Genomic DNA, 54,928 nt, shown 5'->3' with positions numbered 1-54,928 from the left:
AGGTCGAAGCGATGATTTCGCGCCTGAAAGCCCTGGAGCAGGACTCATGACCCAGCCGAACACCGTTACCGTGCACATCATGGACAAGGAATATTGCATTTCCTGCCCGCCCGAAGAACGCAGCAATCTCGAAGGCGCCGCCCACTACCTGGACCGCAAGATGCGTGAAATCCGTAGCAGCGGCAAAGTCATAGGCGCCGACCGCGTCGCCGTAATGGCTGCGCTCAACATCACACACGAGCTGCTACACAAACACGATCGCCTCGATGCGGAAGCCAATAGTGCGCGTGAGCATGTGCGTGTCTTGCTGGAACGGGTCGACAGTGCACTGGCCGCCGATCCAAACCCTTCCGGAAACCGATGAACGGCAGGCAGATTGAGTTATAATCCCGGCAACTCCCTGGCATGTTCGCCAGTCGGCGATGACCCTCTCCCGATAAGCAACACCATGGAGGCTACACGTAGTGCCGGTGTGCATGTCCGCCTGACGGAAAGCCTTAAGGTACTCTGTAGTCGCCACCTTGAACTCTCGGGTTCAAGGGCCTACGCGGGCAGCGGCATGCTGGGGAGCCTTATTTCATGATCGTAGCCACCGGCCTTTCACGTCCGGCGCTGCGACGCCAACTGCGGCAAGCGCGCCGCCAGCTCTCGCTCCTTCAGCAACGCCGGGCGGCGAAGAATCTCTATCGGCAACTGGCCCAGCACCCACTGTTTCGTCGCGCCCACCACATCGCGCTTTATTTGCCCAACGACGGCGAAATCGATCCTCGTGCGCTTTTGCTGGAAGCGCAGCGCCGCGGCAAGGCGACTTATCTACCCATATTGAACGCCTGGCCGCGCACCCGCATGGCCTTCCAGCGCATCAAGCCGAACGAGCATCTGAAGCCGAACCGTTTCGGCATCGCCGAGCCGGCTTTTCGGCCCGCACGGCAGCGACCGATCTGGACGCTCGATCTGGTTCTGATGCCATTGGTGGGATTCGACGAGCACGGCGGTCGCCTGGGGATGGGAGGCGGTTTTTACGATCGCAGCCTGGCGTATCGTAGCAGGCGCAAAAATGGTCACAAACCGACGCTATTGGGGCTCGCCCATGATTGCCAGAAAGTCGACCGACTTCCCCTTGCTAGCTGGGATGTGCCGCTGCAAGCGACAGTGACGGACCAGGGCTGGTATGCGAAGTGAAACGGAAGGCATTGAAACTGGGGCAACGGCCGCATCCATGCGGCCCATCGAATTAGCGCTGGAGTTGTTGCGAGTGGCTGATCGGCACCATCGAAGAACTGTCATCCGGTCGTTCCCATAATCCCTGGGTATAGCCCGTAGTTACGACGCCGAGACCGAAAATCAGCACCAGGACCCAAAGAATATCTGGTTTGCGTTTCATAGTATTTCGCCTCCCCCTGCCAGGCGAACAATTGCCGTCGAGTCAGTATCGTTTTCGTTTTCCAGACTCGACAATGCCCATCTCAAGCGCGGCATTCTCCGTCAAGCATAGGTGCAGCGCAAACCGCGTTGCGACCGGTTGTCGGGGAATGACGTCAAGAACCCTTCCGAACGAAATTGACGTGAGCAAAGACCATGCCGTACTGGCTGATGAAGTCCGAACCCGATGAATTTTCAATCCAAGATCTGCAGCAGCTAGGCACGGGGCGCTGGGATGGCGTTCGCAACTATCAGGCCCGCAACTTCCTGCGTCAGATGGCCGAAGGAGACTGTTTCTTTTTCTATCACTCGAGCTGTGCAACGCCAGGTATCGCTGGCATCGGCAGCATTACGCGCGCGGCCTACCCAGACCCGACCGCGCTCGACGCGCAGAGCCCTTACTTCGACGCCAAGGCCAACGAGGCGAAGAACCCCTGGAACGCAGTCGATGTCGGCTTCGTCGAATGCTTCGCCGCCACGCTTACGCTGCCTCGGCTGAAGGCGGTACCGGCGCTTGCGCAAATGCCGCTGGTGCAGAAGGGCAGCCGGCTCTCGGTGATGCCCGTCAGCGAGAGCGAGTGGCAAACCATCCTGGCGATGCGCTGAGCCAGACGGCCCGTTGCGGCGGCTATTGAACGATCAGGTTGTTGAACAGCAGGTCGTCCACCAGCGGCTTGCCTTCTTCTTGCGTGAGGACCGCCTGCACCTGCTTGAGCGCTTCCTGCCGAAGGGCCTCCTTGGCCTCGACCGTCGAGAGGCTGGCATCGGTCTGCTGCGAAAACAGCGTCACCAATTGGTTGCGGATCAACGGCTCGTGATGCTTGACCTTGGCTTCCGCCTCGGCGCCGCTGACGCGCAAGGCAATATCGGCCTTGTAATACTTCAACCGGCCATCGGAGCCGTAGTTGCCCACTAGTGCGGGCACCAGTGCGTAGTAAATGGTTTTCACCGCCGCTGCATCGGCGTCGGCTTCAGATGTTTCTGCAAGCGCCGGCAGCGCCATGCAAAGAGCGAGAAATATAGAAAGAATGCGCGTCACGGGGACAACTCCAAGGGATACGCCGTCAGCATAACCAGTGCCCGGCACAGACCCAAGCCTGGCCTTATGTATCGCCATCAGGGCGGACCATGCTCATTGCACCGCCCGTGCAGACTTCTAGACTGATCCCACATCTAAACGGCCACGCTCATCCCAAACGATAAAAGGAAACCCGATGAAAGCTGTCCTGTGCAAAGAGTTCGGCCCGGCCGAAAACCTCGTCATCGAGGAGGCCGCCAGCCCGCAGATCAAGAAAGGCGACGTGCTGCTCGACGTGCATGCCGCCGGCGTCAACTTCCCGGACACGCTGATGATCGAAGGCAAATATCAGTTCAAGCCACCGTTTCCGTTTTCACCGGGTGGCGAGGCTGCGGGTGTCGTCGCCGCCGTCGGCGAGAAGGTCACCCATCTGAAGGTCGGTGACCGCGTCATGGGCCTGACAGGCTGGGGCAGCTTTGCCGAGCAGGTTGCCGTGCCGGGCAACAACGTATTGCCGATTCCTCCAGAGATGAATTTCGAGACGGCGGCAGCTTTCAGCATGACCTACGGCACCTCGATGCACGCACTGACTCAGCGTGCCAACCTGCAACCCGGCGAGACGCTTCTGGTGCTGGGCGCATCGGGCGGCGTCGGATTGGCGGCTGTGGAGATCGGCAAGGCGATGGGGGCGAAGGTCATCGCCGCCGCTTCCACTGCCGAGAAACTCGAGATCGCAAAAAATGCAGGCGCCGACGAGCTGATCAATTACACCGAGACCAGCCTCAAGGATCGCCTGAAAGAACTCACCGGTGGCCAGGGCGTGGACGTGATCTACGACCCAGTAGGCGGCAAGCTGTTCGAAGAGGCTTTCCGCAGCATTGCCTGGAACGGCCGCATGCTGGTGGTCGGTTTTGCCGCAGGAGATATCCCCTCGCTGCCAGCGAATTTACCACTGCTCAAGGGTGCTTCGCTGATAGGGGTGTTCTGGGGCAGCTTCGCTCAGCGCCAGCCGCACGACAACGCGGCCAATTTCCGTCGCCTGTTCGCCTGGCATGCCGAAGGCAAGCTAAAGCCTCTGGTCTCGCAGACTTTCGCGCTCGAGCAAACCGCTGACGCGATCAATACCCTGGCCCAGCGCAAGGCCGTGGGTAAGTTGGTCGTGAAGGTGCGTTAACGCGAACTGGAAACAAGCGTAGGGTGGATGTCGTATACATCCACCCTACGCTGCTGCAGGGCGAAGCGAAGGGCTATCAGTGGGCAGTAACGGGAGCGTCACCGCCCTGTTGCATGCGAGCCATTTCCTGAGCGTAGAGCGCATCGAAGTTCACCGGTGCCAACATCAGAGCCGGGAACGAGCCACGCGTTACCAGGCTGTCCAGCGCTTCACGGGCATAAGGGAACAGAATGTTCGGGCAGAACGCGCCGAGGGTATGGCTCATCGCTTGGGCTTCGAGGCCCTTGATCAGGAAGATTCCGGCCTGCTGAACCTCGGCGATGAAGGCCACTTCCTCACCGGTCTTGACGGTCACTGACAGCGTCAGCACAACCTCATGGAAGTCGTTTTCGAGCGACTTCTGCTTGGTGTTCAGATCCAGCGCAACGCTCGGATTCCACTCCTGACGGAAGATCTCCGGGCTTTTGGGCGCCTCGAAGGAGAGGTCACGGACATAGATCCGTTGCAGGGAAAACTGCGCGCCCTGCTCTTCCTGACCAGCAGCCGCGCCGTTGTTTGCTTGTTCAGTCATGTGAAACCTTCTTGTTGTGCATGTCGTGTGGTAATCGCTCTATCAGTGCCGACGCTCGTCGGCCGTCCGACAGGCCTGAAATCGGATCATGCCTGCAGCATCGCATCCAGCCGCCCTGCCCGCTCAAGCGCGTGCAGTTCATCGCAGCCGCCGACATGCGCATCGCCTATCCATATCTGCGGTACAGAGGTACGTCCGGCCTTGCTTGCCATTTCCGAGCGCAATGCGGGTTTGCCGTCGACGGCGATTTCCTCGTAACTGACGCCCTTGCGATCGAGCAGACCCTTGGCTCGAATGCAGAACGGGCACCAGGCGGTGGTATAGATGACGACTTTAGGCATAGTTACTTGACCACTGGCAGATTCTCGCCGCGCCAGCTGGAAATCCCTCCGGACAGCTTGGCGGCATTGAAGCCTGCCTTCTGCAGCTCACGGCAGGCCGTTCCGGCGTGCTGACCCATGGCATCGACGACGATGATCATCTTGGCCTTGTGCTTTTCCAGCTCGCCTACTCGGCTGACCAGCTTCTCGTAGGGAATGTTCAATGAATCGACGATGTGACCGGCATCGAACTCCTTCTTAGCGCGCACGTCCAACACCACGCCTTCGTCGCGGTTGACCAGAGCGGTCAGCTCGCGATTGCTCAGACTTTTGCCGCCTTTACGCGCTTCGGTGACGGCTAAGAGAACCAGCAGCACTAGAAAGATGCTGACTAGAACATAGTGGTTAGAGACAAATTCAATCAGGTTAGCGACCATCAAAAGGGTACCCGGAGGATAAAATGCGGGCCAGTATACACAGCCCCTCTCCCAGGCTGAACCCTGCTGCAAGCCGCTGAAAAATGTCGCAATCGGTGGCTAGACCGGGCGAAACGACCGTTGAATGACAGCGCCCGGCTGGTCCGAAGAGCGGGCTTTAGCGAGTAGAGAGTCAAAAACGCGCAGTGTCGCCATGAGCTTTCGGAGCTCGCTCAACGCTGCGTAGCCCAGCGCAGTGATCCTTTAATGGCCTGCCAATCGTGACCATAAACCGGCCAATCAGTAGACTGGCCACCATTTTTGCGCCCTCGTACAAGGAGCCAAGTAGATGCCCGCCGCGCCCAAACCTCTCGTATTGATGATTCTCGACGGCTTCGGACATAGCGACAGCCCGGAATTCAACGCTATCCACGCTGCTAACAAGCCCGTCTATGACCGCTTGCGCGCGACGCAGCCGCACGGATTGATCTCTGGCAGCGGCATGGACGTCGGTCTGCCGGACGGCCAGATGGGCAACTCCGAGGTGGGCCACATGAATCTGGGCGCGGGCCGCGTGGTGTACCAGGATTTCACTCGAGTGACCAAGTCCATCCGCGATGGCGAGTTCTTCGAAAACCCGAATATCTGCGCAGCGGTCGACAAGGCCGTGGCCGCCAACAAGGCGGTGCATATCCTAGGCCTGCTCTCCGACGGCGGCGTGCATAGCCATCAGGATCATCTGGTTGCCATGGCCGAGCTGGCGGCCAAGCGCGGCGCCGAGAATATCTACCTGCACGCGTTCCTCGACGGTCGCGACACCCCGCCGAAAAGCGCGCAGCATTCGATCGAACTCCTGCAAGCCACCTTCACCCGCCTGGGCAAAGGCCGCATCGCTAGCCTGATTGGCCGCTATTTCGCGATGGATCGGGACAACCGCTGGGATCGCGTCGAGCAGGCCTATAACCTGATCGTCAAGGGCACCGCCGCTTATCGCTCCGATTACGCGGTGGACGGCCTGATCGCCGCCTACGAGCGCGGCGAAAGCGACGAGTTCGTCAAAGCCACCGGCATCGGCGAGCCGGTACGCGTGGAAGACGGCGATGCCGTGGTGTTCATGAACTTCCGTGCCGACCGGGCCCGCGAACTGACCCGCTGCTTCGTCGAGCCCGATTTCAACGAGTTCCAGCGTGTCCGAGCCCCGCAGCTGGCCGGTTTCGTCATGCTCACCCAGTACGCCGCAAGCATTCCCGCACCGTCCGCCTTCGCGCCGGAAGCGCTGACCAATGTGCTGGGTGAATACCTGGCGAACAACGGCAAGACCCAGCTGCGCATCGCCGAGACCGAGAAATACGCGCACGTCACCTTCTTCTTCTCCGGCGGCCGCGAAGAGCCCTTTTCCGGTGAAGAACGCATTCTCATCCCGTCGCCACAGGTCGCCACCTACGACCTGCAACCGGAAATGAGCGCACCTGAGGTGACCGATCGCATCGTTGATGCCATCGAGAACCAGCGCCACGACGTGATCATCGTCAACTACGCCAACGGCGACATGGTCGGCCATACCGGCGTGTTCGATGCCGCGGTGAAGGCTGTCGAATGTTTGGACAAGTGCATCGGACGCATCGTCGAAGCACTGGACAAGGTGGGCGGCGAGGCGCTGATCACGGCCGATCACGGCAACGTCGAGCAGATGGAAGACGCCATGACCGGCCAGGCTCACACCGCCCACACCTGCGAACCGGTACCGTTCATTTATTACGGCAAGCGCAACCTGACGATCCGCGAAGGCGGCGTGCTCGCCGATGTGGCCCCGACCATGCTGACGCTGCTCGGCCTGCCAGTGCCAGCGGAGATGACCGGGCGCTCGATCGTCGAACTGAAAGACTGAAGGGCTGGAAGCTGGAAGCCATGCTCTTGCTTCCAGCTTAGGCTTCCAGCTTAGGCTTCAAGCTTCCGGCTGCTTTTTTAGGCATACTACGGCGGTCGTTGATCGCTCGGTTACACCCTCTCATGCCTCGTATTCTTCTCGCACTCGCGTTTTTTTGCCTGCTCGGCCCGGCCATGGCGGACGAGCGCGCCGACGCTCGCAAACAGATCGAAGCGGCCCGCCAGGACGTAGCCGAACTGCAAAAGCTGCTCAAGCAGATCGAGCAGGAGAAATCCACTGTCCAGAAGCAGCTGCAAACCACCGAAAGCGAGATGGGCCAGCTGGAAAAGCAGGTCGACTCGCTGCAACAGGAAATCGACCGCAGCGAAGCGGAGCTGGAACGGCTCAACGAAGAGAAGACCACGCTCGAAGGCGCTCGCATCGAGCAGCAGCGCCTGATTGGCATTCAGGCGCGCGCGGCGTATCAGAGCGGTCGTCAGGAATACCTGAAGCTGCTGCTCAACCAACAGAACCCGGAAAAATTCAGCCGCACCCTGACGTATTACGACTACCTCAGCAAAGCTCGTTTCGAGCAGGTCGCCAATTTCAACGAAACACTCAGCCAGCTGGCCAACGTCGAAGCCGGCATCGAGGCGCAGCAGGCGACCCTCGCCGAGCAGCAGGACGGGCTAAAGGAACGACGCGCCCAACTCGCCGAAGTGAGCAAAGAGCGTCAGCTGGCGCTGGCCAAACTCGACCGCGACTATTCCAGCCGTGATAAAAAGCTCAAGGCCCGTAAACAGGAGCAGGCGCAGCTCGAACGCGTACTCAAGACCATCGAGGAAACCCTGGCGCGCCAGGCGCGTGAAGCCGAACAGGCGCGTCAGCGCGCCCTTGCGCTGGCTCGCGAGGAACAATCACGACGCCAGCAGGCCGGGAGCGCCGCTCCGGCAGCAACCGGCCCCACCGTTTCAAGTGCCGGCGGCAATTTTGGCGGACCCTTCGCCAGCGCCAAGGGCAAGCTGCCCTGGCCGGTGGATGGAAGATTGGTCGCTCGCTACGGCACTCCACGCGGCGGCGACGCTCGAACCAAGTGGGACGGCGTGCTGATCGGTGCAGGCCTGGGTAGCCAAGTGCGCGCCGTGCATGGCGGCCGAGTGGTATTTGCCGATTGGCTGCGCGGCGCGGGCCTACTGGTGATTCTGGATCACGGCAACGGCTATCTGACCCTGTACGGTCACAATCAGAGCCTGCTGCGCGACGCCGGAGAAATCGTCAAGGCCGGCGATCCGATCGCCACCGTAGGAACCAGTGGCGGGCAGGAATCTGCCGCACTGTATTTCGCCATTCGTCAACAGGGTCGCCCAAGCGATCCGGCACAATGGTGCCGCGCGCAAGGATAAGCCGGCTAGCGCGCCCTCACACTGGAGTCAGACATGCTGCACCTGCGCCGTTTCGCCCAACCATCCGCCCTGTCCCTGGCCCTCCTGCTGGCGACTTACGGAAGCGCCTGGGCCCAGCAACCGCCCGCGGAGCTGGCGGAACCCATTTCACTGGGAAGCTCGACCAGCAAGGCGCCGCTGCCACTGGACGAGTTGCGAACCTTCGCCGAGGTGCTGGACCGGATCAAGGCCGCCTATGTCGAGCCTGTCGACGACAAGACCCTGTTGGAAAACGCCATCAAAGGCATGCTCAGCAACCTCGATCCGCATTCGGCCTATCTGGAACCCGAAGCTTTTGCCGAGCTGCAGGAAAGCACCAGCGGCGAGTTCGGTGGTCTCGGGATCGAGGTCGGGATGGAGGACGGTTTCATCAAGGTGGTATCGCCAATCGATGACACCCCGGCATCCAAGGCCGGTATCGAGGCGGGCGATCTGATCGTCAAGATCGATAACAAGCCAACCAAGGGCATGTCGATGATGGACGCCGTTGGCATGATGCGCGGCAAGCCGGGCAGCGATATTTCGCTGTCGCTGGTACGCGAGGGCGGCCAACCCTTCACGGTCAAACTCACCCGCGCGGTGATCAAGGTCACCAGTGTGAAGAGCCAGATGCTCGAGCCCGGCTACGGTTATCTGCGCGTCACCCAGTTCCAGATCAATACCGGCGAGGAAGTTGGCAAGGCTCTGGCGCGCCTGCGCAAGGAAAACGGCAAGAAGCTCAACGGCTTGGTGCTCGATCTGCGCAACAACCCGGGCGGCGTGCTGCAGGCCGCGGTGGAAGTATCCGATCACTTCCTCACCGATGGCCTGATCGTCTACACCAAAGGCCGCATCGCCAATTCCGAGCTGCGTTTCAGTGCCGATCCGGCCGATGCCAGTGAAGGCGTTTCGCTGGTGGTGCTGATCAACGGCGGCAGCGCCTCGGCCTCGGAGATCGTCGCCGGCGCCCTGCAGGACCAGAAGCGTGGCGTCGTAATGGGTACCGACAGCTTTGGCAAAGGATCGGTGCAGACCGTCCTACCGCTGAACAACGACCGCGCGCTGAAGCTCACCACGGCGCTTTATTACACCCCCAACGGCCGCTCCATCCAGGCCCAGGGCATCGAGCCAGATATCCAGGTGGCCCGCGCCAAGTTTACCCGTGAGCAAGCGGTCGAAGGCGTACGCGAGGCGGATCTGGCCGGACATCTGGGCAACGGTAACGGCGGCCCGGAACGCCCCACCAGCACCCAGGTCGTCAGCGACTCACCACGCCCGCAGGACGAAGACTTCCAGCTCGGCCAGGCACTGAATCTGCTCAAGGGGTTGAACCTCACCCGCGGCCAGTAGGATGTCCCGACTTGCCGTCCTGCTGCTAGGACTCTTAACACCGCTGCTGGTAATCGGCGCTCCGGGCGCGGAGGCAACAGGCGACTCGGAGCGCCTGACTACCCTTTCGCGAATGCCGAAGTTAGCGCTGGTAATGGATGACCTCGGTCAGAACGATGCTCGTGACGGTCGTGTTCTGGCACTGCCCGGCCCGGTGGCCATGGCGATCCTGCCGGACAGCCGCCACGCCACGCCGCTGGCCGAACGGGCCAACGCGGCAGGCAAGACGGTCATGCTGCATCTGCCCATGGCTCCGGCCGACGGCCCCTACGCCTGGCAGCCGCAACTGGGGCCGACGGAGCTGTCAAACCGACTGGACAGCGCACTGGCAAAGGTTCCCCATGCCAGCGGTGTAAACAACCACATGGGCAGCGTGATGACCGCTCGAGCGCAGCCGATGGCGGCCTTGATGCACGAGCTGCAGCAGCGCCACCTGTTCTTTCTCGACAGCCGCACCCATGCCGGAACGGTCGCAGCCGCCGCCGCTCAACGGATCGGATTGGCCAGCCTGTCACGTGATATTTTTCTCGACGACGACCCCAGCCCTCACGCCGTTGCGGCGCAGTTCCGCGCAGCCCTGGAGCTTGCGCGCAAGCAGGGTTCAGTGGTGATCATCGGCCACCCCCACCCCAGCACCCTGGCGCTGCTGGAGCGGGAACTGCCGCGTCTGCAGGCTCAGGGGATTGATTGGGTGGACATCGGACAGATGATCGCTACCCGTGGCAACCGCGCAATGGTTGCCCACGGCGCACGTGGTATCTATCGCTCAGCTCTGGATCAGAGATAACGACGCATGATGGCGTCGATGGAGCCATCGCCCCGCATCTCATCCAACGCCTTTTGCAGCCGCGCCACGACATCGTCCGGCGTCTGCTTGTTCAGCGCGAGAAACAGCTGCGCATCGTTGAACCGCAACGCCGTTACCAGCCCGCTTACCCCTTCCTGCTTGGCCAGATAAGGACCGACCGGGTCGGCCGTCGCCCACAGATCGATCTGCCCCTTGAGCAGCTTGCCGATATTCGCCTGGTCACGCAGCGAGTTGATCGGCTCGAAACCATTGCTCTCAAGGTGCTGGCTGACCGCGTCATCCTGATAAGCGCCGATCCGATACTGCCGGGCCTGCTCGAGCGAACTCAGGCGTAGCGGACTGCCGGGCGGCGCGAGAAGCACCCAGCCGGTGCCGGCGAGCGGGCCGACCCATTTGAATAGTGGTTCGCGCTCCGACGTATAGGTGGTGGAGAACAACCCCTGGTCCGGCTTTTCCAGTACTTGGTTATAGATGCGCTCCCAGGGGAAGCGCAACGTCAGGCTGTAATCGATATCGGCACGCTTGAACATTTCGCGCACGATGTCGGCGTTGATGCCGCTGACGTTGCGATCCGCTGCGTAGTTCTTGCCGTCGGCCGCCATATTGAACGGCGGGAAATTCTCCGTCAGCACCACCACTCTGTAGTCGTCTGGCAATGCGGCCCTGGCCGAGGCGGCCGCGAGCAACAGCAGGCCGGCCGCTAGAATTCGTTTCATCGATCCTCCCCCTACGTCTGCTAATACCAAGCGGCGCACCGACATCTACGAACAGATGTCATGCGTGCCACCGTTATGTGTAGCAACGGGGGAACCAGACGCACGGAGACCGTCACCGAACTGGGACGAACCGCACAGGTTGAGACATCATTTGGCCAGCATTCGCATTCGCGGCGCCAACCTGCACGAAGCTTGCTTACTAAGAAGGGAAGGAGATTGTTCGGTCGCAGGGAACCGGCGGGGCGCTCACATCTGGAGCGCCAACGGACTGCGATGTATGTACGCAGCTAGCGAGGCGGCCGATCAGAAATACCGGCCGGTGATCGTATTGATCGTGCCGTCGGCACGCATTTGATCCAGAGCGGCCTGTAACTTCTCGACCGTCTCATCGGACACCTGCCGGTTCAGCGCCAGGAAAAGCTCAGCGCTGTCGAAGCGCAGCACCCGCTTGAGACCGGACACGCCCTGCTGCTTCGCCAGGAAACGCCCCGCTGGATCGCCCGTCGCCCACAGATCGATCGCGCCGCTTTGCAGCTTCTCGACGTTGATCTGATCGCGTAGCGCCAAGGTCGGCTGCAACCCCTGTGCAACGAGATGCTCGGCAATGGCATCGCCCTTGTAAGCGCCGATCCGGTACTGCCGGGCCTGCTCGAGGCTATCGACCTCGATGGTGCTGTCGCCGCGCGCCAGCAACACCCAGTCATCCGGCCCGATAGGACCTACCCATTTGAACAGCCCCTCGCGCTCCGGCAACCGAGCCGTCACGAACACTCCATAGCCAGGCGTTTCCAGAGCCATCTTGTAGATCCGCTCCCAAGGGAAGCGCAAGGTCAGGGTGTAATCGATACCGGCGCGCTGGAACATCTCGCGAATGATGTCCACAGCGATGCCCCTGATGTTCTCGTCACGAGCGAAATTCTTGCCATCGACGGCCATGTTGTAAGGCGGGAAATTTTCGGTGAGCAGATCGATCTGCTCCGGTGCGGCCTGGGCGGTGGCGCCCAAGATCAAACTCGTCGCTAAAGCAAGAAGCGTGGATTTGAACATGGCATTAATTCCTTTTTCCCGCACGGATGGCCCGTTACGTTCCTTTAAGTGTTGTTTGCTCGATCGAATCGGCAGCAGACTCAACGCATCACAATGCCGCAACTGGCCATATAGGCTTTTGCTTCCGGCACGGTGTATTCGCCAAAGTGAAAAATGCTGGCCGCCAATACCGCGTCGGCCTTGCCCTCGATGATGCCATCGGCCAGATGCTGGAGATTGCCTACACCACCGGAGGCGATTACCGGGATACTCAGCGCCTCGCTGATGGCGCGGGTGACACCGAGGTCGTAGCCGCTCTTGACCCCGTCCTGATCCATGCTGGTTAGCAGGATTTCACCGGCGCCCAGCGTCTCCATCTTCTGCGCCCAGAGCACCGCGTCCAGCCCCGTGGGCTTGCGTCCACCATGTGTGAAGATTTCCCAGCGCGGCGTTTCGCCCGGCTTGGACACTTTCTTCGCATCGATGGCGACGACGATGCACTGCGAGCCGAAGCGATCGGCGGCCTCGCCAACGAACTCGGGCGTGAAGACAGCAGCGGTATTGATCGACACCTTGTCCGCGCCGGCGTTAAGCAGGTTTCGGATGTCTTGCACGGTGCGCACGCCACCGCCGACTGTCAGCGGAATGAACACCTGGCTGGCCATGCGCTCGACGGTGTGCAGCGTGGTGTCGCGGTTATCGACGCTGGCGGTGATGTCGAGGAACGTGATCTCGTCAGCGCCCTGCTCGTCATAGCGGCGGGCGATCTCCACCGGATCGCCGGCATCGCGGATGTTCTCGAACTGGACGCCCTTGACCACTCGACCATTGTCCACGTCGAGGCAGGGGATGATGCGTTTGGCGAGGGCCATGCTTTTCTCCGAAAAGAGCTTGAAACCTTGAGCCAGAAGCTGGAAGCCGGTCGAGCTGCTTGGCTTCCAGCTTCGAGCTTTCAGCTCAAGGCTTGTTACTCATCTTTAAATTTGAGATCGCAGAGCGCCTGCGCCTCGGCCACGTCGAGGGTGCCCTCGTAGATCGCGCGGCCAGTGATGGCGCCGATGATGCCGGGGGTATTGGTGTCGAGCAGCTTCTGGATGTCGCCGATGTTGTGGATGCCGCCGGAGGCGATCACTGGAATCTTGCTGGCATTAGCCAATGCCACCGTCGCTTCGACGTTGCAGCCCTGCATCATGCCGTCCTTGGCAATGTCGGTGTAGACGATCGCCGAGACGCCATCGGCCTCGAAGCGGCGCGCCAGATCGACGGCCTGCACGCTGGATACTTCGGCCCAGCCATCGGTGGCGACGAAGCCGTCCTTGGCATCCAGGCCGACGATGACCTTGCCCGGAAAGGCGCGGCAGGCCTCTCCGACGAATTCCGGCTGCTTGACCGCCTTGGTACCGATGATCACGTAGCTGACGCCGGCGCGCACGTAATGCTCGATGGTTTCCAGCGAACGGATACCGCCGCCGATCTGGATCGGCAGGTTCGGGTAGCGCTTGGCGATGGCCGTGACCACCTCGCCATTGACCGGCTGGCCTTCGAAGGCGCCGTTGAGATCGACCAGATGCAGACGGCGGCAACCGGCCTCGACCCACTTGGCAGCCATCGCCACCGGGTCGTCGGAGAACACTGTGGCGTCGTCCATCAGGCCCTGACGCAGACGCACGCAGGCGCCGTCTTTCAGATCGATTGCGGGGATAATCAGCATGGCTCGAACCTGTTCAAATCGGGAATCGGTTAAAGGTCAGCTCTTTTCGAGCGCCCACAAGTCGCTTTCGATGCTTTCGAACCTGTCTTTCAGGTGTGTCTGCACATCGAAAATCGCCTTGTTGTAGTAGAGCGGAGCAATTTCACGCGCAAACAGATCAAGCACTTCCTGCGCCTCGAAGGAGCCAAGCTCCAGCTCGAAACGATCTTCGAGAAAACGCTTGATGGTCTGCTGCGCAGCCTGCTCCTGAGCGGGGTCCAGCGTCAGCACTGGTGCCGTCGTCTTGGCCCGGCTCATTACCAGCGGCCATCCCAGGCGGCGAAATTCTGCAGCAACTGCAGGCCATGGGTGTGGCTCTTCTCGGGATGGAACTGCACGGCGAAGCGCGAGCCATCGGCCAGCGCCGCGGCAAAGTCCTTGCCGTAGTGACCGCGACCGACGACGTGGCGCGGGTTACCGGCCTCGATGTAGTAGCTGTGCACGAAGTAGAAGCGGCCTTGGTCCGGAATGTTGTGCCAGAGCGGGTGATCGACGGCCTGCTTGACCTCGTTCCAGCCCATGTGCGGCACTTTGAGGCGCTCGCCGTCTTCCTGCAGATCCTTGCCGAAGAAGCGCACCTGACCCGGGAACAGCCCGATACAATCGACCCCACCGTTCTCCTCGCTGCGCTCCATCAGCGCCTGCATACCGACGCAGATGCCAAGAAAGGGACGGTCGACGCTGACTTCGCGCACCAGCTCGTCGAAACCCAGACGGCGGATCTCGGCCATGCAATCACGGATCGCGCCGACGCCGGGAAATACCACGCGGTCGGCTTCCCGGATGACCTGCGCATCGCTGGTCACCAGCACCTTGCCCGCGCCGACGTGCTCCAGCGCTTTAGCGACCGAATGCAGGTTGCCCATGCCGTAATCAATGACAGCTACGGTCTGCATTACAGGCAACCCTTGGTCGACGGCATCTGGCCAGCCATGCGCTCATCCAGCGTCAGCGCCATACGCAGCGCGCGGCCGAAGGCCTTGAACACGGTTTCGATCTGGTGATGGGTGTTGTGCCCGCGCAGGTTGTCGATGTGCAGAGTGACCAGGGCGTGATTGACGAAGCCTTGGAAGAATTCCTGGAACAGGTCGACGTCGAAACCGCCTACGGTGGCGCGGGTATAGGGCACGTTCATGGTCAGGCCCGGGCGACCGGAAAAATCGATCACCACGCGCGACAACGCTTCGTCCAGCGGCACGTAGGAATGCCCGTAACGGGTCATGCCCTTCTTGTCGCCAACTGCCTTGGCAAACGCCTGGCCGAGGGTGATGCCGACATCTTCTACGGTGTGGTGGTCGTCGATATGCAGATCGCCCTGGCACTCGATGTCCAGGTCGATCAGGCCGTGGCGGGCGATCTGATCGAGCATGTGCTCCAGGAACGGCACGCCAATGGCGAAGCGGCTCTTGCCGGTGCCGTCCAGATTGATGGTGGCCTTGACCTGTGTTTCCAGGGTGTTGCGCTCTACGCATGCCGTACGTTCGGACATCGACAGCTCCGCTGATCGTGGGGCTAAAAAAGGTCCGCATTATAGGCTCAAACCAACCTACGGGGATACGCGAGCGGCGGCTCGGCGGCCGCCAACGGGTCTGCGCCTCTGTCTTGCGTTCAGGGGAGCGACCACGCGCGCCCGGCAAACCGCCCGCAACCGCTCAACGAAGCAGCCCATCGCCAGAACCGCGAGCCGTCGTGCGCTGAAAAGCCGGCACGGTTATGCTTGCCGGCATCCATTCAGCGCGTCAGGTCAGCATGCCCGTATTCGTCGAAACCCTCACCGAGCCCAGCCCGCAGGATCGCATCGATCTTGCGAAGATCTTTGCCGACGCCCCGGACTGGCTGTTGGCGCCCTACGCGGATGCCACGGCCCTGATCGAGGCAGGGCTGGCCGATCGCAGCCTGATCGCCGGTCGTTTCAACGATCGCCTGCTCGGAGCCGCCCTGCTGCAGCGCGACACGTCGCATTGGCGCTTGTCGCATCTCTGCGTGCGCAAGATCACCCGCCGCCGCGGCGTCGGCAAACGAATACTCGAGGAAAGCCTGCGTCTGGCCCTGGAAGCCGGAACGGACCTGCGCCTGGCCGCACCGAGAGAGCATCTGGAAGCTCAGGCGTTGGCCGCCAGGACGCATCTGCCGCTGGATCCCATCTAGCTCCGCCCCATCACAGGAACCCAGGCGCAGACAGCCACTCCAACGCCATCTGCGGCGAAAGCCGACGTTCGTGGCGCTATACTCGCTGCTTTTGAAATACCAAAACAAAGGACCTGTCATGAAAGCGCTCGGCAAGATCCTGGGCCTGGTAATCCTCGGGTTGCTGCTGCTCCTCGTCGCACTGGGCTTCGCCCTGACTCATCTGTTCGACCCCAACGATTACAAGGATGAAATCCGCGCGCTTGCCCGTGACAAGGCCGGCCTGGAACTGAACATTGCCGGCGATATCGGCTGGAGCCTGTTCCCGTGGCTCGGCCTGGAACTGCACGAAACCACCCTGGCCAGCGTGCGCACGCCAGAGCAGCCGTTCGCCGATCTGCGCATGCTCGGCCTCTCGGTCCGGGTGCTGCCGCTGTTCAGCCGCGAAGTGGAGATGAGTGACATCACCCTCAATGGCCTCAACCTGACCCTGGCTCGCGACGAAAACGGCAGCAGCAACTGGGAAGGCGTAGGCCAGCCAGCCGGCGGCGAAGCGCAACCCGGCGAACCAGCCCCAGCGGAACAGGCCGAGACAGCGAATGAAGAGCCGCAAGCCGGAAAACCAAGGCGTCCGCTGCAGCTGGATATCGATAGCCTGACCATCAGCGATGCCCGGGTGAGCTACCACGACGCTCAAAGCGGCCAGCAATTCAGCGCCGAAGGTATCGAGCTCAGCACGGGCGCCATCCGCGAAGCCACCCCGATCCCGGTCAAGCTCAACGCCTTCTTCGGCAGCAACCAGCCGGTGATGCGGGCGCGTACCGAACTGCAGGGTGACCTGCGCTTCGATAACGAACTGCAGCGTTATCAGTTCGAGAACCTGCGCCTGAGCGGCGAAGCCTCGGGCGAACCTCTGGAAGGCAAGACGCTGTCTTTCAGCGCACAGGGTCAATTGCTCGTCGACCGGGCGGCGGATATCGCCGAGTGGACCAGCCTCAAGTTCACCGCCAACCAATTGCGCGGCCTTGGCGAATTGAAGGTGCGCGATCTGCAGGAGCAGCCGAAGCTCGCCGGTACGCTGTCCATCGCCGAGTTCAATCTGCGCGAATTCCTCGACGGCATCGGCCAACAACTCCCGCCCATGGCCGACAACACGGCTTTGGGCAAGGCCGAACTGGTCACCCGCCTGACCGGGACGCCGACCAGCCTGACCCTCGAAGAACTCGACCTGAAACTGGACGGCAGCACCTTTACCGGGCAGATCGGCATCAGTGATTTCGCCAAACAGGCGCTGCGCGTAGACCTCAAGGGCGACCAGCTGAATCTGGACCGCTATCTGCCACCGCAAAGCCAGGAAGATGCATCCGGCGCCGCCCGCAAGAGCGAGGTAGAGGCCACCGAGGCCGCCGTGGTCGGCAGCGGCACCACACCATTGCCGGACAAGCCCACCCAGCAAGCCTGGAGCGAAGCCTCGGTACTGCCGATTGCCATGCTGCGCCGTCTGGATGCCCGAATCAATCTGAATATCGGCAGCCTCACCGCAATGAAACTGCCACTCGACAGCTTCGCGCTCCGGGCACGCAGCGCAGGCGGCTTGCTGACCCTGGAAGACATGCGCGGCGGTTATTACAACGGTCGCGTGGAAGCCTCGGCCAGCCTCGATGTACGCCCACAAATACCGTTGATAACCGCTCAGACCCGCTTCGCTCGCGTCCCGGTCGAACGCCTGCTCGAAAGCCAAGGCGAAAAAGTGGTGGTCAAAGGTCTACTCAATCTGGACAGCGACATTCGCAGTCAGGGCAACAGCCAGAAGGCCTGGATCGACAACCTCAACGGTAAGATCGGCTTCATCATCGATAATGGCATCCTGGTCGACGCCAATCTGGAACAGCAACTCTGTCGCGCCATCGCCACGCTGAATCGCAAGCCACTGACCAGCGACCCGCGCAGCAAGGACACGCCGTTCCGCGAACTCAAGGGCAACCTCACCCTGCGCGACGGCGTGGCCAGCAACCCGGATCTGAAGGCCAGCATTCCCGGCCTGACGGTAAACGGCAACGGTGATGTCGACCTGCGCGTGCTGGGCATGGACTATCGCGTCGGCATCGTCATCGAGGGCGACAAGGGCGCCATGCCCGATCCGGCCTGCGCGGTCAACGAACGTTACGTCGGTATCGAATGGCCGCTTCGTTGCCGCGGGCCGCTGGAGCTTGGCGCCAAGGCCTGCCGCTTCGACAAGGACGGCCTCGGCAAGATCGCCGCCCGCCTCGCTGGAGAAAAGCTCAACGAGACCATCGAAGAGAAGCTCGGTGACAAGGTCAGCCCTGAATTGAAAGACGCACTGAAAGGCCTGTTCAACCGATGAACCCGCACGTGCTGAGTGACGAACACTTCGGCGCGGCCGTGCTCGACTGGTACGACCGCCACGGCCGCAAGGATCTGCCCTGGCAACAGCGCATCACGCCGTACCGGGTCTGGGTGTCGGAGATCATGCTGCAACAGACCCAGGTCAGCACCGTGCTCGGCTATTTCGACCGATTCATGGACGCGCTGCCGACGGTGCAGGCCCTGGCCAGTGCAGCGGAAGACGAAGTGCTGCACCTGTGGACCGGGCTCGGCTACTACAGCCGCGCACGCAACCTGCACAAGACCGCCAAGCTGATCGTCGCCGAGCATGGCAGCGAGTTTCCAAAGTCGGTCGATCAGCTCGCCGAGCTTCCCGGTATCGGTCGATCGACCGCCGGCGCCATCGCCAGCCTGAGCATGGGGCTGCGAGCGCCGATACTCGACGGTAACGTCAAGCGCGTGCTGGCCCGCTACGTCGCGCAGGATGGCTATCCGGGCGAGCCGAAAGTGGCCAGAAAACTCTGGGACGTGGCCGAGCGCCTGACGCCGCACGCCCGCGTCAACCATTACACCCAGGCGATGATGGATCTGGGCGCGACGCTCTGCACGCGCAGCAAACCCAGTTGTTTGCTTTGCCCGCTGAAACCTGGCTGCCGCGCCCATCTGCTCGGCCGCGAAACAGATTTTCCGGTGCCCAAGCCGCGCAAGGCGCTGCCGCAAAAGCGCACCTTGATGCCGTTACTGGCCAACCATGAAGGGGCTATCTTGCTCTATCGCCGCCCGTCGACCGGCCTTTGGGGCGGGCTGTGGAGTTTGCCGGAACTGGAAGACCTGGCCGCGCTCGGTCCGCTCGCCGAACGTCATGCACTGCAGTTGCAACAACACCAAGAACTGCCCGGCCTGACCCACACCTTCAGCCATTTTCAGCTTGCCATCGAACCTTGGCTGATCAGAGTCAAGCCCGAGGCCAACGCCGTGGCCGAGGCGGACTGGCTCTGGTATAACCTCGCGACCCCGCCGCGACTGGGGCTCGCCGCCCCGGTGAAGACGCTGCTCAAGCGCGCCGCCGCAGAATTGAACGCAGGAGAGATGTCATGACCCGCACCGTGAACTGCCGCAAGTACAAAGAAGAACTTCCAGGTCTCGACCGCCCGCCGTACCCAGGCCCGAAGGGCGAAGACATCTACAACAACGTGTCGAAGAAGGCCTGGGACGATTGGCAGAAGCACCAGACCATGCTGATCAACGAGCGTCGGCTGAACATGATGAACACCGAAGATCGTAAGTTCCTGCAGGCCGAAATGGACAAGTTCTTTTCCGGCGAGGATTACGCCCAGGCCGAAGGCTACGTACCGCCGAGTCAGTGATCACCTTAGCGGGAAGCGCGCTCCGTTGGCCTGCTGCCCGCAGTCTTCGATCGCAATCGGAACTTGCTTCAAAATTCAGTCACAACGCTAAACGCCCGTTCTGACTAAATATTTTCTCAGTCGCGCTTGACAGGCAAAAGCCAAATCCGTCTAATAGCGCCCCGTTGCCCAGGTAGCTCAGTCGGTAGAGCAGGGGATTGAAAATCCCCGTGTCGGCGGTTCGATTCCGTCCCTGGGCACCATGACTTGTAAACCCCTGATTCCGCGAGGTCTCAGGGGTTTTGTCGTTTTGGAGTGGCTTTCCGGCCCGACTGAGTACACGTGCGGGTTCACGACGGCGTTTATGTCGCCACGAAGTGCCATTACATCTACCACCGGACCCCAAAGGACGTAAGACAGGGCTTCCCTGAGCCGGGCGAGCTTGCTGCCCGGTGGACGCTCATATTCAGATGGATCGCTGATTGACCCGCTTGGAGAGTTGTTCAGCCGATTCCTTTCGCTCCGAGTACCGATCGACGAGATCCGGTCGGTCCCGCAGGAGGATGGTGAACTTCATCAGCTCCTCCATCACATCCACGACTCGATCGTAGTAGGGCGATGCCTTCATCCGGTCCTGGCCGTCGAATTCCAGATAAGCCTTGGCGACGGACGACTGGTTGGGGATGGTGAACATCCGCATCCACCGCCCCAGAACGCGGAGCTGGTTGACCGCATTGAACGATTGCGAGCCGCCGCAGACCTGCATGACCGCCAGGGTCTTGCCCTGCGTTGGGCGTACCGCTCCCATCGCCAGCGGAACCCAATCGATCTGCGCCTTGAAGACCGCTGACATCGCGCCGTGTCGCTCCGGCGAACACCAGACCTGCCCTTCCGACCACTGCATGAGCTGCAACAGCTCCTGCACCTTGGGATGGTCTACCGGTGCGTCGTCGGGTAGCGGCAGCCCGGACGGATTGAAGATGCGCGTCTCGGCGCCGAAACGCTCCAGCAGCCGCGCGGCCTCTTCGACCAGCAGACGACTGAAGGAACGGGGACGGGTCGATCCGTAAAGGAGAAGAATGCGCGGCTTGTGTGTTCCGGTGTCGTCGTTGCGTACCAGCGCATCGTCGAGATTAGGGAGGTCATGGGTCATGGCGCTTCTCCAGGCTGCAGATTGCCGATGCGGTCGAGTTCACGCTTCAGCTCGTCCCGGCCCAACTGCTCGAAGGGCAGCGCTAGGAATGCGCGGCATCGGGCCTCGATACGCGCCAGGGTGGCATGAAAGGCTGCGCTGATTTCCGCTTCATCGCCCTTTACGTCGGACGGATCTTCCAGGCCCCAATGGGCTTTCAGGGCCGGACCGAAGTAGACCGGGCAAGGCTCGCCTGCGGCCTTGTCGCAAACGGTGACGACGATGTCCGGAGGGCTGTCCTCGAACGCGTCGTTGCCCTTGCTGCTCAGCCCCTCGGTCGAGAGCCCGGCCTCGCGGAGTGTTACCAGCGTGCGCGGCAGAACCTGCCCCCTGGGGACACTCCCGGCGCTCACCGCCTCGAACCCACTTGGTGCGAGGTGGTTGAACATGGCTTCGGACAGGATGCTTCGGCAGCTATTGGCCGTACACATGAACAGAACTTTCACGACTTCTCCTCCGCGCTGCGGCGGTTTCAGATGCTCAGCCTGATGGCCAAGGCGGACAGGGTGATAAACAGCACCGGCAGGGTCAGAACGACACCGACCTTGAAGTAATAACCCCAGGTCACGCGGATGCCTTTGCGACTCAGAACATGCAGCCACAGGAGCGTCGCCAGGCTGCCGATGGGGGTGATTTTCGGCCCCAGATCGCAGCCGATGACGTTGGCGTAGATCATCGCCTCACGCACCACGCCACTCGTATCCGTCGCCTGGATCGACAGGGCGCCGACCAGCACGGTGGGCATGTTGTTCATGACCGAAGACAGGCCCGCCGTCAGGAATCCGGTTCCCAGCGCAGCACCCCAGATGCCGTAGCCGGCGAAATGATTCAGCGTGGCCGTCAGGTAGTCGGTAAGGCCTTCGTTCTTCAGCCCGTAGACGACGAGGTACATGCCCAGCGAGAAGATGACCACCTGCCAAGGAGCCTCTCGCAGCACCCGTCGGGTCGAAATCACGTGTCCACGGGCAGCGACGACAAACAGCACGGCCGCGCAGGCCGCCGCAACGGCGCTGATGGGTATGCCCAGCGGCTCGAGCGCGAACAGACCGACCAAAAGCGCGACGAGCACGCACCAACCGACCCGGAAAGCAGCCCGGTCGCGAATGGCCATGTCGGGAGCCTGCAGCAGCGCTAGGTCATAGGTCGCCGGAACGTCACGCCGAAAGAACAACCAGAGGACGACCAGCGTCGCCGCCACGCTGACTGCATTGATGGGAACCATGACGGCCGCGTACTCGCTGAAGCCCAGATTGAAATAATCAGCCGTCACGATGTTCACCAGATTGGAGACGACCAGCGGCAAACTGGCGGTATCGGCGATGAAGCCGGCCGCCATGACGAAGGCCAGCGTGGAGGCTGCCGAAAAGCGCAAGGCGATTAGCATCGAGACCACGATGGGCGTCAGGATGAGCGCCGCGCCATCGTTCGCGAATACGGCCGAGACGGCGGCGCCGAGAAGGACCGTAAAGGCAAACAAGCGGCTCCCCTGCCCCTTGGCCCAGCGCGCGACATGGAGCGCGGCCCACTCGAAGAATCCGGCTTCATCGAGAAGCAGGCAGATGACGATGATCGCGATGAACGTTGCCGTGGCGTTCCAGACGATGCCCCACACGGTGGGGATGTCAGCCAGCGTGACGACGCCGGCCAGCAGCGCGGCGAGCGCACCCAGGGATGCGCTCCAGCCGACCCCGAGTCCACGGGGCTGCCAGATGACTAGAACGATGGTGACGATGAAGATGGCGGCTGCGATAAGCATGACGACTGGCGCTCCCGGCTCAGCAACAAGAAGCGACACGAACTGGGCGATCGCCCATTTGGTCGAGACGAGCTTGATCCTGCTTCAGCCACTCGGTATTGGCTTGCAGGGTCGTCTGGAGAATTTTTTGGACCCAGGACGGCAGGTCTGGATTGAGACTGTAATAAACCCACTGCCCTTTGCGCCGATCCACCAGCAGGCCGCAAGCGCGAAGCTGTGCGAGATGCCGGGATACCTTGGGCTGACTGTCATTTAGGGCGAAGACCAGCTCGCAAACGCAAAGCTCACCCTCTTGAATAACAAGCAAAGCGGCCCGCACGCGGGTTTCATCGGACAGACATTTGAACAGCGCAGGAGGCGTCACGGAAGAATCACCTGAATATATGGATGTCCGAATATATGAGTTTCCATATGTCTGCGCAAGCGCGCGTGGCCCTGCGCCTGCCCGACGCCGCTTCCCTATTTCACATGCACCCGCCGAAACAACCGAGCCGGCATCGAGCCGTTGAACCCCGCGTTGCCGTCGTGAGCCGGGTGAACTGGCGAACCATTGGAACTGCGGATACTCTCGACTACGCGGTTGAAACGCTATGGATGGCCGACCAGCCAGGAGCATAAGTAGTGCAGATGTTTCCTTCGATTCTACTGATAGGGTTGTGCACACTCGCCACCCAAACGAGCGCCGAAGAGTGGCGATTCGTCACCGAGGATTTCCCGCCGTTCAGCCGCGCTGCGGGTTCCTCGGCCCAGACCAACGATGAAGTACAAATAGCGGGCGGCCCGCTGGCGGAAATCGTGCAGGTGGTCTGCGCGCGCCTGGACCTGGATTGCCCGATCGTGCTCCATCCATGGCAGCGCGCCTTGCACTTGGCCGAAGACGGGGAAGTCGAAGGTATTTTCACCGTGGTTCGTTCACCCCAGCGCGAGCGCGCGTTTCATATCACCCGCATGCTGGTCACTTCGCGCTACGCCGTATTCGCTCGCAAGGACAGTGGTTTCGTATACAGCCAGCCGGGTGATCTAGCCGGTCGGTTGATCGGCGTCTACGGCCCATCCGGCACGTCTTATGTCCTCTCTCAACACCTCGAACCGGTTGCCGGAGCGCAGGTGCATCTGACTGCCAGTAACCGTCGTCTGTTGCGCATGCTGAAGTCCGGCCGCTTCGGTGAGGGCGGCCTGGCTGTCCTCAATCAGGATGTAGCCTGGTATCTGATCGAAGAGGAGCAGCTCGATGAGCTCCGTGAAGCCGGCGAGCTGACGTCGGTCTCCTACGGCATCGGCCTGTCGCGCAAGCGGATCAGCGAGGCGCAGTTCCAAATCTTCGAGCGAGCCCTGGATGAGCTCATTGCCGACGGCACCGTGTCGGAAATCCTGCGCCACCATCAATTGGAACCGGCGTACTGAGCCTTCCGACGCGCTCAAACAACCCGGACGGCAACCGCCTCCTGACGATGCCTGAGTAGCCACAGGACGTTATACGTCCGGACAAACTCGGCTCGATCTCGTTTTTTGCGTGAGCAATCCTCCGCCGAACACCGTCTACCCTTCAGTCAGCAGTTTCATTTCGGAGCCACGGCGCGTTTCCGTTCCCCTCGATCAGCCAAGAACAGAAGGACATATGGAAGCAGAGAAGAAACTTCCCAAAGCCGTCATCCTTTTCCCGGTGTTCATCCCAGCCGTCGTCGTAACGCTGCTGTTGGTGATCGGCACGATCAGCAACCCCGAACTGGCAAGTGAGGTATTCAGCTCGACGCTGGCCTTCATCACCCGCTCGTTCGGCTGGTTCTACATGTTGGCGGTGGCCTTCTTTCTGGTCTTCGTCGTCGGCATCGCGCTGACGAAATGGGGCAACATCAAGCTTGGGCCGGATCATGCCGAGCCGCAGTACAGCTTCCCGGCCTGGTTCGCCATGCTGTTCTCCGCCGGCTACGGTATCGCACTGCTGTTCTTCGGCGTCGCCGAGCCGGTGCTGCACTTTTCCACGCCACCGGCCGGCGCACCGGAGACGGTGGACGCCGCTAAGCAGGCGATGCAGATCGCTTTTTTTCACTGGGGCTTTCACATCTGGGCGATCTACGGCCTGACGGGGCTGGTGCTGGCCTATTTCTCGTTCCGCCACGGCCTGCCGCTGTCGATGCGATCGGCGCTATATCCGATCATCGGCGAACGCATTCATGGCCCCATCGGGCATGTGGTGGATGTATTCGCAATTCTCGGCACGTTGTTCGGCATCGCCACCACCCTCGGCCTGTCGGTCACCCAGATCAATGCCGGTCTGAACTACCTGTGGCCACAAATCCCTGTCAGTACCACGGTGCAGGTCATTGCCATCGTGTTGATCACGGCGCTGGCCACCTGCTCGGTAGTGGCCGGGATGGACAAGGGCATCAAGAATCTCTCGCTGCTGAACATGATCCTGGCGATCACGCTGATGCTGTTCGTGTTCGCCGTGGGGCCGACCATCTTCATTCTGGAAACCTTCCTGCAAAACACCGGCAGCTACCTGAACAACATCATCGAGCGCACCTTCAACCTACAGGCCTACAGCCGTAGCGACTGGATCGGCAACTGGACGCTGTTCATCTTCGGCTGGACCATCGCCTGGTCGCCGTTCGTGGGTCTGTTCATCGCCAAGATCAGCCGCGGTCGGACCATCCGCCAGTTCGTCTTCGGCGTGATGTTCGTGCCGACGATTTTTACCTTCCTCTGGTTCTCGATTTTCGGCGACACCGCGCTGCACCTGATCATGGTCGAAGGCTACACCGAGCTGATCGGCCAGGTGCAGAGCGACCACTCCATCGCCTTGTTCCAGCTCTTCGAACGCCTGCCGCTAAGCGCCATCACCTCGTTCATTGCTGTGGTGCTGATCGCCACCTTCTTCGTCACTTCGGCCGACTCTGGAGCGCTGGTGATCGACTCCCTGGCCGCTGGCGGCGTGGCGCATACGCCGGTCTGGCAACGGGTGTTCTGGGCAACCACGGCAGGCTTCGTCGCCATCGCGCTACTGGTGGCCGGTGGTCTGAGCGCCTTGCAGACCATGGCGATCACCAGCGCGCTGCCGTTCGCCATCATCATGATCATCGCGGCGCTGGGCATGTGGCGCGCCCTGGTAATCGAAGGCCACCACGAAGTCAGCCTGCAAAACCACATGCACGGCAGCCGGCTGGCTAGCAACGCCGGCCCGGGCTTGTGGAAAAAGCGTCTGGCCGGGCTGGTCAACTTCCCCAGCCGCGAGGAAGCGGAAAACTTCATCGCCACCAGCGTGCTCAAGGGTATGCGCCGGGTGCAGCGCGCGCTGGCCGAACAGGACTGGCCCGCCGAGGTACATACCGACGAGCACAATTCGCGGGTCTATCTGGAGGTCCTCAAGGAGGATCAGGTCGATTTCATCTATGAGATTCGCCTGGTGGGCTATGCCATGCCGTCCTTCGTGCTCACCGAGGATCCAGACACCGACGAGCAGTACTACCGCGCCGAGGTCTTCCTGCGTCGCGGCGGTCAGTCCTACGACGTCTACGGCTACGACCAGCAGGACATCATCAGCGACATCCTCGACCAGTTCGAGAAGTACCTGAACTTCCTGCATATCTCGCCCGGCAGCCTGCCCTGGAAGATGGGCGAACACGACGAGATGCTCAGCAACGAGCCCGACGCGCCGAAACCCACCCCGTGACGCGGCAAAACAGGGGAAGTTCATCTATATAGATACAGGGCCATTCGCCTTGCCACCCGGAAGGCTGCGACCGAACGGTGACCAAACGGTCACCGTTCCGGCGACGGCGCCACGCTTGGCGCATGACCCGGCCCATGCTAGGTTTGCGCCTCGCCAGGAGGGCGAGCAGTCGGCCGGAGCGCAATTTACACAGAAAAGACCAGGCACAGCGCTGGTCCGAGAAGAGGAAGCTCAATGGCCGAGGCCATACCCGCCCTGGAAATTCGCAACCTGCACAAGCGTTACGGCGATCTGGAAGTACTCAAGGGCATCTCGTTGACTGCGCGCGACGGCGATGTGATTTCTATCCTCGGCTCATCCGGCTCCGGAAAGTCGACGTTCTTGCGCTGCATCAATCTGCTGGAAAACCCCAACGAAGGCGAAATTCTCGTCGCCGGGGAACAGCTGCACCTCAAGCGCGCCAAAGACGGCGACCTGGTTGCGGCAGACGCCAAACAGATCAACCGGATGCGCAGCAAGCTCGGTTTCGTATTCCAGAATTTCAACCTCTGGCCGCACATGAGCGTGCTCGACAACATCATCGAGGCACCGCGCCGGGTGCTCGGCCAGAGCAAGGCCGAAGCCACCGAAGTGGCTGAGGCGCTGCTGGCCAAGGTCGGCATCGCCGACAAACGCCACGTCTATCCAAACCAGCTTTCCGGTGGCCAACAGCAACGGGCTGCGATTGCGCGCACCCTGGCGATGCAGCCGCAGGTGATCCTGTTCGACGAGCCGACCTCGGCACTCGATCCGGAAATGGTACAAGAAGTGCTTGCAGTGATTCGGTCGCTGGCCGAAGAGGGTCGCACCATGCTGCTGGTCACCCATGAAATGAACTTCGCCAAACAGGTATCCAGTGAGGTGGTCTTCCTCCATCAGGGCCTGGTCGAAGAGCAAGGAACGCCGGAGCAGGTGTTCGACAACCCCCAATCGGCACGCTGTAAACAGTTCATGTCCAGTCATCGCTAATGGAGCAACACCGCATGAAAAGCTATAAGAAGATTCTGCTGACTGCCGCCGCCACCCTGATGCTCGGCGCCAATGCCTTTGCCGCCGACAAGCTACGCATCGGCACCGAAGGCGCCTACCCGCCCTTCAACCTGATCGACGCCAGCGGCCAGGTGGTCGGCTTCGATCTGGACATCGCCCACGCGCTCTGCGCCAAGATGGAAGTCGAGTGCGAAGTGGTGACCTCCGACTGGGATGGCATCATTCCTGCGCTAAACGCCGGCAAATTCGACTTCCTCGCCGCCTCTATGTCGGTCACCGAGGAACGCAAGAACGCTGTCGATTTCACCGACCACTACTACACCAACAAGCTGCAGTTCGTGGCGCCCAAGTCGGTGGACTTCAAGACCGACAAGGACTACCTGGACGGCAAAGTGATCGGCGCCCAGCGCGCAACCATCGCCGGCACCTGGCTGGAAGACAACATGGACGGCGTGGTCGACATCAAGCTCTACGACACCCAGGAAAACGCCTATCTCGACCTGGCCTCCGGCCGCGTCGACGGCATCCTCGCCGACTCCTTCGTGCAGTGGGAATGGCTCAAGAGCGATGCCGGCAAGGACTTCGAATTCAAGGGCGAGCCGGTATTCGATGACGACAAGATCGCCATGGCCGTGCGCAAGGGCAACGATGAACTGCGTGAGAAGCTGAACAAGGCGCTGGCGGAAATCATCGCTGACGGCACTTACGAGAAACTCAACGCCAAGTACTTCCCTTTCAACATTTACTGATCCGTCTGAACCGAAGCCCGACCGCCAGATCTGGTAGGTCGGGCTTTGGTGTTTGAGCCCATATGATTCCCGACCTTCATGGATTCGGTCCGGCGCTGATCGCTGGCACCTGGATGACCATTCAGCTGGCCCTCGCGGCCCTGGCCCTCGGCCTTGTGCTAGGGCTGCTTGGTGCACTCGCCAAGACCTCTCCGTTCGCGACGCTGCGCTGGATTGGCGGCACCTACTCGACCATCGTGCGCGGCATCCCCGAACTGCTCTGGGTGCTGCTGATTTATTTCGGCACCATCGGCTTGGTACGCGGCATCGGTGAGATCTTTGGTATCGAAAATCTCGCACTCAGTCCCTTCGTCGCCGGCACCATCGCCCTCGGCCTTTGCTTTGGCGCTTATGCCACCGAGGTCTTCCGTGGCGCATTGCTGGCCATTCCCAAGGGTCATCGCGAAGCGGGACTGGCGCTGGGCCTGGGCAAGCGGCGGATATTCATGCGCTTGATCCTGCCGCAGATGTGGCGCCTGGCCCTGCCCGGCCTGGGTAACCTGTTCATGATCCTGATGAAAGACACCGCGCTGGTATCGGTGATCGGCCTGGAAGAGATCATGCGTAGCTCCCAGATCGCCGTGACCGCCAGCAAGGAGCCCTTTACCTTCTTCGTGGTCGCCGCCTTCATCTACCTCGGCTTGACCGTCATCGCCATGACCGGCATGTACTTTCTCGAAAAACGTGCCGGACGCGGCTTTGTCAGGAGCGCGGCATGAGCTGGGAATTATTCATCAAGTGGCTGCCAGACTTTCTCGAAGGCGCCTGGCTCACTCTGCAGCTGGTCGGCGTTTCGGTCATCGCCGGGCTGATTCTCGCGTTGCCGCTGGGCATCGCACGGTCCTCGCGCATGCTTGCTGTGCGAGCGCTGCCTTACGGGTACATCTTCTTCTTCCGTGGCACGCCGTTGCTGGTGCAGCTGTTTCTCGTCTATTACGGCATGGCGCAGTTCGAAGCCGTGCGCCAGAGTGTGCTCTGGCCTTACCTGCGTGATCCTTACTGGTGCGCGATCATCACCATGACGCTGCATACCGCCGCCTATATCGCCGAAATTCTGCGGGGCGCGATCCAGAACGTGCCGGCAGGCGAGGTCGAAGCCGCGCGGGCGCTGGGCATGTCTCGCCCCCAGGCCCTTTGGCACATCATCCTGCCTCGCGCCGCACGCATTGGCCTGCCGGCCTACAGCAACGAGGTGATTCTGATGCTCAAGGCCAGTGCCCTGGCCAGCACCATCACCTTGCTGGAACTGACCGGCATGGCACGCAAGATCGCCGCACGGACCTATATGCATGAGGAAATGTTCCTCACCGCCGGCCTGATCTATCTGGTCATCGCCTTCGTGCTGATGCAGGGCTTCAAGCTGCTCGAGCGCTGGCTGCGGGTGGATGCCTGCCAGGGGCGCTGATCTCGATACATGCCTCTTCGCCTACGGAGCGAAGAGGCTTTCGCAGCTGAATCCTGCCCTATCCGTGCGGTCAGACGGACACCTGAACCAACCACGAGATCGCCCATGTCAGTCGATATTCAACGCATCGAAAAGGACCAACTCGCCTGCTGGCGCATCCGCCGTGGCGACGACGAACTGCTGATCGCCGAACAGGGCGCGCAGATACTCAGCTACCGCCAGGGCGATGCGCCGCCCATCATCTGGCTCAGCGAGGAAGCGGCCTTCCAGCAAGGCCAGTCGGTACGCGGCGGCGTGCCGATATGCTGGCCCTGGTTCGGCGATCTGGGGCGCAACCCCGAAGATGTGCAAGCGATGTATCAGGGCGAAGCCGAAGCACCCTTCCACGGACTGGTTCGCGGCCTGGTCTGGCAGCTGGAGCAACAGCGCTGCGAAGGCGACACCGCCATCCTCCAATTCGTTTGTCCGCAAGCCCAGGGAGCGCTGCCCGGCTGGCCCCACAGGGTAGAACTGACGCTGCAGATCCGCCTCGACGAACGCCTGCACATCGCGCTGATCAGCCGCAACCTGGGCAATCGGCCCGTCACCCTCAGCCAGGCGCTGCACACCTACTTCGCCATCGGCGATATCCATCAGGTCTCGGTGGAAGGCCTGGATGGCTGTCGCTATATCGACACCCTGGAAAACTGGCAGCAACGCCAGCAGCAGGGCGAGCTGCGCTACGAGGGCGAGACCGACCGCATCTACCTTGATCTGCCGCCTATGCTGAGTCTGCGAGACCCGCAACTGAATCGGCGAATCACGCTGGAAACCCAGGGTTCGCGCTCGGCCGTGCTGTGGAATCCCTGGATCGCCAAGGCGCAGCGCCTGTCACAGTTCGCCGACGATGCCTGGCAGCGCATGGCCTGCATTGAAACCGCCAATGCGATGGACGACCGGGTACGCCTCGAAGCAGGCGACAGCCACACCCTCGCAGTCTCCATCGGCAGCGAATCACTCTAGGGTCTACCGTTTCTTTAGCATTGGATGGCGCCCATTACCGGCGCTTTTCGTAGGGTGCGCTCCGCGCACCGAAAGCTGAGCTCAGTGGTAACCCCGCTCAGCTAACGCGTTCTTGATCTCGATATCTCGGTGCGCAGAGCGCGCACCCTACGTCTGCCGCGGGTCGGGATCCAGCAGTACCAGCCGCTCTTCGAGCAATGCCGGAAACCGCTTGAACCACGTCTGGTTCAGCGGCGACGGATGCGGCAAGGGGTAGAGCCTGAAGGCGCGCTTCGCACCGTCCGCCGCCTGCAGCTCGACCTCGATGGAGGCACTGAAACGGCCCTCGCTCTGCCAGAACTGCTCGAGACGCTGGCGTACCTCGGCGGGCTGATCGATACCGAACCAGAGGAAGGCCTCGCGGCCCAGCGTGATGATCGCTTCGCCGTGCCAGCTTTCGATGAGCAACTGGCGCATCTGCGGAAGAAAGCGGCGCTTGACCTTCATCGACCAGGCCTTGTTGCCGACCGGCTTGTACGGCACGGTGTTGATCCAAAAGAACCTTTCACTGAGCGTACGCCCGGCTTCGAAGTCCGGCATGTCTTCGCCATGCAGATGCCGGTAGAGCACCTTGCGCACCAGTTGCCCGCCGCTACCGATGAACGGCTCGCCATGGCGAACTTCCTCCCGCCCCGGATCACGACCGAAGAAGGCAATCGGCGCATCGGCGTCGCCCAGGCCGATGATGGGTTCGAGCGGGTCTTTACCGAAGCGCTGGTACACCTCGACATCGATACCCTCGGTATCTGCGGCGAGTTCGCGAAAAGCCTGGCGTTGCCCTTGATTTACAGTCACTGGCGTTGGCCTCGTTCAAAAGTCACTCTCGTCCACCAACGCCACGTTTGCGGCGGTCAGCGCGTATGCCGCATCGGCCAGATCATTGCTGACCGGCTCGATCTGCAGCATGCCGTCCACCCAAAGGGGGGCATAGATGTCTTCCAGCATGATGCCGGCCGGATAGCGAACCAGCACGATCTGATTGGGTGGCGGCGGCGGAACGTGAATGCAGGCACCCGGATAAGGCACCAGAAAGAACTCGGTGCTGCGGCCCCTGCTGTCGGTTTCCAGCGGCACTGGATAACCGCCGAGGCGGATCTGCTGGCCATTCAGTGATGGCACTGTCTTGGCCGAATACATTACCTCAGGTAAGCCGCGCCCTTGCTTGAGCCCACCCTGATCGCTGAAACCATCGGTCTCAGGAGAGTCGTGCTCGATCTCTGGCATCTCCTCCAATGCCTTGCGGTCCTCGGCGGGCATCAACTCGAGCCAGTCGAGTTCGTCCGGAGCCGCTTGAACGAGGGTTGAGACGCACAGCAAAAGAGGCAGGATGATCGAGCGCATGAGAACCGAGGGGTAGTGAGATCGGGGCCGCCCGAAGCGCGGCCCCGGACGGATCAGTGTTTACGGCTGGTCACCATGCCATAAATCACCAGCAGGATGATCGCACCGACCACCGCGCCGATAAATCCGGCACCTTCGCCCGCCTCGTACAGGCCGAGCGCTTGGCCGCCATAGGTGGCGAGCAGCGAACCGCCGATACCCAGCAGGATGGTCATGATCCAGCCCATGCTGTCGTTGCCGGGCTTCAGGAAGCGTGCGATGAGGCCCACGATCAGGCCGATGATGATGGTTCCGATGATGCCCATTGGCAGTCTCCCTCAGGTCCGAAAAATACGCGTTACGTATCTTCGGACCGGAGAGGGGCTAGGCAGTTCGCCACTGAATACCCCAGGCCAGACGGCCGGTGATCAGTCGCGGTCGATCAGCGACTCGACCGCGGTGATCTGCCGATCAAGCGTGGCGCGGTCCGGGCAGCGCAACGTTGCGTGACCGACTTTGCGTCCGGCCTTGAACGCCTTGCCATAGTGATGCAGGTGGCAGTCCTCGACCGCGATGACCTTCGCCACCGGCGGCACTTCGCCGATGAAGTTGAGCATGGCGCTTTCGCCCAGTTTCGCCGTCGAGCCCAGCGGCAAGCCGGCCACCGCACGCAGGTGATTCTCGAACTGGCTGCACTCGGCGCCTTCGATGGTCCAGTGACCGGAGTTGTGCACGCGCGGCGCGATCTCGTTGGCCTTGAGGCCGCCGTCCACCTCGAAGAACTCGAAGGCCAGCACGCCGACATAATCCAGCTCTGTCAGCACCCGCCCGACGTAATCCTCGGCCAGCGACTGCAGTGGATGATTGCTGCTGGCCACCGACAACCGCAGGATGCCGTCTTCGTGAGTGTTGTGGACCAGCGGATAGAAACAGGTCTCGCCGTCGCGAGCGCGCACGGCGATCAACGACACCTCACCGCTGAACGGCACGAAGCCTTCCAGAATGCACGGCACGCTGCCCAGCTCGGCAAAAGCACTGCTGACGTCGGACTGTTTGCGCAGCACCTTCTGGCCCTTGCCGTCATAGCCCAGGGTGCGCGTCTTGAGCACGGCCGGCAGGCCGATGCTGGCCGCGGCGGCATCGAGATCGGCTTGGGACTGGATATCGGCGAAGGCCGGCGTAGGGATGCCAAGGTCCTTGAACATCGACTTCTCGAACCAGCGATCACGGGCGATACGCAGCGCATCGGCGCTCGGATAGACCGGCACGAACTGCGAGAGGAAGGCCACGGTCTCGGCGGGCACGCTCTCGAACTCGAAGGTCACCAGATCCACTTCATCGGCCAGCTGACGCAGGTGATCCTGATCGCCATAGTCGGCACGCAGGTGCTCGCCGAGCGCCGCGGCGCAGGCGTCCGGCGCCGGATCGAGAAAGGCGAAGTTCATGCCCAGCGGCGTTCCCGCCAGGGCGAGCATGCGGCCGAGCTGGCCGCCACCGATCACGCCGATCTTCATTTATGCGTTCCTCGGATCCGGATTATCGAGCACGGTCTGGGTTTGTTCGTCGCGGAATTTCTTCAACGCAACGTGATATTCAGGGAATTCGTGACCGATGATGCTGGCCGACAATAAAGCGGCGTTGACCGCGCCCGCCTTGCCGATGGCCAGGGTCGCGACCGGCACGCCAGCGGGCATCTGCACGATGGACAGCAGCGAGTCGACACCCGAGAGCATCGATGATTGCACCGGTACGCCCAGTACCGGCAGATGAGTCTTGGCCGCACACATGCCTGGCAGATGCGCCGCGCCGCCGGCACCGGCAATGATCACCCGCAGTCCCCGTTCTTCCGCCTGCTCGGCGTACTGGAACAGCAAATCGGGCGTGCGGTGTGCGGACACCACGGTGACTTCATGCGGAATGCCGAGTTTTTCCAGCATCTCGGCGGTGTGGCTGAGGGTGGACCAATCGGACTTGGAGCCCATGATCACGCCTACCAGTGCGGTCATCGTCGTGCCTCTCGTCGTGCGCTGCGCAGCGCTACAAAAACGACAAGCCACGCATCGGGAGCGTGGCTTGCATGCAGGGCAAACCAGCGAAGGCGCTGGTTCGAAGGCGCGGCATTATACCGGAAAGCCGCGCATGTCGCGCCTGCGGCTTGACAGCCGGACGGCTGCATGAAGGCCGCTCATCTTCGATGCCGTAACGAATGCCACTAAGCGGAACACTGCACGCCTGCCACGACAATGACGAGCCCCGCCCGAACGCTGGCAGGCAAGCCACCCCTCATGATGGCCAGCGCTGCTCCCGGCCAGGCTTGGTATGCTCCTCGCGTACCGTATCGGAGGTGCCGTGTTCTCATTGAAGCGCCAGGGCGATTTTCGCCTGCAATTGAGCCGTACGCTGACCAAGCCGGGGCGTCATCAGGTCGAGCTGTACCTGTTCACCCCCCATGAGACCACCTTTTCCACCCGCGCCCTGACCGAAGAGCAGTTCTTTCACAGCGCCCTGACCCACCGCTTTCGGCTGCTGGGCCTGCCGGCCCAGGACCGGGCCAGCAAGCTGGATACCTCCTATTCGCTGCTGTCGCCGCACTACGAAATCATGCATGGGGCCTCGTTCTTCCAGTTCCAGGCGTCTTTGGATCGCCTGCGCCAGCAGTTGCAGGGCAAGGCGACAGCCGAGCCGCTGGCACGTGCCCTGCGGCTCAGCCAGAACTACGCCCAGCGCCTGCGCAAGGCCGAGCCGAAGCAGAGCAAGCAATCGCGCTACTTTCGCCAGTTGGATATCTATTTTTCCTGGCTTGCGGAACAGTTCCTGCTGGAAAGCATGACCCTGGAAGGCTTCGCGGACCTCGACGAAGAGCTGCAACAGGCGGTGCACGAATTCCTCCATCAAGAACGCCGCTACCGCGCCGAACGTGACTATCTCAGCGACTTCCAGGGGGCACCGACCCGCGTCTGGAACCGTATGAGCCTTTATTTACGGCTGCTGGAATACCCGGTGGTGCTGCGCCAGAAGCTCACCGAGCTGGGCGCCGGTACCCGCAAGCTGGTGAAGGCGGCTTCCACCATGCTGATCATGTCGCTGTTCACATACTTTCTGTTCAACGTGCGCGACGCCAGTCAGAAAATGTCCCTAGCGCTGCTGGTGGGTATCGCGCTGGTTTACGCGGTGCGCGACCTGCTGCGCGACGACCTGATCGACACCGTCACGCGCTGGCTGCGCAAGGGCAAGCCGCGCTGGAAGATCCGTCTGCTAATGCCCTACACCCAGGCGTCCCTGGCCCAGCAGCTGGTCTGGCTCGACTACCGCAAGCTGTCCGAGCTGAGCAAGGCCGTGCGCGAGCATTCCGGCAAGTGGGCCACCAACGAGGAGCGGCAGATCGTCTGCTACCGCTCATGGCTGCACCTGGAAAAGGCGGCGCTGGTACAGGACGAGCTCCAGGAACGCCTTATCCTCGATTGCGAGCCGCTGTGCGCAATGATCCAGGCCAGCCATCAGCAACTGTTCGAGTGGAAGGAAGCAGAGGACCAGCCGGTGGCCATCCAGGCGCACACCATCGAAAAGCAGCACGACTACAACCTGCTGCTGGTGCATCGACAGCCGGGACAGGAAGCTACCGTGGCACAGCGCTGGACGCTGCGCCTGGGTGCCGGGGGCATCGTGCGCTGTGTGAACAAGTCGGTGAACTGGCCCGAGCTACCAAAACGACGCCTATGGCGGCGGGCCTGACCGCACGCTCCAGGCGCTCGCCAATGCCGCATGAATGGTCGCTGACAGAACTGCGACACAAATCTCGTCGCTACCCGCCACCCTCCAGCCGGCGCCACAGCAGCCGCACCGCCGCCTTGCGCACCAGCGCGCAGCGATACAGACGGATTTCCAGCGGCAGGCGCCAGGTTTCGTCGGCGCACTCCACCAATTCGCCGCGCTGCAGTTCGGCGGTGATGCTCAGGCGCGGCACCCAGGCTACGCCGAGGCCTTGCAAGGCCATGCTTTTCAGGCTGTCGGCCATGGCGGTTTCGTACACCGTGGTGTAGCGCAGCCGGCGTTGGCGCAGCAGGCCGTTGACCGAACGGCCGAGAAAAGCGCCGGCACTGTAGGCCAGTAGCGGGACGCTCTGGCCGCTGTTCAGGTCGAATAGCGGGCTGCCCTGCTTATCGACGGCGCAGACCGGCAACATTTCGCTGTTGGCTAAGTGCTGGGAGGGGAAGATGTCCGCATCCAGCTGCAGCGCGGCGTCGGGATCGTGATAAGCCAGCATCAGGTCACAGGCGCCTTCGCGCAGGGCGTGCACCGCTTCGCCCACATTTGTCGCCATCAGGCGGGTGCTGGGGCTCAGGCCCAGTTCACGCAGGCCGGCAATCCATTGTGGAAAAAACCCAAGCGCCAGCGAGTGTGCCGCCGAAACCTGCAGCACCTCGCCCTGCTGGCCTTCCAGGTGATGCAGGTGACGCAGCACCTCGCCGAGCTGTTCGACCAGGCTACGTGCAGTGATCAGAAACAGCTGACCGGCCTCGGTCAACTCGATCGGCGTTCGCGTGCGGTTCACCAGTGTGATGCCGAGGCTATTCTCGAGGCTGCGAATGCGGCGGCTGAACGCCGGCTGGGTCACGAAGCGCCGCTCGGCCGCTTGGGAAAAACTTCGCGTTGCCGCCAGAGTGACAAAGTCTTCTAGCCATTTGGTTTCGATATTCATGCCGACTCCTGGCGGGCCTAGGATGGTCCGATCGTGCGCAGCAATAACGCTCCATGTCGAAACGGCGTCACATTACCGTTATGCCGATCATGCATGACCCAGCGATTAACGGCATTGGCCGGAAACAGGCCTGAAGCCCTATGGTAGCGGCCCTCGCGGCAACTGCCGCTTTCTCTCGGATGAGAATCCTCATGTCCTCCGCTGCATCGTTCCGCCTCGAAAAAGACCTGCTCGGCTCCCTCGAAGTACCCGCTGACGCTTATTACGGGATCCAGACCCTGCGCGCCGTTCATAACTTTCGCCTCTCCGGCGTGCCGCTGGCGCATTACCCGAAACTTGTGGTCGCGCTGGCGATGGTCAAGCAGGCGGCAGCGGATGCCAACCGCGAGTTGGGCCATCTGAGCGACGCCAAGCACCTGGCCATCAGCCAGGCCTGCGCGCAGCTGATTCGTGGTGATTTTCACGACCAGTTCTTGGTGGACATGATCCAGGGCGGCGCCGGCACCTCGACCAACATGAACGCCAACGAGGTGATCGCCAACCTGGCGCTGGAATACATGGGCCATGCCAAGGGCGAGTATCGCCACCTGCACCCGAACAACGACGTGAACATGGCGCAGTCGACCAACGATGCCTACCCCACGGCGATCCGCCTCGGCCTGTTGCTCGGCCACGACACCCTGCTGGCCAGCCTCGACAGCCTGGTCGGAGCCTTCGCCGACAAGGGTGCGGAATTCGCCCACGTGCTCAAGATGGGCCGCACCCAGCTGCAGGACGCGGTGCCGATGACCCTCGGCCAGGAATTCCGCGCCTTCGCCACTACCCTCGGTGAAGACCTTGAGCACCTGCGCCTGATCGCGCCGCAGCTGTTGGTGGAAGTGAACCTCGGCGGCACCGCCATCGGTACCGGCATCAATGCCGATCCGAATTATCAGGCGCTGGCCGTCCAGCGTCTGGCGACCATCAGCGGGCATCCATTGAAGCCCGCTGCCGACCTGATCGAAGCTACCTCTGACATGGGCGCTTTCGTCACCTTCTCTAGCATGCTCAAGCGCCTGGCGGTGAAGCTGTCGAAGATCTGCAACGACCTGCGCCTGCTCTCCAGCGGCCCGCGTACCGGGATCAACGAGATCAACCTGCCGCCGCGCCAGCCGGGCAGCTCGATCATGCCGGGTAAGGTCAACCCGGTGATCCCGGAGGCGGTCAATCAGGTCGCCTTTGAGGTAATCGGCAATGATCTGTCGCTAACCATCGCCGCCGAAGCAGGCCAGCTGCAGCTCAACGTCATGGAGCCGCTGATCGCCTTCAAACTGTTCGATTCGATCCGCCTGCTGCAGCGCGCCATGGACATGCTGCGCGAGCATTGCATCGTCGGCATCACGGCGAACGAGGATCGCTGCCGCGAGCTGATGGAGAACTCCATCGGCCTGATCACCGCGCTGAACCCCTACATCGGCTACGAGAATGCCACCCGCATCGCCGGCCAGGCGCTGCTCAGCGGTCGCGGCGTGCTGGAGCTGGTGCGCGAGGAACAACTGCTGGACGACGCCACCCTGGACGACATCCTGCGCCCGGAAAATATGATTGCGCCGCGGCTGGTGCCGCTAAAGGGCTGACGGCATACCGCCTACGTGCTGCTTGCGCCACGGCTTCCGCGAGCGGGTATGCCGGATCGGATGAAGGCTATAACGCCCGCGCTGACTCAAAGCGCGGGCTTTTTTTGCTCTGCCCATAGCGGCAGAGATGATCATGCACCAACCACAGCCAGAACCGTGATACGGCACAAATCACCGCTTACAGGCCTTGCGTAGAATCCGCCGATTCTTCGGAGGCCCCATGCGCAAACTACTCGCCGTTACCATGTTGCTCAGCTCTTTCGTTGCCGCGCCGCTCGCTCAAGCGGAGCTTCCGCAGGGCTACGAAGTAGTGTTGCAAACCGAGAACTTCCCGCCTTTCAACATGGCCGACGACGGCAAAAACTTCGCGCGCGAGCAGAACATCCAAGGCATCAGCGCGACCACCGTTCGGGAAATGTTCAAGCGCGCCGGCATCGTCTACTCGATGACGCTGCGCTTTCCTTGGGATCGCATCTATCAGTCGACGCTCGATCTGCCCGACCACGGCCTGTTCTCCACGTCCATGACCGATGAGCGCCGACCACTATTCAAATGGGTCGGCCCCATAGCCCAGTACGAAAGCGTGCTGCTTTCGGCGCCGGGTACGGACCTCAAGCTGACCAGCCTCGAGCAGGCCAGAGGCTATCGGATTGGAGCGTACAAGAGCAGCGCCGTCAGCCAGCGCGTCGAAGCCCAGGGCCTGGCGCCGATCAATGCGCTGCGCGATCAGGAAAATCTACAAAAACTGCTCAGTGGCACGATTGATCTCTGGGCCACCTCGGACCCGGTCTGGCGCCACTACGCCAGGCAGGAAGGCGTGAGCGATTTCAACACCGTGCTGGTGTTCAACTCCGCCCCGCTGTACCTGGCCCTGAACAAGGACACGCCCGATGAAGTCGTCACGCGCCTGCAGAAGGCGCTGGATGAGATGAAGACCGAAGGCTACGGCAGCTGCGTCAAACATCCCGAGCTCTGCTGAACCTCCCACTACGCCAATCGAGCGCAAGGCGCTATTGGCGCCTGACCTCAACCGCGGCCCCAGCCAAGGCGAACGCGAGCCCGCCGCTACTCGATCTCGAACAAGCCATCACGCATGGACGCCGATGCCAGCCGCTCACGGATTTCCGGGTCGATGCGCGGATCGTCCAGGTCGTAGAGCATGACCTGGCGATAGGCGTTGACCCGGTTGATCTCGCTGCCCAGGTATTCCCACACCACGCGCGTGCATAACGGGGTTCGTCGATCGCCACTGGAGACGCCGGTCTTGAGTCCGTTCAGACGTTTGATGCGGCTCTTGAAGCTGGGGATAAGAATGGTCTGGCTCATCTCGTTGCTCGTCAGCGACTCGTAGTCGATGAGGAACAGGCGATCCTGCAGATAGAACGCCGCGCCCAGATAACGGCAACGCACTACCCAATCCTCGGCCTTGGGATTGTCAGCGCGCGACTGTTCCTGACGCTCCTGCCGTTCGAAAACGAAGCTGCCGCGATCCTCGCGCAGGTGCACCAGCGACAGCAGGATCTTCCCCGGCACTGACATGCAGTTGGCGTACTCGAAGTAATACCCGCAGTAGCGTGAAAGGCTGCTGGCGTTGTCGCGTAGCGGCTGAAACAGCTCGAGCAGCGGGTCGCTGGCGGCGATGCGTTCGTGATCATGGCTGCGCATGCCGATCAGCTGGGCGAACTGGTCGCTGGGCAGGGCCAGTTCATAGCCTTCGACGCCGAAAAAATCACAGATGCGTTTGAGGTTGTGCGCGGTCGGGCGGCTCTGGCCGTTCAGGTATTTGTTGAACTGGGCGCGGTTGATGGACAGCTTCCGGCACACCTCGGCGATCGAGCGGTAGTGACTGCAAAGCAGTTTGAGGTTGGCGCCGAGGTGGTCGTGCATGATCTGTTCCGGTGATGCGAGCGGCGCAATACTAGCATCAACTCGCGCCAACTCGCCGCGACCTGCGTAATTGTGTGACCAATGCGTCTGGCCAACCATTCCGCCCCTGCGTTCCTTATTTCCAAAACAACAAGAGATCACTACGCCATGCTCGATATTCTCAACGACCTCATCTGGAGCAAGCTCCTGATCGTCATGCTGGTCGGCCTGGGTCTGTATTTCACGATCCGCTCCGGCTTCGTCCAATTCCGCTACTTCGGCAGCATGTTCCGTATCTTCGGCGAGGCCTTCAAGCGCAAGCCCGGCCAGCTCAGTTCGTTCCAAGCGCTGATGCTCAGCGTCGCCGGTCGTGTCGGCGCGGGCAACATCGCCGGCGTCGCGGTCGCCATCATGCTCGGCGGGCCGGGTGCGGTGTTCTGGATGTGGATGGTGGCGCTGGTCGGCATGGCCACCAGTTACTTCGAATGCTCGCTGGCGCAACTCTACAAGCGCCGCCAGGCGGACGGCAGCTACCGTGGCGGCCCGGCGTTCTACATGCTGCACGGGCTGCGCCAGCGCTGGATGGCGGTACTGTTCTCGGTGTTGCTGCTGGTTACCTTTGGCTTCGGTTTCAACGCACTGCAGTCCTACACCGTGGCCAGCTCGATGTACGACACCTTTGGCGTGCCTACCTATATCAGCGGCGTGGCGCTGGCAGTCATCATGGCGATGATCATTTTCGGCGGCATCCGCCGTATCGCCAGCATCGCAGACGTTCTCGTGCCGATCATGGCCTTCACCTATATCGGCATGGCGCTGGTGGTGATCGGCCTGAACGCCGAAATGGTGCCCGAAGCACTGACGCTCATCGTGCGCAGCGCATTCGGTCTCGAACCGGCATTCGCCGGAGGCATCGGCGCGGCGATCATCATGGGCGTCAAGCGGGGGTTGTTCTCCAACGAGGCCGGCCTGGGCAGCGCACCGAACGTCGCGGCAGTGGCCGAAGTGAAGCACCCGGCGACGCAAGGCATCGTGCAGTCGCTCAGCGTGTTCATCGACACCCTGCTGGTGTGCACCAGCACGGCGCTGATCATCCTGCTGTCGGGCGTTTACAGCCCCGAGACCGCAGACGTCGCGGGCGTGGTCATGACGCAAACGGCGTTGGCTGCGGTCGTTGGCGAGTGGGGCCGGGTATTCATCAGCATTGCGTTGCTGCTCTTCGTGTTCACCACCCTGATCTACAACTACTACCTAGGCGAGAACGCACTGGGCTTCTTCAGCGACAAGCGTGCCCTGATCCAGGGCTACCGTGCGCTGGTGATTGCCCTGGTGCTCTGGGGTTCGCTGCAGGATCTGGGCACCGTGTTCGCCTTCGCCGACCTGACCATGGGCCTGCTGGCGATCGTCAACCTGATCGCCGTGGCACTGCTGTTCAAGACCGGCCTGCGCCTGATGCACGACTACGATGCGCAGGTACGCGCCGGCATCGAGCAGCCGGTGTTCAATGCGAAGGATTACGCTGACTTGGACATCGACCACAGCGCCTGGCCGGCCACACCCGCGCCAACCAGCGAAGCGCCCGTAGCCGGAACCGTGCTGCAGCGTTGAGCGGGTAGCGCAGCGATGCGCGGCGATGCGCGGCTGGTCAGAAGATCGACCAGCCGATCCGTTCGGTGAGCTTTTCCAGCGCTGCCATGCCAGCCAGTGAGTTGCCGGCGGCGTTCAGCTCGGGTGACCAGACGCAGACGCTGAAGCGCCCCGGCACCACCGCAACGATGCCGCCGCCTACTCCGCTCTTGCCCGGCAGGCCGACCCGATAGGCGAAATTGCCCGCTTCGTCGTAAAGACCGCTGGTCGCCATGATCGAATTGACCTGCTTGGCCTGACGCGCACTGAGCACCTGCTCGTCGCTGTGCAGGCAGTGCCCCTCACGTGCCAGAAACGCGAAGGCGCGCGCCAGGTCCACGCAGCTCATACGCAGCGCGCAATGGTGGAAGTAACTGTGCAGCACCGTCTCGACATCGTTGTGAAAATTGCCGAACGCCTGCATCAGGTACGCCATGGCCGCATTACGGGCACGGTACTGGTATTCGGAAGCGGCGACCTTGGCATCGGAGACGATCAACGGATTACCACAAAGCCGCCGGGCGAAATCGCGCAACGAAAGCGTCGGCGCGGCGAAGCGCGACTGATTGATATCGCAGATCACCAGCGCGCCGGCGTTGATGAAGGGATTTCGCGGCCGGCCAGCCTCGAACTCCAGCTGCACCAGCGAATTGAACGGTTGCCCGGAGGGCTCGTAACCCAGGCGCGACCAGATACCCTCACCGGAATGCTGGATCGCCTGGACCAGACTGAATACTTTGGAGATGCTCTGGATCGAGAACGGGGTTTGCGCATCGCCCGCCTGCCAGGTCTTGCCGCTTACACCGTAGACGGCGATACCCAATTGCCCGCGGTCGACCTCCGCCAGCGCCGGAATGTAGTTGGCCACCGCGCCCCGGCCCAGCAGGGGACGCACTTCATCGAGAATTTCTTCGAGCAGGCTTTGCATGAATCACCGCAGCAGATTGAGAGAGCGCTGGCCCAAGCCAGCAAAACCTTGAGACAGTCCAGGTCGGACAGTTCCGTCCGAAAGTACAGAGGCGATCACGCCAGATGAGCCAACCGGCAGGAAATTCACCGTGACCAGACCTGAAAAACGCCTGTTGGTTCTTTATACCGGCGGGACCATCGGCATGCAGATGAGCGACCAAGGGCTGACGCCCTCAAGCGGTTTCGAAGCACGTTTGCGCGACCGGCAAGCCACGGACGCCCAAGTTTGGCCAGATTGGTATTTCCGCGAGTTGCTGCCGCCCATCGACAGCGCGTCCATGACCCAGCACAACTGGCTGGTGATGGCCGCCACCATTGCCGAGGAAGTGGACGCCGGCCGCTGCGACGGCGTACTGCTGCTGCACGGCACCGACACGCTTGCCTACAGCGCCGCCGCCCTGAGCTTTCTGCTGCTCGGCTTGCCCGTGCCAGTGGTGCTGACAGGCTCGATGCTGCCAGCCGGCACACCGGACAGCGACGCCTGGGCGAACCTGTTCGGCGCGATACAGGCGCTGCGCGACGGCATCCGGCCCGGTGTGCAGGTCTATTTTCACGGCAAGCTGATGCACGGCGCGCGACTCACCAAGCTGAGCGCCACCGAGTTCGATGCCTTCGCCGTACTGCCACGCCCGCGCATGGATCAAGGCGCATCGGGTGTCGAATCGGCGCTGGATTACCGTCAGCCGCGCCAGCCGGTCAACCTGGCCGTGCTGCCGCTGTATCCGGGCATCCAGGCCGCGCAGGTGCGCGCGGTACTCGCAAGTGACGTGCAGGGCCTAGTGCTCGAATGCTACGGCAGCGGCACGGGGCCTTCGGATGATGAGGAGCTGCTGACCGCATTGAAGGAAGCCCATGCGCGTGGCGTGGTGCTCGCGGCGATCAGCCAGTGCCCGCAGGGTCACGTCGAGTTCGGCATCTACGCGGCCGGCAGCAAGCTGGCCGCCAGCGGTCTGGTTTCCGGCGGCGGGATGACTCGCGAAGCAGCGCTGGGCAAGCTGTTTGCGTTGCTCGGCGCCGGGCTGTCGCAAGCGGAGGTCGAACACTGGTTCGCGCTCGATCTCTGCGGCGAGCGCGCCGACTAGAGTCTGTTACCGCTCCGTCGCGGCGCGACGGAGCCGGCCTTCCGGCTGGCGGGAGGGTTTAAAGAGCCCGTAGGGCCGAACTTGTTCGGCTTTCACAATCTGCGGCCGAATGAATTCGGCCCTACGGACTGGAGCGATCCACTTACCAGCCGGCGCAGCTCGTCGAGGTCCAGCGGCTTGCCCAGCCATCCCTGGCAATCGATACCACCCGCCTCTTCAATGGCCGCACTGAGCACGATAACCGGCAATTCCCGTGTGGCTGGGGCCTTGCGCAGCAGCATCAGCAGCTCATCTCCCGTCAGTTCGGGAAGATTTAGGTCCAGCAACAGCAGGTCTGGTGGATCGCTCAGCACCTGCTCCAACGCCGTCCGACCATTGCTAACTACGCTGACCTCACCGAGGTCTTCCAGCGCCTTGCGCACCAACAGTTGGCTGGCCGGATCGTCTTCGACATAGACGATCCGCGGCCGCTCATGAGTCGGCAAACTTGGCGGCGGCTCGATGATCGGCAGTGCAATCCAGAACAGGCTACCGGTACCCAACTCGCTCTTCACACCGATGCTGCCGCCCATCAACTTGGCGTATTCCAGGCACAGGGACAGCCCGATACCGGCGCCCTGAATGTTCGAGTTCTCGCGGCCCAGGCGCTGGAACGGCTCGAACATCCGCGCCTGCAGCGCCTCGTCAATTCCGAGACCCGTATCTTCGACCAACAGGCGCACCTGGCCAGCCACCGTTTCGATGCTGAGCAGAATCTGCCCGGACGGCCTGTTGTATTTGATCGCGTTGGACAGCAGGTTGAGCACTACCTGACGCAGACGCCGCGGTTCGGCCAGCACCTCGATGGGCCCCGCCGGCAGATCGAACGCCAACTGCAAACCGTGGCGCTTGACGTCGAGCGCCACTAGCTCGGCGCATTCGCGCATCAGTGCGGTGACCTCGACCCGTTCGAGCGCCAGTCGCGGGCGCTCGGCCTGAAGGCTCGACCAATCGAGAATGTCGCCGAGCAGCTGGTTCAGATGGCGGCTGGCCAGCAGGATTTCATCGAGGTAGTCGGCCGCCTCCGGACTGGTTTCGGGCGAGCAGTCCATGCGCATCAGCTGCGCGAAGCCGAGGATCGCGTTCAGCGGCGTACGCAGTTCGTGGCTGATGCTGGAAATCAGATGGGTCTTGGCTTCGTTGGCCGCCTGGGCCTGCTGCGTAGCGTGGCGCAGATCTTCCTCGACGCGCTTGAGCGCATCGATGTCGACATGGGTGCCGGCCAGCAGCGTGGCTTCACCGGTCTGCGGGTCGCGCTCGAGCACCCTGCCGCGACTCAACAACCAGTGATACTCGCCGAGCGCGTCGGCAAGGCGGAACTCACATTCGTAGTGCAGTGCGTGCCCCATGAGCATGCGCGCCATCTCGGCACGCACGCGGGGCACGTCGCGCGGATGGATGCGTTGCAGAAACTGCGCTTGGCTGAGCTGCGACGAAGGGAGCCCGAAGCGGGCCGGCAGACGCCCGCGAACGTGCAGCGTGCCGTTGCGCGTATCGCTTTCCCAGAGGCTCTCGGTCGCGCTTTCGAGCACCAATTCGAGGCGTTCCTGCGCCTGCGAGCGCTGCGCCTCGCTGAGCTCCAGCTGACCACCGATGGCATGGGTATGCTGCGCCAGATCGTCGAGTTCGCGAATGTCGGAGGCGACCGGCTGCGAACGCCACTGACGTTGCCCGATCTGCCCCATCATCTGCGAAATGCTGGCGATAGGCGCTAGCAGCGACTGGCTGAGTTGCCGCGCACGCAGCCACATGTAGGCGAAAAACAGCAGGTAGAACAGCAGCAGGCCAGCGATCAACAGATAGCCGATCTGCCGATAGTGACTGGCGAGCGTATTGGTCTGGCTGAACACCTCGGCCTCGTCCACCACCGTCAGCAGGTGCCAGCCGGTCTGCTCCACCGTCCCCCAGGCCACCAGCTGCTGCTGGCCATCGAGGCTCACACGCTGCACGCCATCGGGCTGTGCCGCGATGGCATGTGCCAACTGCCGGGTTTCGGGGCGGCGCCCGAGGTGGAAATCTTCAGGCTTGAATATTTCCCGGCGAATCGCTTCCTCGTAGGAATGTTCGGTCAGCTCATCGAGGCCAAACTGGTGCTCGCCGGCTTCGGGCAGCGCCATGATGTTGAGGTCGCGGCTGATCAACATCGCATAACCGCCCCAAGGCACCCGCAAGCCGGCGATCTGCTGCAGGATGCCGTTGACGGTGATATCGATGCCGGTGACCCCTTCCAGATAATCGTCGCGGTACACCGGCGCGATGGCCGACATCATCCAGCCGTGCCCGGCCGGGTCCAGATATACATCCGTCCAGACCACCCGACGCGCCGGGTTATGCCAGGAGCCGGCCAGGTAATAAAAGTTGTAGCTGGGGATATCCATGTCCGGCGGATACTGCTCCGCCGTGTTGAACCAAGGGTAGATGTGGTTGTAGCTGTCCCAGCTATTGAAATAGAGGCTGGCGATCAGTGGGTTGCCGGCGTGCAGCTCTTTCATCAGCGGATCGAGGCGGCGCAGGCGCGCCACTTTCTCCAGATCCTGCTGCTCGGGCGCGGTGGCCGCGGAATAGAAGCTTGCCGCGCCGCCGTCGTCGTGCGGGCTGTAGCGCACCCCTCGGGCGTCGAGCCGCAGCGACGGCAGCGGTTCAGTGCTTTCGTCTTCCAACGCCCGAGCGGTGAAGTTGCGGAACAGGGTGGTGGCACTCGCCACCTGCTGCAGCTGCTGGCTGATGATCCGTGCCTCGCGGGCAACCGCGGTCTGCAGTTCAGCGAGCGCGGTTTCGCGCAGATGTTCTGTCTGCGCGTCCCGGATCGCATTGTTGGTCAGCAAGTAGGCGGCGATCAGCACCACTTCGACCAGTACTAGCGGAATCAACGCACTCCTGACGAAGGCGCGCCAGATCCATTGACGTATCCCGATGGGCGTTTTCAATGACACGACACGGCTCCAGCGTTCCCCTCAAGCGCCTGGCTGGTCATGGTGGTCGCCTTCAAGTAAAGGGTTAGCACTAACAGCCCGGACACGGCTTGCGCCGATGGCTACGATTCAGCGATTCGCCAGTTCGATGAGCGCGGCACGCCACGTCACAGCGCGCGGCAACGCCAGAAAGGATGGATTGAGATAGCTCTCCCGCGCTTCGTAAGTCAGCGTCGCGCCCGTGACATCCAGCACCTCTCCGCCCGCGCCCTCGAGCACACCCTGAGCAGCGGCGGTGTCCCACTGCGAGGTCGGTGCCAGGCGCGGATAACAATCCGCAGCGCCTTCGGCCAGCAGGCACAGCTTCAGCGAGCTGCCGACATTGGCCAGCACCAGCTCCCCGAAGCGCTGGCGCAACCCGTCAAGCAAATGCTCCTGCGCCGGGCTCGAATGACGGCGGCTGGCGACCACCGTGAAACTCTCGGCCGGCTCGTGGCGCACCTGCAACGGCTGCGCCGCGCCGTCGGCTTCAGCGCGCCAGGCACCGTACTCGGCACCGCCGTAATAACAGCGGCCATTGGCCGGAATGCCCACCACGCCGAACAGCACCTCCCCCTGTTCTATCAGCGCCACGTTGACGGTGAACTCCTCGTTGCCGGCGATGAATTCCTTGGTGCCGTCCAGTGGATCGACCAACCACCAGCGCGTCCAACCCGCCCGTTCGGCCAGGCTCAAGTTGCAATCCTCTTCCGAAAGCACCGGGATGTCGGGATCCAATGCGCGCAGGCCGTCGGCCAGCAGATGATGAGCGGCCATGTCGGCCGCGGTAACCGGCGAGGCATCAGCCTTTTCATGGACCTGCACGCCGCTGCGCCAATGCGGCAGGATGGCTTGGCCCGCGGCGCGTACCAGATCGATAACCGGTGCTAGATACGGATGGCTCATTGGTCGAACTCCCCACGCTGGCTCAAAAGATCACGCGCCAGATACAGCGCCGCCAACGCACGGCCTTCACTGAATTGCGGATTCTGGATCAGGCTCGACAGCTCACGCAGGTCGATCCGATCGACGCGCATCGGCTCCGGTTCGTCGCCTGGCAGTTGTTCGGGATAGAGATCGCGGGCCAGCACCACCTGGATTTTTTGGCTCATGTAACCGGGCGAGAGCGAGAGCTCGGTCAGCCATTCGAGCGTGCGCGCTCCAAAGCCGGCTTCCTCCTTGAGTTCGCGGTTGGCGGCGTCCAGCACATCTTCACCCGGCTCGATCAGCCCCTTGGGCAGAGACAGCTCATAGGTGTCGGTGCCACCGCAGTACTCTTCGACCAACAGCGCCTTGCCGTCGTCTTCCAGCGCGACGATCATCACCGCACCATAACCGGCGCCCTTGCCGACCAGTCGTTCGTAGGTGCGCTCGACGCCGTTGGAAAACCGCAACTGCAGCTCCTCGACACGGAACAGACGGCTGGTAGCGACGATCTCACGGGCAAGCACTGTAGGTTTCTGGCGCATGGGAGGATCCTTTGAAACGCGAACCGCAATCATAACAGGCAGTGTGGAAACTACTGCGCTCGGTTATGCGGCCTGTAACCCGGCTTTCCGTGCCGACCACTTTGCATCGAACCGACCGCTGTCGCACCATTGCGCCAATTGCCGAAAAGAGCCCGCCATGATCGCTTCGCTGCCCTGGTCTGAAATCGACACCGTCCTGCTGGACATGGACGGTACCCTGCTGGATTTGCACTTCGATAACCACTTCTGGCTCGAATTCCTGCCCCAACGTTACGCCCAGCTGCACGGCATTAGTCAGGCCATGGCCGAACTGGAACTGGCGCCGTTGTTCAATGAGCACGAGGGCAAGCTCACCTGGTACTGCCTGGACTTCTGGACCCGCGAGCTGAACCTGCCGATACGCGAAATGAAGCGCGAGATCGCCGACTTGATCGCCCTGCGTCCGGCCGCGGACGAATTTCTCGCGGCCCTGCGCGATGCCGGCAAGCGGGTGGTGCTAATCACCAATGCGCACCGCGACTCCCTGTCGCTGAAGCTCGAACGCATCGAGCTGGCGCCCTGGTTCGACCGGCTGATCAGCTCCCACGACTATGGCTTTCCCAAGGAGCAGGCCCAGTTCTGGGATGCGCTGAAAGCGGATCTGGATTTCGATCCAGCCACTTCGCTGTTCATCGACGACAGCCTGCCGGTATTGCGCAGCGCCCGCGACTACGGCGTCGCTCATCTGCTGGCCATCCGTGAGCCGGACAGCCGGCGCGGGCAGAAAGACACCGAAGAATTCACCGCCGTCGATGACTATCTGGAGCTGATTCGCAGCCTGCAGGGTTATGCGGACTGAACGCGTGCGCGCCGCCGGCCTTTTCTTCCACGGCGCGTGTCAGGGAGATGCCGAGGACGGCGGCGCCTTCGGTAACTATGCTGTGGGTGCCAGACCACGCCGCCTACCTGTAATGAAAGATGCCGAATGGCCCGCCGCACATCCGATGGGAGACCCATGCCAATAGATCCTGGAGCCTGGCCGGCCGGTAACAGCGAAATGAGCAGGCGCATCCGCAACCACGACTGGAGCGCAACGCCGCTGGGCCCGATCGATAACTGGCCGGCCTCGCTGCGCGTTCTGCTCGACACCTTGCTCGAAGCGCCATTGCCCATGTGCGTGCTCTGGGGTGACAGCGACGTGCAGCTATACAACGACGCGCATGCGGCGCTGATTGGCGGTTGCCATCCGGCCGCGCTCGGAGCGCCGGTCGCTTCAACCTGGGCTGAAATATGGCCAGCACTGATCGACACGTGCAACGGCGGCGACCGCAGCCAGGCGTGCCTGCTGCGCAACTACCGGTTGCCGGAAGGAGTCGCGCAACGTGGCGTCTGGGTCGATCTGGCCCTCAGCCCTGTCCGCGATGGGCGGCAAGTTGCCGGTCGTCTGCTTTGCCTGCGCCACAGCGAGGAGGAAACGCTGCGCCGCAGCGAAGCGGAAATCATGACGATCACCGACGCGTTGCCGGTGCTCATCGGCTACGTCGACCAGGACGAGCGCTATCGCTACAACAACCGCCACTACCAGAACTGGTTCGGCCAATCGCCCGAGTGGCTGTACGGCAAGCGCTTGATCGAAGTCGTCGGCGAACGCGCCTACAACGAGCGGCGCGAGCAGATCAGTGCCGCGCTGGCCGGCGAACCGGTGGTCTTCGAGGCTTACATGCCACACCAGGACGGCAGGCCACGCCAGGCGCTGATGCATTACCTGCCACGCCGCGATGCCGAAGGGCAGGTGCAGGGCTTCTTCGTCCTCTGCCAGGACGTTACCGAGCGCTGGCAGGCGGAACAGGCGCTACGCGAGCTCAACGAAACCCTGGAAAGCCGCGTGCAGGAGCGCACCGCTGCACTGGCCGAAGTCTACGAGCGGCTGCTCAAGGAAATGGCCAGCCGCGAACAGGCACAGGAAGCCCTGCGCCAGGCGCAGAAGATGGAAGCGGTCGGCCAGCTCACCGGCGGCATCGCCCACGACTTCAACAACATGCTCACCGGCATCATCGGCGGGCTGGACCTGATCCAGCGTTACAACCAGACTGGCCGTCACGCCGAAACCCAGCGCTTCATCGATGCCGCGGTCACCTCGGCCAACCGCGCCGCGGCCCTCACTCATCGCCTGCTCGCGTTTGCCCGGCGTCAACCGCTGAACCTCAAGCGCGTCGACCTGAATGCAATGGTCGAATCGATGCGCGACCTGATGGTGCGCACCCTGGGCGGTCATATTCTGGTCGATGCACAGTTGCAACCGGACCTGTGGGCCGCCAACAGCGACGAGAACCAACTGGAGAGCGCCCTGCTCAATCTGGTCATCAACGCCCGCGATGCGATGCCCGACGGAGGCAGCCTGTATATCGCCACCGCTAACGTGCAGTTGTCGAGCCAATCGGAAGTGGGTGAACTGGCTCCGGGCCGCTACGTCACCCTCAGCGTGATCGACAGCGGCTGCGGCATGACGCCCAAGGTGTTGGCCGCCGCGTTCGAACCGTTCTTCACCACCAAACCGATCGGCCAAGGCACCGGCCTCGGGCTGTCGATGATCTACGGCTTCGCCCGTCAGGCCGGCGGTCACGTGCAGATCCGCAGCGAGCCCGGTAATGGCACCGAGGTCACGCTGTATCTTCCCGCGCACCACGCGCTGCCGATGCCAACGACGATCAGCAGCCCGAAGGAGCAGCCACCGCAGGCGCTGCAAGGCGAAACCGTGCTGGTGGTCGAAGATGATCCGGCCGTGCGTCAACTGGTGCTGGATGTGTTGGGCATGCTCGGCTACCGCGCGCTGGAGGCCGCTGAGGCCAACGCCGCCATTGAATTTCTGGAAAGCGGCGAACGCATCGATTTGCTGGTTTCGGACGTCGGTCTGCCGGGAATGAATGGCCGGCAATTGGCAGACATCGCCCGCCAGCATCGCCCCGGCCTGAGCGTACTATTCATGACCGGCTATGCCGAGCAGGCGGCCAGCAGCGGCTTTCTCGAAGCGGGCATGGACATGATCAGCAAGCCGTTCCAGATCGACCATCTGGCAGCACGGGTTCGCGGCATGCTGGCATACGGCGGATAGCGGTCATCATGCCTCGGGCGCAGCACGCATTGAAAATCCGCCCGAGGCCCTTCACAGTCGACCGGTCGGCACACACCTGCAGTCAATATCGAGCCTGCCATGAGCACTCCACGCCACCTCAACATCGCCTCGGATAGCAACACGCCAACCGAGGCCAGCCAGCGCTATTACTTTCAGGCGCTCGGAGAGACCCAGCGCGAACCTGTGGATCTGGCCGAAGAGTGTGCCCTGGCGATCGCCTATAACGGCATCAGCCAGGCGGTGATGATGGTCTCGCCGGCCGACCTCGAGGATTTCGTGGTGGGCTTCAGCCTTGGCAGCGGTATCGTCGAGGATGTCAGCGAGATCTACGACATTCATATCAGCGGCGCCGGCAGCGGTCGCCAGGCCGATGTCGAGATCGCCAGTCGCGCCTTCTGGAAACTCAAGGAGCAGCGCAGACAGCTGCCCGGCAACGCCAGTTGCGGATTATGCGGCGTCGAAGCCCTGGAGCAGGCGCTGCCACACCTACCGGTGATGCCGGTCGCGCCCCTGCCGCCGGCCCATTGGCTGCATGACTTGCGTCAGCGCATCGCCGAATTTCAGCCATTGGCTCAGACCTGCGGCGCGGTGCACGCCGCTCTGTTCATCGACGCGCAGGGCGAAATCCGCCTGGGTCGCGAAGACATCGGCCGGCACAACGCGCTGGACAAGCTGATCGGCGCATTGAGCCGCATGAAACAGAACGTCTCCGGGGGTGTTGCCGTGGTCACTAGCCGCTGTAGCCTCGAGCTGATTCATAAGGTGCAGCGTGCGGGCATCCCCACGCTGGTCAGCTTTTCCTCGCCAACCGGCCTGGCGGCACAATGGGCGCAGCGCCACAACCTTAACCTCATCCACATTCCACATCGCAGCCCACCGCGGGTATTCAGCCCACTCCAGGCAAACGCCCAGACATAGCCGTTCGCGCGCATGGGGCGATCCATCGCTCCTTCTGAGAAGCTGCTGCATGACGCAGGCACAGAAAAAGCGCCTGGAGGCGCTGCCGAAGCGATTTATGACCGTTTCGCTTGTTGGGAGTTCCGCCTACAAAATCAAATACTTATAAAAATAGACAAGCATCACACCTTTCATCGGTGACTGCTTGCGGAGGGCGGGGCTGGGACGTGAGGATCGCGACGCCATTCATTGAGAGGTTCACCATGAAGTATTCCTCGATTCTGCTCTTGTCCGCGAGCCTGCTTAGCAGCGCGGCCTATGCGGGTAGCAACACCGAAGCCGCTGTTGGTGGCGCCCTGGGTGGAGCGCTGGGTTCGGTGGTCGGCGAGCACCTCGGTGGCTCGACAGGCGCCGCTATCGGCGCTGGCGTGGGCGGCGCGGCAGGCGGCATGGTCGGTGCTGACAAACGCAGCCGTACCGAAGCGGCCATAGGCGGTGGCCTGGGTGCCGCAGGTGGCAATGTCATCGGTCAACGCGTCGGTGGCAGCACGGGCGGACTCATCGGTGCGGCCGTTGGTGGTGGTGCTGGCGGTGCGGTCGGCAATGCCTACGGCGATGATGATGACGACTATCGAAGTGATCGCCGCTACCGTGACGACCGCCGATATCGTAGCCATCCGGGTAAAGCCAAAGGGCATTACAAGCACAAACATAAACACAAGCATCACGACTAATCGCATCAGTCGGAAGTTGTATCGTCGAAGTTATTCGACCCCAGTACAGCGATCCGAGGCCGAACAGGCTCGGCCCTACAGTAACCGCAGAGATTGCCGTAGGGCCAAATTATTCGGCCACCACCAACAGCGCTTCCAGTGCCTGGCGCAAGCCATTCGGGATTGGCGTCGGCCGATTGCTGGCGCGGTCCACGAATACATGGACGAAGCGCCCTGCCGCACAGGCCGGTGCCTCCCCTGCCTTGAAGATCGCCAACTCATACTGCACCGAACTGTTGCCGAGCTTGCTGACCCGCAAGCCAACTTCCAGAGCATCGGGAAAAGCAATGGATGCAAAGTAATCACAGGATGAGCTGACCACGAAACCCACTACCTCGCCTTCGTGGATGTCCAACCCGCCTCGCTCGATCAGGTAAGCGTTCACCGCGCTGTCGAAATAGCTGTAGTAAACGACGTTATTTACGTGACCGTAGATATCGTTGTCGTGCCAGCGCGTGGTGATCGGCTGGAAGTGGTGGTAGTCGTCGCGCAGGTGCTGCGGTTGTTCGGCCATTCGGCATTCCTTGAAGGCAAGTCGACGCGGCGCGGTAAGCGCGGTGCGCCATTAAGATCAGTAGGCGGCTCGGTAGATAGCCAGCGCATCGGCTTCGGTGATTTCGCGCGGGTTGTTCACCAGCAATCGCTGCTGGAGCATCGCCTCCTTCGCCAGTTGCGGCAGCATGTCTTCCGGCACGCCAGCGTCGCGCAGACGGGTCGGCAGACCCATGCGCCCACTCAGCTCACCGAGCTCCTCGATCAGTTGCTCGGCGAAGGTTGCCGGATCATCGCTGCGCAGCCGTTCACCCAGCACGATGGGCGCCAGCTCGCCGTAATGGGTAGTCGCCGCGTTGACGTTGAAGCGCAGCACGTGCGGTAGCACCAGCGCGTTGGACAGACCGTGGGGAATATGGAAGTTGCCGCCCAGGGGATAGGCCAGCGCATGCACCGCCGCCACCGGCGCGTTGGCGAAGGCCTGGCCGGCGAGGCAGGCGCCGAGCAGCATCGCCTGGCGCGCCTCGCGGTTGCTGCCGTTATGCACCGCCTCGTGCAGGTTGGCCGAAAGCAGACGCAGCGCCTCGCGGGCCAACAGGTCGGACAGCGGATTTTTCTTCAGCGCGCTGGTGTAGGCCTCGATGGCGTGCACCATGGCGTCGATGCCAGTGGCGGCGGTCACCGCTGGCGGCAGGCCGAGGGTGAGATCGGCGTCGAGCAGTGCCAGATCAGGCAGCAGCAACGGCGAAACCACGCCCATCTTGGTGGTTTCGCCGGTGGTGACGATGGCGATCTGCGTCACCTCTGAACCGGTGCCGGCGGTGGTCGGCACCTGGATCAGCGGCAGCCGCTGCCCCCTGGCGTTACCCACACCGTAGATGTCCGCCAGCGATTGCGCGCAATCCGGGTGCGCTAGCAACGCCACCAGTTTGGCTACGTCCATCGAGCTGCCGCCGCCAAAGCCGATCACCAGATCCGCCTTCGCCGACTTCGCCTGCTCCACAGCCGCCAGCACGATATTTTCCGGTGGGTCGGCCAGCACCTGGTCGTAGACGGCGACCTGCAAGCTTTCATTCTCGAAGCCTGGCAACACCTCGCCGAGCAGACCGAAACGGGTGATGCCCGGATCGGTCACCACCAGCACCGAGCGCGCCCCGCGCTCCTTGCAAAGGCCGGCCAGGCGCCGTGAAGAGCCGGGTTCGCAGATCAACTGAGCGGTTGTGGCAAAACTGAACGGATGCATCGGTGCCTCCTGATTTTTATGGTTCGGCTTCGGCGGGGACTTTAAAAGCACCCTCACCCCTGCCCTCTCCCGGAGGGCGAGGGGGTATTTCCGTGCAACGGCGAACACTGTGCGCGAATCTCACTCGGTCCAGCTCCCTCTCCCCTCCGGGGAGATGGTTGGGGTGAGGGGGG

Annotated in this window: 58 protein-coding genes, 1 tRNA gene and 1 other RNA gene (1 of these 60 cut by a window edge); 31 read left to right on the top strand and 29 right to left on the bottom strand. The window is 62.2% G+C overall.

The window, feature by feature from the left end:
• The 4 genes from E0D86_RS17490 to E0D86_RS17475 all read left to right on the top strand — a co-directional run.
• Nucleotides 1-50: the end of a TIGR02449 family protein gene (locus E0D86_RS17490; protein ID WP_131651321.1), read on the top strand. The gene continues 160 nt to the left of window position 1, outside the view; 50 of the gene's 210 nt are visible here — the last part of the coding sequence; its start codon lies beyond the left edge, outside the window; the stop codon is at nt 48-50.
• Nucleotides 47-364 carry a cell division protein ZapA gene (locus E0D86_RS17485; RefSeq protein WP_131651320.1) on the top strand — a complete coding sequence of 106 codons (318 nt, stop codon included), beginning with the start codon at nt 47-49 and terminating at the stop codon, nt 362-364. Before E0D86_RS17490 ends, E0D86_RS17485 begins: the two co-directional genes overlap by 4 nt.
• A gap of 30 nt (nt 365-394) precedes the next feature.
• Nucleotides 395-573: non-coding RNA, 6S RNA (gene ssrS, locus E0D86_RS17480), on the top strand.
• A 6-nt stretch (nt 574-579) separates the two neighbouring features.
• Nucleotides 580-1,182: a 5-formyltetrahydrofolate cyclo-ligase gene (locus tag E0D86_RS17475; protein ID WP_131651319.1), complete on the top strand. Its 603-nt coding sequence runs from the start codon at nt 580-582 to the stop codon at nt 1,180-1,182.
• Between the two features lie 52 nt (nt 1,183-1,234).
• Here the strand turns inward: E0D86_RS17475 and E0D86_RS21435 are convergent, their stop codons facing one another.
• Entirely contained in the window at nt 1,235-1,384 is a 150-nt protein-coding gene (locus E0D86_RS21435) for a hypothetical protein (RefSeq protein ID WP_165914258.1), read from the bottom strand.
• 194 nt (nt 1,385-1,578) lie between these two features.
• On the opposite strand from E0D86_RS21435, the gene E0D86_RS17470 reads away from it, so the two are divergent.
• Nucleotides 1,579-2,028 carry an EVE domain-containing protein gene (locus tag E0D86_RS17470; protein WP_131651318.1) on the top strand — a complete coding sequence of 150 codons (450 nt, stop codon included), beginning with the start codon at nt 1,579-1,581 and terminating at the stop codon, nt 2,026-2,028.
• 22 nt (nt 2,029-2,050) lie between these two features.
• Here E0D86_RS17470 and E0D86_RS17465 read toward each other — a convergent pair whose 3' ends face one another.
• Nucleotides 2,051-2,425, bottom strand: a complete 375-nt coding sequence (locus E0D86_RS17465; protein WP_256681259.1) for a flagellar basal body-associated protein FliL — start codon at nt 2,423-2,425, stop codon at nt 2,051-2,053.
• A gap of 211 nt (nt 2,426-2,636) precedes the next feature.
• Here E0D86_RS17465 and E0D86_RS17460 point away from each other — a divergent pair, with 211 nt between their 5' ends.
• Nucleotides 2,637-3,614, top strand: coding sequence for an NADPH:quinone oxidoreductase family protein (locus E0D86_RS17460; protein ID WP_131651316.1), 978 nt, complete (start codon nt 2,637-2,639; stop codon nt 3,612-3,614).
• A 76-nt stretch (nt 3,615-3,690) separates the two neighbouring features.
• On the opposite strand, the gene secB is transcribed toward E0D86_RS17460, so the two are convergent.
• The 3 genes from secB to E0D86_RS17445 all read right to left on the bottom strand — a co-directional run bounded on the left by secB (nt 3,691) and on the right by E0D86_RS17445 (nt 4,942).
• Nucleotides 3,691-4,185, bottom strand: a complete 495-nt coding sequence (secB, locus tag E0D86_RS17455) for a protein-export chaperone SecB (protein ID WP_131651315.1) — start codon at nt 4,183-4,185, stop codon at nt 3,691-3,693.
• An 86-nt stretch (nt 4,186-4,271) separates the two neighbouring features.
• Complete coding sequence (gene grxC, locus E0D86_RS17450; RefSeq protein WP_131651314.1) at nt 4,272-4,526, bottom strand: glutaredoxin 3; 255 nt, start codon at nt 4,524-4,526, stop codon at nt 4,272-4,274.
• A gap of 2 nt (nt 4,527-4,528) precedes the next feature.
• Nucleotides 4,529-4,942: a rhodanese-like domain-containing protein gene (locus E0D86_RS17445; protein ID WP_131651313.1), complete on the bottom strand. Its 414-nt coding sequence runs from the start codon at nt 4,940-4,942 to the stop codon at nt 4,529-4,531.
• A gap of 328 nt (nt 4,943-5,270) precedes the next feature.
• Between E0D86_RS17445 and gpmI the strand changes: the two genes are divergently transcribed.
• From gpmI to E0D86_RS17425, 4 genes are all read left to right on the top strand, one after another.
• Nucleotides 5,271-6,809, top strand: coding sequence for a 2,3-bisphosphoglycerate-independent phosphoglycerate mutase (gene gpmI, locus E0D86_RS17440; protein WP_131651312.1), 1,539 nt, complete (start codon nt 5,271-5,273; stop codon nt 6,807-6,809).
• Nucleotides 6,810-6,931: 122 nt separating this feature from the next.
• The gene (locus E0D86_RS17435; RefSeq protein WP_131651311.1) at nt 6,932-8,191 is read left to right on the top strand and encodes a murein hydrolase activator EnvC; all 1,260 of its coding nucleotides are present in this window, start codon (nt 6,932-6,934) and stop codon (nt 8,189-8,191) included.
• Nucleotides 8,192-8,224: 33 nt separating this feature from the next.
• Complete coding sequence (locus E0D86_RS17430; RefSeq protein WP_131651310.1) at nt 8,225-9,559, top strand: S41 family peptidase; 1,335 nt, start codon at nt 8,225-8,227, stop codon at nt 9,557-9,559.
• A 1-nt stretch (nt 9,560) separates the two neighbouring features.
• Nucleotides 9,561-10,385, top strand: a complete 825-nt coding sequence (locus tag E0D86_RS17425) for a divergent polysaccharide deacetylase family protein (RefSeq protein WP_131651309.1) — start codon at nt 9,561-9,563, stop codon at nt 10,383-10,385.
• Here E0D86_RS17425 and E0D86_RS17420 read toward each other — a convergent pair.
• The 7 genes from E0D86_RS17420 to hisB form a co-directional block, all read right to left on the bottom strand.
• Nucleotides 10,376-11,122 (bottom strand): ABC transporter substrate-binding protein, encoded by a 747-nt coding sequence (locus tag E0D86_RS17420; protein ID WP_131651308.1) that lies wholly within the window; start codon nt 11,120-11,122, stop codon nt 10,376-10,378. The two genes, E0D86_RS17425 and E0D86_RS17420, sit on opposite strands and share 10 nt — an antisense overlap.
• Nucleotides 11,123-11,425: 303 nt before the next feature.
• Nucleotides 11,426-12,169 (bottom strand): ABC transporter substrate-binding protein, encoded by a 744-nt coding sequence (locus tag E0D86_RS17415; protein WP_131651307.1) that lies wholly within the window; start codon nt 12,167-12,169, stop codon nt 11,426-11,428.
• A gap of 80 nt (nt 12,170-12,249) precedes the next feature.
• Nucleotides 12,250-13,020, bottom strand: coding sequence for an imidazole glycerol phosphate synthase subunit HisF (gene hisF, locus E0D86_RS17410; protein WP_131651306.1), 771 nt, complete (start codon nt 13,018-13,020; stop codon nt 12,250-12,252).
• A 95-nt stretch (nt 13,021-13,115) separates the two neighbouring features.
• Nucleotides 13,116-13,859 (bottom strand): 1-(5-phosphoribosyl)-5-[(5-phosphoribosylamino)methylideneamino]imidazole-4-carboxamide isomerase, encoded by a 744-nt coding sequence (gene hisA, locus E0D86_RS17405; protein WP_131651305.1) that lies wholly within the window; start codon nt 13,857-13,859, stop codon nt 13,116-13,118.
• 36 nt (nt 13,860-13,895) lie between these two features.
• Entirely contained in the window at nt 13,896-14,156 is a 261-nt protein-coding gene (locus tag E0D86_RS17400; protein ID WP_131651304.1) for a DUF2164 domain-containing protein, read from the bottom strand.
• A complete protein-coding gene (gene hisH / locus E0D86_RS17395; protein ID WP_131651303.1) occupies nt 14,156-14,794 on the bottom strand; it encodes an imidazole glycerol phosphate synthase subunit HisH in 639 nt (212 codons plus the stop codon). The genes E0D86_RS17400 and hisH overlap by 1 nt, the downstream gene beginning before the upstream one ends.
• Nucleotides 14,794-15,387, bottom strand: coding sequence for an imidazoleglycerol-phosphate dehydratase HisB (gene hisB / locus E0D86_RS17390; protein WP_131651302.1), 594 nt, complete (start codon nt 15,385-15,387; stop codon nt 14,794-14,796). Before hisB ends, hisH begins: the two co-directional genes overlap by 1 nt.
• Nucleotides 15,388-15,647: 260 nt before the next feature.
• On the opposite strand from hisB, the gene panM reads away from it, so the two are divergent.
• The 5 genes from panM to E0D86_RS17365 all read left to right on the top strand — a co-directional run bounded on the left by panM (nt 15,648) and on the right by E0D86_RS17365 (nt 19,980).
• The gene (gene panM / locus E0D86_RS17385) at nt 15,648-16,046 is read left to right on the top strand and encodes an aspartate 1-decarboxylase autocleavage activator PanM (protein WP_131651491.1); all 399 of its coding nucleotides are present in this window, start codon (nt 15,648-15,650) and stop codon (nt 16,044-16,046) included.
• Between the two features lie 118 nt (nt 16,047-16,164).
• Entirely contained in the window at nt 16,165-18,390 is a 2,226-nt protein-coding gene (locus E0D86_RS17380) for an AsmA family protein (RefSeq protein WP_131651301.1), read from the top strand.
• A gap of 11 nt (nt 18,391-18,401) precedes the next feature.
• Nucleotides 18,402-19,469, top strand: a complete 1,068-nt coding sequence (mutY, locus tag E0D86_RS17375) for an A/G-specific adenine glycosylase (RefSeq protein ID WP_131651490.1) — start codon at nt 18,402-18,404, stop codon at nt 19,467-19,469.
• A complete protein-coding gene (locus E0D86_RS17370; RefSeq protein ID WP_131651300.1) occupies nt 19,466-19,738 on the top strand; it encodes an oxidative damage protection protein in 273 nt (90 codons plus the stop codon). Before mutY ends, E0D86_RS17370 begins: the two co-directional genes overlap by 4 nt.
• A gap of 166 nt (nt 19,739-19,904) precedes the next feature.
• Nucleotides 19,905-19,980, top strand: a tRNA-Phe gene (locus E0D86_RS17365).
• Between the two features lie 203 nt (nt 19,981-20,183).
• Here E0D86_RS17365 and arsH read toward each other — a convergent pair.
• Genes arsH through E0D86_RS21685 form a run of 4 tightly spaced genes read right to left on the bottom strand, consistent with a single transcriptional unit; the run spans nt 20,184 to nt 23,029 of the window.
• Nucleotides 20,184-20,870: an arsenical resistance protein ArsH gene (gene arsH, locus E0D86_RS17360; protein WP_131651299.1), complete on the bottom strand. Its 687-nt coding sequence runs from the start codon at nt 20,868-20,870 to the stop codon at nt 20,184-20,186.
• Complete coding sequence (locus E0D86_RS17355) at nt 20,867-21,355, bottom strand: arsenate reductase ArsC (RefSeq protein WP_131651298.1); 489 nt, start codon at nt 21,353-21,355, stop codon at nt 20,867-20,869. Before E0D86_RS17355 ends, arsH begins: the two co-directional genes overlap by 4 nt.
• A gap of 26 nt (nt 21,356-21,381) precedes the next feature.
• A complete protein-coding gene (locus E0D86_RS17350; protein WP_131651297.1) occupies nt 21,382-22,665 on the bottom strand; it encodes an arsenic transporter in 1,284 nt (427 codons plus the stop codon).
• A 19-nt stretch (nt 22,666-22,684) separates the two neighbouring features.
• Nucleotides 22,685-23,029 carry a metalloregulator ArsR/SmtB family transcription factor gene (locus E0D86_RS21685; RefSeq protein ID WP_256681258.1) on the bottom strand — a complete coding sequence of 115 codons (345 nt, stop codon included), beginning with the start codon at nt 23,027-23,029 and terminating at the stop codon, nt 22,685-22,687.
• Between the two features lie 263 nt (nt 23,030-23,292).
• Between E0D86_RS21685 and E0D86_RS17340 the strand changes: the two genes are divergently transcribed.
• The 7 genes from E0D86_RS17340 to E0D86_RS17310 all read left to right on the top strand — a co-directional run bounded on the left by E0D86_RS17340 (nt 23,293) and on the right by E0D86_RS17310 (nt 30,562).
• On the top strand, nt 23,293-24,069 hold the full coding sequence (locus tag E0D86_RS17340; protein WP_131651489.1) for an ABC transporter substrate-binding protein: 777 nt from the start codon (nt 23,293-23,295) through the stop codon (nt 24,067-24,069).
• A gap of 214 nt (nt 24,070-24,283) precedes the next feature.
• A complete protein-coding gene (locus tag E0D86_RS17335; RefSeq protein ID WP_131651295.1) occupies nt 24,284-26,338 on the top strand; it encodes a BCCT family transporter in 2,055 nt (684 codons plus the stop codon).
• Between the two features lie 234 nt (nt 26,339-26,572).
• Nucleotides 26,573-27,346: an ABC transporter ATP-binding protein gene (locus E0D86_RS17330; RefSeq protein WP_131651294.1), complete on the top strand. Its 774-nt coding sequence runs from the start codon at nt 26,573-26,575 to the stop codon at nt 27,344-27,346.
• Between the two features lie 14 nt (nt 27,347-27,360).
• Nucleotides 27,361-28,116, top strand: a complete 756-nt coding sequence (locus tag E0D86_RS17325; protein ID WP_131651293.1) for an ABC transporter substrate-binding protein — start codon at nt 27,361-27,363, stop codon at nt 28,114-28,116.
• A gap of 62 nt (nt 28,117-28,178) precedes the next feature.
• Nucleotides 28,179-28,874, top strand: a complete 696-nt coding sequence (locus tag E0D86_RS17320) for an ABC transporter permease (protein ID WP_131651292.1) — start codon at nt 28,179-28,181, stop codon at nt 28,872-28,874.
• On the top strand, nt 28,871-29,560 hold the full coding sequence (locus tag E0D86_RS17315) for an ABC transporter permease (RefSeq protein ID WP_131651291.1): 690 nt from the start codon (nt 28,871-28,873) through the stop codon (nt 29,558-29,560). Before E0D86_RS17320 ends, E0D86_RS17315 begins: the two co-directional genes overlap by 4 nt.
• 105 nt (nt 29,561-29,665) lie before the next feature.
• Nucleotides 29,666-30,562 carry a D-hexose-6-phosphate mutarotase gene (locus tag E0D86_RS17310; RefSeq protein ID WP_131651290.1) on the top strand — a complete coding sequence of 299 codons (897 nt, stop codon included), beginning with the start codon at nt 29,666-29,668 and terminating at the stop codon, nt 30,560-30,562.
• 147 nt (nt 30,563-30,709) lie between these two features.
• Here E0D86_RS17310 and E0D86_RS17305 read toward each other — a convergent pair whose 3' ends face one another.
• The 5 genes from E0D86_RS17305 to purE all read right to left on the bottom strand — a co-directional run bounded on the left by E0D86_RS17305 (nt 30,710) and on the right by purE (nt 33,927).
• The gene (locus E0D86_RS17305; protein WP_131651289.1) at nt 30,710-31,396 is read right to left on the bottom strand and encodes a uracil-DNA glycosylase family protein; all 687 of its coding nucleotides are present in this window, start codon (nt 31,394-31,396) and stop codon (nt 30,710-30,712) included.
• 15 nt (nt 31,397-31,411) lie between these two features.
• Nucleotides 31,412-31,942, bottom strand: a complete 531-nt coding sequence (locus E0D86_RS17300) for a DUF3299 domain-containing protein (protein ID WP_131651288.1) — start codon at nt 31,940-31,942, stop codon at nt 31,412-31,414.
• 53 nt (nt 31,943-31,995) lie between these two features.
• Nucleotides 31,996-32,247, bottom strand: coding sequence for a GlsB/YeaQ/YmgE family stress response membrane protein (locus E0D86_RS17295; RefSeq protein WP_025243550.1), 252 nt, complete (start codon nt 32,245-32,247; stop codon nt 31,996-31,998).
• A gap of 102 nt (nt 32,248-32,349) precedes the next feature.
• Nucleotides 32,350-33,435: a 5-(carboxyamino)imidazole ribonucleotide synthase gene (locus tag E0D86_RS17290; protein ID WP_131651287.1), complete on the bottom strand. Its 1,086-nt coding sequence runs from the start codon at nt 33,433-33,435 to the stop codon at nt 32,350-32,352.
• Nucleotides 33,436-33,927, bottom strand: a complete 492-nt coding sequence (purE, locus tag E0D86_RS17285) for a 5-(carboxyamino)imidazole ribonucleotide mutase (protein WP_131651286.1) — start codon at nt 33,925-33,927, stop codon at nt 33,436-33,438.
• A 343-nt stretch (nt 33,928-34,270) separates the two neighbouring features.
• On the opposite strand from purE, the gene E0D86_RS17280 reads away from it, so the two are divergent.
• Entirely contained in the window at nt 34,271-35,653 is a 1,383-nt protein-coding gene (locus tag E0D86_RS17280; protein ID WP_131651285.1) for a hypothetical protein, read from the top strand.
• Between the two features lie 70 nt (nt 35,654-35,723).
• Here the strand turns inward: E0D86_RS17280 and E0D86_RS17275 are convergent, their stop codons facing one another.
• The gene (locus E0D86_RS17275) at nt 35,724-36,620 is read right to left on the bottom strand and encodes a LysR substrate-binding domain-containing protein (RefSeq protein ID WP_131651284.1); all 897 of its coding nucleotides are present in this window, start codon (nt 36,618-36,620) and stop codon (nt 35,724-35,726) included.
• Between the two features lie 191 nt (nt 36,621-36,811).
• On the opposite strand from E0D86_RS17275, the gene E0D86_RS17270 reads away from it, so the two are divergent.
• Nucleotides 36,812-38,236, top strand: a complete 1,425-nt coding sequence (locus E0D86_RS17270; RefSeq protein WP_131651283.1) for an aspartate ammonia-lyase — start codon at nt 36,812-36,814, stop codon at nt 38,234-38,236.
• A gap of 220 nt (nt 38,237-38,456) precedes the next feature.
• A complete protein-coding gene (locus E0D86_RS17265) occupies nt 38,457-39,215 on the top strand; it encodes an ABC transporter substrate-binding protein (protein ID WP_131651282.1) in 759 nt (252 codons plus the stop codon).
• An 86-nt stretch (nt 39,216-39,301) separates the two neighbouring features.
• Here E0D86_RS17265 and E0D86_RS17260 read toward each other — a convergent pair whose 3' ends face one another.
• Nucleotides 39,302-40,123, bottom strand: coding sequence for a helix-turn-helix transcriptional regulator (locus tag E0D86_RS17260; protein WP_131651281.1), 822 nt, complete (start codon nt 40,121-40,123; stop codon nt 39,302-39,304).
• Nucleotides 40,124-40,270: 147 nt separating this feature from the next.
• On the opposite strand from E0D86_RS17260, the gene E0D86_RS17255 reads away from it, so the two are divergent.
• On the top strand, nt 40,271-41,710 hold the full coding sequence (locus tag E0D86_RS17255; protein WP_131651280.1) for a sodium:alanine symporter family protein: 1,440 nt from the start codon (nt 40,271-40,273) through the stop codon (nt 41,708-41,710).
• 37 nt (nt 41,711-41,747) lie between these two features.
• Here E0D86_RS17255 and glsB read toward each other — a convergent pair whose 3' ends face one another.
• Entirely contained in the window at nt 41,748-42,656 is a 909-nt protein-coding gene (gene glsB, locus E0D86_RS17250; RefSeq protein ID WP_131651279.1) for a glutaminase B, read from the bottom strand.
• Between the two features lie 130 nt (nt 42,657-42,786).
• On the opposite strand from glsB, the gene E0D86_RS17245 reads away from it, so the two are divergent.
• Nucleotides 42,787-43,779 (top strand): asparaginase, encoded by a 993-nt coding sequence (locus E0D86_RS17245; RefSeq protein WP_131651278.1) that lies wholly within the window; start codon nt 42,787-42,789, stop codon nt 43,777-43,779.
• Nucleotides 43,780-43,871: 92 nt separating this feature from the next.
• On the opposite strand, the gene E0D86_RS17240 is transcribed toward E0D86_RS17245, so the two are convergent.
• The 3 genes from E0D86_RS17240 to nudE all read right to left on the bottom strand — a co-directional run bounded on the left by E0D86_RS17240 (nt 43,872) and on the right by nudE (nt 48,238).
• Nucleotides 43,872-46,751: a hybrid sensor histidine kinase/response regulator gene (locus tag E0D86_RS17240; RefSeq protein ID WP_177493065.1), complete on the bottom strand. Its 2,880-nt coding sequence runs from the start codon at nt 46,749-46,751 to the stop codon at nt 43,872-43,874.
• Between the two features lie 108 nt (nt 46,752-46,859).
• Nucleotides 46,860-47,675 carry a 3'(2'),5'-bisphosphate nucleotidase CysQ gene (gene cysQ, locus E0D86_RS17235; RefSeq protein WP_131651277.1) on the bottom strand — a complete coding sequence of 272 codons (816 nt, stop codon included), beginning with the start codon at nt 47,673-47,675 and terminating at the stop codon, nt 46,860-46,862.
• On the bottom strand, nt 47,672-48,238 hold the full coding sequence (gene nudE, locus E0D86_RS17230) for an ADP compounds hydrolase NudE (protein WP_131651276.1): 567 nt from the start codon (nt 48,236-48,238) through the stop codon (nt 47,672-47,674). Before nudE ends, cysQ begins: the two co-directional genes overlap by 4 nt.
• 157 nt (nt 48,239-48,395) lie before the next feature.
• On the opposite strand from nudE, the gene yrfG reads away from it, so the two are divergent.
• The 4 genes from yrfG to E0D86_RS17210 all read left to right on the top strand — a co-directional run bounded on the left by yrfG (nt 48,396) and on the right by E0D86_RS17210 (nt 52,981).
• Nucleotides 48,396-49,076 carry a GMP/IMP nucleotidase gene (yrfG, locus tag E0D86_RS17225; RefSeq protein WP_131651275.1) on the top strand — a complete coding sequence of 227 codons (681 nt, stop codon included), beginning with the start codon at nt 48,396-48,398 and terminating at the stop codon, nt 49,074-49,076.
• Between the two features lie 156 nt (nt 49,077-49,232).
• Nucleotides 49,233-51,329, top strand: a complete 2,097-nt coding sequence (locus E0D86_RS17220) for a PAS domain-containing sensor histidine kinase (protein ID WP_131651274.1) — start codon at nt 49,233-49,235, stop codon at nt 51,327-51,329.
• 99 nt (nt 51,330-51,428) lie between these two features.
• Nucleotides 51,429-52,268: a formate dehydrogenase accessory sulfurtransferase FdhD gene (fdhD, locus tag E0D86_RS17215; protein WP_131651273.1), complete on the top strand. Its 840-nt coding sequence runs from the start codon at nt 51,429-51,431 to the stop codon at nt 52,266-52,268.
• Nucleotides 52,269-52,510: 242 nt separating this feature from the next.
• Complete coding sequence (locus E0D86_RS17210; RefSeq protein WP_131651272.1) at nt 52,511-52,981, top strand: glycine zipper domain-containing protein; 471 nt, start codon at nt 52,511-52,513, stop codon at nt 52,979-52,981.
• A 109-nt stretch (nt 52,982-53,090) separates the two neighbouring features.
• Here E0D86_RS17210 and E0D86_RS17205 read toward each other — a convergent pair whose 3' ends face one another.
• Both E0D86_RS17205 and E0D86_RS17200 read right to left on the bottom strand, forming a co-directional pair.
• Complete coding sequence (locus tag E0D86_RS17205) at nt 53,091-53,534, bottom strand: thioesterase family protein (protein ID WP_131651271.1); 444 nt, start codon at nt 53,532-53,534, stop codon at nt 53,091-53,093.
• A gap of 57 nt (nt 53,535-53,591) precedes the next feature.
• Nucleotides 53,592-54,755 (bottom strand): iron-containing alcohol dehydrogenase, encoded by a 1,164-nt coding sequence (locus E0D86_RS17200; RefSeq protein WP_131651270.1) that lies wholly within the window; start codon nt 54,753-54,755, stop codon nt 53,592-53,594.
• Nucleotides 54,756-54,928 lie beyond the last annotated feature (173 nt).

This window comes from Pseudomonas sp. IC_126 (genome assembly GCF_004331835.1).
Classification (GTDB): Bacteria; Pseudomonadota; Gammaproteobacteria; order Pseudomonadales; family Pseudomonadaceae; genus Stutzerimonas.
This window is presented reverse-complemented; position numbering and strand designations above follow the sequence as displayed.

What these genes read in the sequence shown, in the direction of transcription:
- E0D86_RS21435 (WP_165914258.1), bottom strand. Translation starts at nt 1,384, where the DNA reads ATGAAACGCAAACCAGATATTCTTTGGGTCCTGGTGCTGATTTTCGGT.
- E0D86_RS17350 (WP_131651297.1), bottom strand. Translation starts at nt 22,665, where the DNA reads ATGCTTATCGCAGCCGCCATCTTCATCGTCACCATCGTTCTAGTCATC.
- E0D86_RS17265 (WP_131651282.1), top strand. Translation starts at nt 38,457, where the DNA reads ATGCGCAAACTACTCGCCGTTACCATGTTGCTCAGCTCTTTCGTTGCC.
- hisA (WP_131651305.1), bottom strand. Translation starts at nt 13,859, where the DNA reads ATGCTGATTATCCCCGCAATCGATCTGAAAGACGGCGCCTGCGTGCGT.
- yrfG (WP_131651275.1), top strand. Translation starts at nt 48,396, where the DNA reads ATGATCGCTTCGCTGCCCTGGTCTGAAATCGACACCGTCCTGCTGGAC.
- secB (WP_131651315.1), bottom strand. Translation starts at nt 4,185, where the DNA reads ATGACTGAACAAGCAAACAACGGCGCGGCTGCTGGTCAGGAAGAGCAG.
- E0D86_RS17335 (WP_131651295.1), top strand. Translation starts at nt 24,284, where the DNA reads ATGGAAGCAGAGAAGAAACTTCCCAAAGCCGTCATCCTTTTCCCGGTG.
- E0D86_RS17435 (WP_131651311.1), top strand. Translation starts at nt 6,932, where the DNA reads ATGCCTCGTATTCTTCTCGCACTCGCGTTTTTTTGCCTGCTCGGCCCG.
- E0D86_RS17330 (WP_131651294.1), top strand. Translation starts at nt 26,573, where the DNA reads ATGGCCGAGGCCATACCCGCCCTGGAAATTCGCAACCTGCACAAGCGT.
- cysQ (WP_131651277.1), bottom strand. Translation starts at nt 47,675, where the DNA reads ATGAGCCATCCGTATCTAGCACCGGTTATCGATCTGGTACGCGCCGCG.
- E0D86_RS17255 (WP_131651280.1), top strand. Translation starts at nt 40,271, where the DNA reads ATGCTCGATATTCTCAACGACCTCATCTGGAGCAAGCTCCTGATCGTC.
- panM (WP_131651491.1), top strand. Translation starts at nt 15,648, where the DNA reads ATGCCCGTATTCGTCGAAACCCTCACCGAGCCCAGCCCGCAGGATCGC.
- E0D86_RS17400 (WP_131651304.1), bottom strand. Translation starts at nt 14,156, where the DNA reads ATGAGCCGGGCCAAGACGACGGCACCAGTGCTGACGCTGGACCCCGCT.
- E0D86_RS17380 (WP_131651301.1), top strand. Translation starts at nt 16,165, where the DNA reads ATGAAAGCGCTCGGCAAGATCCTGGGCCTGGTAATCCTCGGGTTGCTG.
- E0D86_RS17315 (WP_131651291.1), top strand. Translation starts at nt 28,871, where the DNA reads ATGAGCTGGGAATTATTCATCAAGTGGCTGCCAGACTTTCTCGAAGGC.
- E0D86_RS17300 (WP_131651288.1), bottom strand. Translation starts at nt 31,942, where the DNA reads ATGCGCTCGATCATCCTGCCTCTTTTGCTGTGCGTCTCAACCCTCGTT.
- gpmI (WP_131651312.1), top strand. Translation starts at nt 5,271, where the DNA reads ATGCCCGCCGCGCCCAAACCTCTCGTATTGATGATTCTCGACGGCTTC.
- E0D86_RS17270 (WP_131651283.1), top strand. Translation starts at nt 36,812, where the DNA reads ATGTCCTCCGCTGCATCGTTCCGCCTCGAAAAAGACCTGCTCGGCTCC.
- E0D86_RS17275 (WP_131651284.1), bottom strand. Translation starts at nt 36,620, where the DNA reads ATGAATATCGAAACCAAATGGCTAGAAGACTTTGTCACTCTGGCGGCA.
- E0D86_RS17425 (WP_131651309.1), top strand. Translation starts at nt 9,561, where the DNA reads ATGTCCCGACTTGCCGTCCTGCTGCTAGGACTCTTAACACCGCTGCTG.
- E0D86_RS17445 (WP_131651313.1), bottom strand. Translation starts at nt 4,942, where the DNA reads ATGGTCGCTAACCTGATTGAATTTGTCTCTAACCACTATGTTCTAGTC.
- hisH (WP_131651303.1), bottom strand. Translation starts at nt 14,794, where the DNA reads ATGCAGACCGTAGCTGTCATTGATTACGGCATGGGCAACCTGCATTCG.
- E0D86_RS17220 (WP_131651274.1), top strand. Translation starts at nt 49,233, where the DNA reads ATGCCAATAGATCCTGGAGCCTGGCCGGCCGGTAACAGCGAAATGAGC.
- E0D86_RS17475 (WP_131651319.1), top strand. Translation starts at nt 580, where the DNA reads ATGATCGTAGCCACCGGCCTTTCACGTCCGGCGCTGCGACGCCAACTG.
- E0D86_RS17200 (WP_131651270.1), bottom strand. Translation starts at nt 54,755, where the DNA reads ATGCATCCGTTCAGTTTTGCCACAACCGCTCAGTTGATCTGCGAACCC.
- E0D86_RS17430 (WP_131651310.1), top strand. Translation starts at nt 8,225, where the DNA reads ATGCTGCACCTGCGCCGTTTCGCCCAACCATCCGCCCTGTCCCTGGCC.
- purE (WP_131651286.1), bottom strand. Translation starts at nt 33,927, where the DNA reads ATGACCGCACTGGTAGGCGTGATCATGGGCTCCAAGTCCGATTGGTCC.
- E0D86_RS17295 (WP_025243550.1), bottom strand. Translation starts at nt 32,247, where the DNA reads ATGGGCATCATCGGAACCATCATCATCGGCCTGATCGTGGGCCTCATC.
- E0D86_RS17340 (WP_131651489.1), top strand. Translation starts at nt 23,293, where the DNA reads ATGTTTCCTTCGATTCTACTGATAGGGTTGTGCACACTCGCCACCCAA.
- hisB (WP_131651302.1), bottom strand. Translation starts at nt 15,387, where the DNA reads ATGTCCGAACGTACGGCATGCGTAGAGCGCAACACCCTGGAAACACAG.
- nudE (WP_131651276.1), bottom strand. Translation starts at nt 48,238, where the DNA reads ATGCGCCAGAAACCTACAGTGCTTGCCCGTGAGATCGTCGCTACCAGC.
- hisF (WP_131651306.1), bottom strand. Translation starts at nt 13,020, where the DNA reads ATGGCCCTCGCCAAACGCATCATCCCCTGCCTCGACGTGGACAATGGT.
- E0D86_RS17325 (WP_131651293.1), top strand. Translation starts at nt 27,361, where the DNA reads ATGAAAAGCTATAAGAAGATTCTGCTGACTGCCGCCGCCACCCTGATG.
- E0D86_RS17320 (WP_131651292.1), top strand. Translation starts at nt 28,179, where the DNA reads ATGATTCCCGACCTTCATGGATTCGGTCCGGCGCTGATCGCTGGCACC.
- E0D86_RS17420 (WP_131651308.1), bottom strand. Translation starts at nt 11,122, where the DNA reads ATGAAACGAATTCTAGCGGCCGGCCTGCTGTTGCTCGCGGCCGCCTCG.
- E0D86_RS17370 (WP_131651300.1), top strand. Translation starts at nt 19,466, where the DNA reads ATGACCCGCACCGTGAACTGCCGCAAGTACAAAGAAGAACTTCCAGGT.
- glsB (WP_131651279.1), bottom strand. Translation starts at nt 42,656, where the DNA reads ATGCAAAGCCTGCTCGAAGAAATTCTCGATGAAGTGCGTCCCCTGCTG.
- E0D86_RS17460 (WP_131651316.1), top strand. Translation starts at nt 2,637, where the DNA reads ATGAAAGCTGTCCTGTGCAAAGAGTTCGGCCCGGCCGAAAACCTCGTC.
- E0D86_RS17290 (WP_131651287.1), bottom strand. Translation starts at nt 33,435, where the DNA reads ATGAAGATCGGCGTGATCGGTGGCGGCCAGCTCGGCCGCATGCTCGCC.
- E0D86_RS17210 (WP_131651272.1), top strand. Translation starts at nt 52,511, where the DNA reads ATGAAGTATTCCTCGATTCTGCTCTTGTCCGCGAGCCTGCTTAGCAGC.
- E0D86_RS17470 (WP_131651318.1), top strand. Translation starts at nt 1,579, where the DNA reads ATGCCGTACTGGCTGATGAAGTCCGAACCCGATGAATTTTCAATCCAA.
- E0D86_RS17310 (WP_131651290.1), top strand. Translation starts at nt 29,666, where the DNA reads ATGTCAGTCGATATTCAACGCATCGAAAAGGACCAACTCGCCTGCTGG.
- fdhD (WP_131651273.1), top strand. Translation starts at nt 51,429, where the DNA reads ATGAGCACTCCACGCCACCTCAACATCGCCTCGGATAGCAACACGCCA.
- E0D86_RS17465 (WP_256681259.1), bottom strand. Translation starts at nt 2,425, where the DNA reads ATGGCGCTGCCGGCGCTTGCAGAAACATCTGAAGCCGACGCCGATGCA.
- arsH (WP_131651299.1), bottom strand. Translation starts at nt 20,870, where the DNA reads ATGACCCATGACCTCCCTAATCTCGACGATGCGCTGGTACGCAACGAC.
- E0D86_RS17260 (WP_131651281.1), bottom strand. Translation starts at nt 40,123, where the DNA reads ATGCACGACCACCTCGGCGCCAACCTCAAACTGCTTTGCAGTCACTAC.
- E0D86_RS17415 (WP_131651307.1), bottom strand. Translation starts at nt 12,169, where the DNA reads ATGTTCAAATCCACGCTTCTTGCTTTAGCGACGAGTTTGATCTTGGGC.
- grxC (WP_131651314.1), bottom strand. Translation starts at nt 4,526, where the DNA reads ATGCCTAAAGTCGTCATCTATACCACCGCCTGGTGCCCGTTCTGCATT.
- E0D86_RS17205 (WP_131651271.1), bottom strand. Translation starts at nt 53,534, where the DNA reads ATGGCCGAACAACCGCAGCACCTGCGCGACGACTACCACCACTTCCAG.
- E0D86_RS17485 (WP_131651320.1), top strand. Translation starts at nt 47, where the DNA reads ATGACCCAGCCGAACACCGTTACCGTGCACATCATGGACAAGGAATAT.